The organism is Janthinobacterium glycogeni, from assembly GCF_051380725.1.
Taxonomy (GTDB): Bacteria; Pseudomonadota; Gammaproteobacteria; order Burkholderiales; family Burkholderiaceae_D; genus Janthinobacterium.
Genome location: NZ_JBNYXP010000001.1, coordinates 228156 through 285826 on the forward strand (window position 1 = coordinate 228156; position 57671 = coordinate 285826).

Genomic DNA, 57671 nt, shown 5'->3' on the forward strand with positions numbered 1-57671 from the left:
CCATCTCGATGGAGTTCGCGGGCGACATTTCGGACGGGTTGATGATGCCCACCTGCGGCACATACAGGGCGCCCGCGATGCCGCACAGCACGGCGGACAGGGTCCAGACGAACAGCTTGAACCACAGCGGGTTGTAGCCGAGAAACATCAGGCGCGCCTCGCTGTCGCGCACGCCCTGCAGCACCCGGCCCAGCTTCGAGCGGACGATGGCGCGCGCACCGACCAGCGCTGCCAGCAGGAAGGCCAGGGTCAGCAGGAACAGCACGGCCCGGGTGGCGGGCGCCGTGATGCTGTGGCCCAGGATCGTCTTGAAGTCCGTGAAACCGTTGTTGCCGCCAAAGCCGGTGTCATTGCGGAAGAACAAGAGCATGAAGGCATACGTCATCGCCTGCGTGATGATGGAAAAATACACGCCCTTGATGCGCGAGCGAAACGCAAAATAGCCAAAGACAAAAGCCAGCACACCCGGCACCAGCACGACGAGGGCCATGCAGTACCAGAAGTGTTCCGTGAAGGCCCAGTACCACGGATAGGTTTTCCAGTCGAGAAAGACCATGAAGTCGGGCAAGCTGCTGTGATACTGGCCCTGGTCGCCGATGGCGCGCATCAGATACATGCCGTGCGCATACGCGCCCAGCGCAAAGAACACGCCGTGTCCCAGCGACAGGATGCCCGTGTAGCCCCAGACGAGGTCCAGCGCCAGCGCGGCCAGCGCATAGCACATGAACTTGCCCACCAGCGCCACCGTGTAGGCGGACACGTGCAGCGCATGCCCTTCGGCAAACATCAGGTTACAAATCGGCAGCAGCGCCGCCAGCAGCGTGCAGGCGGCAATCGCCAGCCAGACGGGCCGCGTGAACAGGCCTTGTTTGATCGGGTAGGAGGTAGTCATTCGACGCTGCGTCCCTTCATGGCAAACAGACCCTGCGGCCGGCGCTGGATGAAAATGATGATGAAGACCAGAATGGCGATCTTCGCCAGCACGGCGCCCGCCACCGGTTCGAGGAATTTATTGACTTCGCCCAGGCCCAGCGCGGCGATCACGGTGCCGGCCAGTTGGCCCACGCCGCCGAGCACCACCACCATGAAGGAATCGACGATGTAGCTTTGGCCCAGGTCCGGCCCCACATTGCCCAGCTGCGACAGGGCCACGCCGCCCAGGCCCGCGATGCCGGAACCGAGGCCGAAGGTCAGCATGTCGACCTTGCCCGTGGCCACGCCCACGCAATCGGCCATGCGGCGGTTTTGCGTCACGGCCCGCACGAACAGGCCCAGCCGCGTCTTGTTCAGGATCAGCCACACGGCCACGACGACGACGACAGCGAAGGCGATGATGGCCAGCCGGTTGTACGGCAACACGAGGCCGCCCAGTACCGTCACGCCGCCCGACATCCAGGCCGGGTTGGCCACTTCCACGTTTTGCGCGCCGAAGATGGTGCGGACAAGCTGCATCAGGATCAGGCTGATGCCCCAGGTGGCCAGCAGGGTTTCCAGCGGCCGGCCATACAGCCAGCGGATCACCGTGCGCTCAAGCGCCACGCCCACCAGTCCCGCGACGAGAAAGGCGGCCGGCAAGGCGGCCAGCAGATACGCATCCTGCAGGCCAGGCAGATAGCTGCGGAAAAACAGCTGGCATAAATACGTCGTGTACGCGCCTATCATCAGCAATTCGCCATGCGCCATATTGATGATGCCCATCAAGCCGAAGGTGATCGCCAGCCCCAGCGCGGCCAGCAGCAGCACGCTGCCCAGCGAAATGCCGTAAAACACATTGCCGGCCAATTCCATGCGTGACACTCGTCCCTTGATCTGGCGCATGGTCTCGATGGCGGCCAGCTGCACGGATTCGTCCGGCTCGCCATCCTTCTCCAGCATCGCTTGCAACACCGGCAACAGGCGCGCATCGCTGCTGCCCGCCAGCGCCAGCACGGCGGCCTTGCGCGCGGCGGCATCGGGCGCATGCAGGTTGGCGCTGGCGATCAGCACTTGCAATAGTTGTTGAATTTCAGCATCGTTTTCCCGCGCCAAGGCCGTGCGGATCAGGGGCAGCTGCACAGGATCGACGGCCTTCTGCAAGGCTTGCGCGGCGGCCAGGCGGACGCCGCGTTCGGGCGCCAGCAGCTGCAAGCCCGACAAGGCGCCTGCCACGGCCGCACGCAAGCGGTTGTTGACCATCACGCCATCGATGCCATCGGGCAGCGGTACGCTCCGACCGAGCGCCGGGTCATATGCCTGCTCGCCATCGACGACATACACCTTGCCATCGGGCGCGGCGTACAAGGCGTCGTCCTGCAAGGCTTGCAGCACACGGGCGGCCTCGGACGTGGCCAGGGCGGCGATCTGCGCCACGGCGGCGACCCTGGCGTCGGGGTCGTCGCCGGACAGCGGTGTGAGCAAGTCGGGAGGGATGGCGGCCTGCGCCAGCGAGGATAAAAACAGGCAGGCGAGAACCACCAGTTTGAGGAGAAGCTGCATGTGCGTTCCAAAGAATGACTGCACGGGGGCGCATGCTGCCCCCAAAGGCGACGACTGGGATCGGATGGGGACGCCTAGTCCCTGAGGGTCCGACCCCGGCAGTTGCTGCTGGGTTAAATATCAGCGCCTACAGCTTCTGCTTGCCCTCATTGCCCTTGATATACGGACTCCACGGCTGGGCGCGTATTGCTTCCTTGGTTTTCCACACGACATTGAATTGCCCATCGGCCTTGATCTCGCCGATCATCACGGGCTTGTGCAAGTGGTGGTTCGTTGCATCCATGGTCAGGGTGAAGCCCGATGGCGCCTTGACGCTCTGGCCCGCCATGGCGGCGATCACCTTGTCCGTGTCCGTCGATTTCGCCTTTTCCACGGCTTGCGCCCACATGTGGATGCCGACATAGGTCGCTTCCATCGGGTCGTTCGTCACCACCGAACCGGCGTTCGGCAGCTTTTGCGCCACGGCATACGCCTTCCACTGCTTGATGAAGGACGCGTTCACGGGGTTCTTGACGGATTCAAAGTAATTCCACGCCGCCAAGTGCCCCAGCAGCGGCTTGGCATCGATGCCGCGCAGCTCTTCTTCGCCGACGGAAAACGCGACGACGGGCACGTCCGTGGCTTTCAGGCCCGCATTGCCCAGTTCCTTATAGAACGGCACGTTCGAGTCGCCATTGACGGTGGAAATGACGGCCGTCTTGCCGCCCGTGGAAAATTTCTTGATGTTGGCGACGATGGTTTGATAGTCGGCGTGGCCGAACGGCGTGTAGACCTCGCTGATATCGCTATCCTTGACTCCCTTGCTTTTCAGGAAGGCGCGCAGGATCTTGTTGGTGGTACGCGGATACACGTAATCGGTGCCCAGCAGCACGAAGCGCTTGGCGCCGCCGCCATCCTTGCTCATCAAATATTCCACGGCGGGAATCGCCTGCTGGTTCGGCGCGGCGCCCGTATAAAACACATTCTTTTCCAGCTCCTCGCCCTCGTATTGCACGGGGTAAAACAGCAGGCTGTTGAGCTCCTTGAAGACAGGTAAAACCGACTTGCGCGACACGGACGTCCAGCAGCCGAACACGACGGCAACCTTGTCCTGCGCCACCAATTGTCTCGCTTTTTCCGCGAACAGCGGCCAGTTCGACGCCGGGTCGACGACGACGGCTTCCAGCTTCCTGCCCAGCACGCCGCCCTTGGCATTGATCTCGGCGATCGTCATCAGCGCCACGTCTTTCAGCGACGTTTCGGAAATGGCCATGGTGCCCGACAGCGAGTGCAAAATGCCTACTTTGATCGTGTCGGCGGCCAGGGCTGCCTGCATGCAGGTGGATGTGGCCAGGGCGAACGCGCCGGCGGCCGCCGCTTTCAGGATGATGCGTCGTGACATGGGGACTCCTGTGATGGGTTCGTGGGGGTCGAGCTGGGCTACGATGTTGTTAAAGCAGAATGCATGCCAGCGCCTACAGGTGTCCGCCATGGTGCACGCGGCGCTCGCCGCACGAAAAAAAACCTGGCTGCACAAGGACTGTGCAGCCAGGTTTCAAATTGCCGTAAAACGGTGCGCCGGAGGCTTTAGTCCTTGCGCGGCGCTCCACGCAGGCGGCGCCACCCCTTGCGTCCCAGCGGAAACAGCAGCACGAAAGCGATCAGCCACGGCAAGATGTAGGCCATGGCCGTGATGGCGTTGGCCACGCCTTCCGACAGGTTGTCCGTGAAGTTGCCCAGCGACCGCTTGACGGGCGTCCAGAACGATTGCTTGCCTTCGGCGCTGATGGCCACGTTCAGCAAGTCCGTATCGATGCGCTGCATCAACAGCGCATCGGCCGCCGTCGCCTGCTCCAGCTCGACTTGCACGGTGGCCAGCTCCTTGCTCACCTTGATCAGGGCATCGACGTTGGTGCCCGAGCGCTTTTCCAGGTCTTGCAGCTGCGCCTGGTATTGCTTGAGCATGTCCAGGCGTTTCTTGCTGTCGAGCACGGGACGGCCCAGGTCTTCCACCTTGGTGCCCTGGCTGGTGACGTCGCCTTCGGCCGCGACCAGTGCGACGAGCTTTTTGATGCCGGCCGGCTTGGCCCGCATGCTGATGCGCGCATGCACGTAGCGGCCGCTGTCGAGGCTGGAATCGAGCAGCAGGCAGCCGTTTTCCGTATCGGCCTTGCAGGCGGCCACCACCTTTTCATACAGGGGCCGTACTTGCGCCTCGCGCGTATCGATGCTGACATTGTGTTCATAGGCAAGAAACTCGCTGCCCTTTTCCTTGCCTTCGAGACGCGCAGCGCTCGATTGCCCGCCGCTCTCGCCCTTGCCGCCGCAACCGGCCAGCAGCATCAGGCCGAACAGACCAATATGGATTTTTTTCATGGTTTCTTTCTTGAGATTATTTTTGCAGCGGCAACAATTCGATATCGGGCAAGTGCGCGGCCACATCCTGCACGGTCGCGTGGCCCGTCAGCGATGCGATCACCTGCGGCAACGGCGCCGGCCAGATTTCCGGCAAGTCGCGCTCCTCGGGCGCCAGCACGGGAAAGGCCAACTGTTCCTGCGGCGGCGCAAAGGCGGCGACGACGCCGGGCTTGTTGCCGCGCGCATCGATGCGGTACCAGCCGAAGTCCTGCAGATACACGGCGTTCAAGCCATGCAGGCAGAACGGCGGACCCACCTCGCCGACGGCCAGGCGCTGGTAGCACAGCCCGGCAGGAATGCCGTTGGCGCGCAGCAGCGCGGCCAGCAGATGGCTCTTCGCATAACAGTATCCCGTGCCATGCTGCAAGACGTCGGAAGCGCGGCAGGTGACGGGATTGCGCCGGTAATCCCAGCTGTGGGCGATCTCGTCGCGCACGAAGGCAAAGCAGCGCGCCGCGACGGCGGCGTCGCCCACGGCGCCTGCCGCCAGTGCGGCCGCCCTGGCGCGCACGGCCGGATGATCGCTGTCGATATACAGGCTGCTGGCTAGATAGAGGGAGAAGTCGGTAGACATGGCATAAAGGCAATGCGAAAAGATAATGCGCGATTTTAGTCGAAGCGGCACGCAATCAAGCGTTTCCTTGCGCAGGAACAAAGAAAATCCACGCGTCAGGCGCGCTGCGCGGGGGGCGGCGACTTTGGCGCCGGCCCGGTAGCTGGTATCATGCGGGCAAACGCAGCCGGCCTGATTGGCACGGCACATGCACTACCCTGCGAAGCGGCCCCCGCCGCCGACGCCTCCCTACAGATCAGAGAAACGAGTTCCTATGAGCACTTCATCGTCCCATCCATCGTTCTGGCGCCGTGTCCCGCTGGCCTTCGGCGCCTTCTTCAGCACCCTGTCGGACGCCGCCTATGCGGCCCGCGTGGAAAAGTTGTCTCTGCCCGAGGCCGCCCCGGTGGCGCCAGTAGCCCCTGCTCCGGCGCCGGCCTCCATGCCGACGCCGGCCGCCGCCCCCGTCATTTTGAAAGAAGCGACGCCGGACGCGGCCCTGCAATTGCTGGCCCTGCTGCAACGCGAAGCGCGGTTGATAGACTTCACCCAGGAAAACCTGGGCAGCCATGCCGATGCCGACATCGGCATGGCTGCCCGCGTCGTGCATGAAGGCTGCGCCAAGGTCATGCGCGAATACTTCACCATCGAGGCCGTGCGCCAGGAAGCCGAAGGCAGCCGCATCGTCCTGCAGGAAGGTTTTGATTCCGCGCAAGTGCGCCTGACGGGCAACGTGGTCGGTTCCGCGCCCTTCACGGGCACCCTCAGCCACCGCGGCTGGCGCGCCTCCAGCGTGCGCCTGCCGAAACTGAGCGAGCAGCACGACGCCGCCATCCTGGCGCCGGCCGAGGTGGAACTGTGAACGATCAAACCAACACCACCGCGCGCTACGCCATCGGCATCGACCTGGGCACCACCCACAGCGCCCTGTCGTATGTGAACCTGGTCGAGAGCGACGGCGAGCAATCGAGCCATGGCGTGCAGAAAGTGCCGCAGCTGTCGGCGCCGGGCACGGTCGAAGAATTGCCGCTGCTGCCCTCGTTCGTCTACCTGCCGCACGCCGACGAAGTGGCGGCGGGCGACCTGGCCCTGCCCTGGGTCACGGAGGAAGCCGAAGCGCCGTTCGTCGTCGGCGAAATGGCCCGCAGCCGCGGCGCCACCACGCCCATCCGTCTCGTCTCCAGCGCGAAAAGCTGGCTGTGCCACCCGGGCGTGGACCGCCGCGCGGCCATCTTGCCGAACGATGCGCCGGCCGAAGTGGCGCGCATCTCGCCGATCACGGCCGCCACGCGCTACCTGACGCATTTGCGCCAGGCCTGGGACCACGCCCACCCGCAAGCGCCGTTCGCCGAACAGGAAATCACGGTGACGATTCCCGCCTCGTTTGACCCGGCCGCGCGCGAGCTGACGATGGAAGCGGCGCAGGCGGCCGGCTACACTTCATTGACCCTGCTGGAAGAGCCGCAAGCGGCCCTGTACAGCTGGATACAGACCAGCGAAGGCCGCTGGCGCAAGGAAGTCAAGCCGGGCGACATCATTCTGGTCGTCGACGTGGGCGGCGGCACCAGCGACTTTTCGCTGATCGCCGTGCTCGAGCGCGACGGCGTGCTGGAACCGCACCGCGTGGCCGTCGGCGAACACATCCTGCTGGGCGGCGACAATATGGACCTGGCCCTGGCCCACCTGGTGGCGCGCAAGCTGGCCGCCAACGGCACCCAGCTCGATGCCTGGCAGATGCGCGCGCTGACCTACGGCTGCCGCAGCGCCAAGGAAAGCCTGCTGGCCGACAGCGGCCTCGATGTGGCACCGATCGTCGTGCCGAGCCGCGGCTCGAAACTGATCGGCGGCTCCATCCGCACGGAACTGACGCGCGCGGAAGTGTCCACCTTCATTCTCGACGGCTTCTTCCCGCAGGTGGAAGCATCGAGCCGCCCTGCCGTGCGCACGCGCGCCGGTCTGACGCAACTGGGCTTGCCGTATGCGCAGGACGCAGCCATCACGCGCCACCTGGCCGCCTTCCTGGGCCGGCAAGTGGCGGCGACCGCCGAACTGGAAGGCTTCGCGGGCCGCCAGGCGGAAGGCGCCAGCTTTTTGCACCCGACGGCCGTGCTGTTCAACGGCGGCGTATTCAAGTCCGATTTGCTGGTGCAGCGCATCATGGCCACCGTCAACGACTGGCTGTACATGGAAGGCGCGGAACCGGCGCGCATGCTGGCCGGGGCCGACCTGGACCTGGCCGTCGCCCGTGGCGCCGCTTACTACAGCTACGTGCGGCGCGGCCATGGCGTGCGCATCCGCGGCGGCACGGCCAGCGCCTTCTACGTCGCCATCGAATCGGCCATGCCCGCCATCCCCGGCATGGAACCGCCGATCCAGGCCCTGTGCGTGGCGCCTTTCGGCATGGAGGAAGGCAGCGAACTGGAACTGCCGGGCCAGCAATTCGGCCTCGTCGTGGGCGAACCCGTGCATTTCCGCTTCTTCGCCTCGTCCACGCGCCGCAACGACCAGATCGGCGACCTGCTCGACTTCTGGGGTCCCGATGAATTGCAGGAGCTGAGCGAAATCCAGGCGACCTTGTCCGCCGAAGGCCGTCAGGCCGGCGACGTGGTGCAAGTCAAACTGCACGCGCGCGTCACGGAAGCGGGCACGCTGGAACTGCTGGCCGTGTCCCCTGACGGCGCCGAGCGCTGGAAAGTGGAATTCGACGTGCGCGGCACGCCGCAGCAATAAACATGCGCAGCGCTGCGGGCAAGCCGGCCTTCCTGGTCGGCATCGACCTGGGCACCACCAACACGGTGGTGGCCTATGCCGATGCGGCCGATGCGGCCGATGCGCAGGCGGCAATCCAGCTGTTCGGCATCGAGCAGCTGGTCGCTCCCGGCGAAGTGGGCGCACGCCCCCTGCTGCCCTCCTTGCGCTACCACCCCGCCGCCGGCGAACTGGCGGCGGGCGATGTGCAGCTGCCGTGGCCGCAGCAGGACGTTGAGCATGCCGTGCTGGGCGCCTTCGCGCGCCAGCTGGGCGCCCAGGTGCCAGGCCGGCTGGTCAGCAGCGCGAAGAGCTGGCTGTCGCATGCGAACGTGGACCGCCAGGCGCCGATTTTGCCGTGGGGGGCCGATGCCGACGTGGCCAAGGTGTCGCCCGTGGCGGCCAGCGCCAGCTACCTCGCCTACGTGCGCGCCGCGTGGAATCACCGCTTCCCGGATTCTCCGCTGGAAGAGCAGGAACTGGTGCTGACCATCCCCGCCTCGTTCGACGAGGGTGCGCGCGCACTCACATTGGAAGCGGCGCGCATGGCGGGCTTGCCTACTTTACGGCTGGTGGAAGAGCCGCAGGCGGCCTTCTACGATTTCCTGCAGCGCCGGCGCGCCACCCTGCGCGCAGACTTGTCCGGTTCGCGCCGCATTTTGGTGTGCGACGTGGGCGGCGGCACCACGGATTTCAGCCTGATCGATGTGGCCTTCGACGACGATGGCGCACCGCAGCTCACGCGCAGCGGCGTGGGCAACCATTTGATCCTCGGCGGCGACAATATGGACCTGGCGCTGGCCCACCTGGTCGAAACGCGCATGGCCGAGGGCCAGGAAGGCGGCATGAAGCTGTCCGCCGCGCGCCTGTCGCAGCTGATGGAACGCTGCCGCGCCGCCAAGGAACTGCTGCTGTCGAACGACGCGCCCGAGAGCGCCACCGTGACGTTACTGGGCGCGGGATCGCGCCTGATCGGCGGCAGCGGTTCCGTCGCCGTCACGCGCGAGGAAGTGGCGGCCATGGTGGTTGACGGCTTCTTTCCAAAGGTGGAACTGAGCGATACGGCAAAAAAAGGCCGCGCCGGCATCGTCGCATTCGGCCTGCCGTATGCGCAGGACGCGGCCATCACGCGCCATCTGGCCAGCTTTTTGCACCAGCAACAAGGCGAGCTGCCCGACACCCTGCTGCTCAACGGCGGCGTGTTCCGCGCCGACGCGCTGGCCCGCCGCCTGGCCGAGACCCTGGAGCACTGGCGGGGCCAGCCCCTCACCATCCTGCATAACGACAATCCCGACGTGGCCGTGGCGCGTGGCGCCGTCGCCTACGCGCTGGCCAGGCGCGGCCAGGCGCCGCGCATCGGCGGCGGCTCGCCGCGCAGCTATTTCCTCGTGCTGGGCGAGGCGGGCAAGGACCATCGCGCCGTCTGCATCCTGCCCCGTGGCAGCACCAGCGGCGAAGAAATCCGCCTGACCGAGCGCCTGTTCGCGCTGCGCCTGGGCCGGCCCGTGCGCTTCCACCTGGCCACGTCCCTCTCTGAGGCGGGCACGCCGCCGCAACTGGGCGAGATCGTCGACCTGGACGCGGGCGACTACCTGCGCCTGCCGCCGCTGGCCAGCGTGCTGCACGCCAGCGACGGCAATGACAGGCGCGAAATCACCGTGCAGCTGGCGACAGTCATGACCGAGGTAGGGACTTTGGAAGTGCACTGCGTGGCCGAAGCCGATGCCGGCCAGCGCTGGCTGCTGGAATTCCAGTTACGGGGCGAGGAGGAAACGCAGGCCGAAACGTCCAGCTTGCCGCCACGCGTGAAGGAAGCCATCGAGAAGATCGAGCGCATCTTCGGCGGCAAGGCGCAAAAGGTCGAAGTCAAAGAAGTGCGCCAGCTGCGCCAGCACCTGGAACGGGGACTGGGCGGGCGCGAAAGCTGGGATACGCCATTGCTGCGCCAGCTGTTCGACGCCCTCCAGCTGCGCGCCCGTGGCCGGCGCCGCTCCGCCGAGCATGAACGTGTCTGGCTGAACCTGGCCGGCTACTGTTTGCGGCCCGGCTACGGCGATGCGCTCGATCCGTGGCGCATCGAACAGCTGTGGGCCATGTTCGACGCGGGCGTGCAGCATCACAAGGACAACCAGGTCTGCGCAGAATGGTGGACCCTGTGGCGCAGGGTCGCCGGCGGCTTGAGCTCGGAGCAGCAGCTGCGGCTGCTCGACGACTTCGCCTTCAACCTGCAGGCCGATGCGGCCCAACGCGGCAGCCGCCCCGTCACCCTGGTGAACGGCAGCGACGACGACATGCTGCGCCTGGGCGCCTCGCTCGAGCGCATCCCCGGCGCCTACAAGGCGGAAGTGGGCGCCTGGCTGATCAAGCGCCTGCAGAAGGCTGAGAAAAAGGGCGAAGCGGCGGACACGAATACCCTGTGGGCGCTGGCCAGGGTCGGCGCGCGCCAGCCCTTCCACGGCAGCGCGCACGAAGTGGTCGACAGCGCCACCGTGGCCGAGTGGCTGGCCGTGCTGCTGGCGCTGGACTGGAAAAAAGTGGAACCGGCGGCGTTTGCCGCCACCCACCTGGCGCGCATGACGGGCGACCGCTCGCGCGACATCGCCGACGCGCTGCGCGCCACCATCCTCGCGCGCCTGAAAGCCGTCGGCGCCCCGCCCCTGTGGCAAACGATGGTCAGCGAAGTAACGCAGCTGGACGAAGCGAACACGAAACGCATGCTGGGCGAGGCGCTGCCGCCGGGCTTGAAGCTGATCGGGTGACAAGATTCATCCCATCGCCCTGGATGAAGCGCAGGTCGGATGAGCGCCGTGCGCGTAATCCGACGACATTGGCGGCGGCACCCGTCGGATTACGCCCTGCGGGCTAATCCGACCTGCTTGCCAAGGCGATTCATCCTGCGCTGCGCGAACGGCGATATCGCGGTAAGCCATCGGCCAGCTAGATCACGGCCACCACGAACAGCACCACCGCCAGCGGCGCCTGCACCAGCACGATGCCGGGATGCGTGCGGCGCAGCTGGGCCCACACGGACAGCCCCGGCACTTCCTCGTGCGGGTGGTGGGCTTCGTCGCGCAGCGACATCGCGTGCAGGAACATGCCGGCGATCAGGGGGCCGGGGTTGACCCACCAGCCCTGCTCGAGCAAGCCGCGCGACAGGTAGATGGCCAGCGCGCCGATGGCAAACGGCGAAGCCCACACCAGCGCCAGCATCAGGCGGATGCCGTAGAATTCCGCCAGGGTGCCCACGCGGTGCAGGCGGCTGAAATCGTGGTCTTCCATGCGCTTGTCGATGGCCAGCTCGGCGCGGCCGTACAGGGTCCACAGGCCGCCGAACAGGCAGCCCAGCAGCACGCCGATGACGATGTCGGCCGCGAACACCACGTATTTATTCACGTCGGCCGTGCCGATGCCCAGCGACGTGTGGGCGGCCGCATGCAGGTGCAGGCCCGCCTGCTCGCCTTCGGCCGTCGTATAGCGGTCGCGCACGTCATAGGTGCTGCCGATATACACGACATTCTTGCGCAGCGCCCCGGCAGCCACGCCGGCCTGGCCATCGATCAGTTTGACGCGCGTGCGCGTGGGGTTCAGAAATTGGGGCGCCACGGCGGCCGGGTGGAACGGCGCCGTGACGGCGTTCTGTTCCGCCGCCGCCTTGGCGTCGCCGTGGATGACGGGCTCGAACGCCCAGCGCGCCAATTCCTTTTCGCTGCCCGTGCGCCGCGCCAGCTGGCACACGCGGCCGGCCAGCGCCAGCCCTTCCTTTTGCTCGGACAGGACGGCCGGCATGGGCTGCTTCTGCTCCTGCTCGTCGGCGCCATGCGCCAGCTCGAAGGCCACGGCCGCCAGCACGGGACTTTTCAGCTCGATACGCGTGACGGCGCCCATGCGCTCGCGGATCCGCGGGCTGGCGAAGTGAATGCCGGCCGCGCAGCGCGCGCGTATCCACGCCAGGTTCGCGTTCCGGTCCGATTGTTCGGGCAGGACCAGCACCAGTTGCCGGCCATCGGCGGCCAGCCGGTCGAGCAGGCTGTCGAGCGGCCGCTCCCCATCCTGGTGCTGCTCGTACACGGCCGGCGCCAGGTCCAGGTCGATGGCCAGCACCTTGCTGCCGCGCGTGGCGGCGCTGGCGATCAATTGCTCCAGGCGCGTGCGTTCCAGCGGTTCGCGCTCGTCGAAAACCTGTTCGAACGCGGGCTGGTCGATTTCGATGATGCCGGGGCGGTAGGCGGCGCCCGGGTCCTTGCCCCGGTTTAGCAGTTGCCCCTGTGCCGCGCTGGCGCGCAGCATGGCCGCATCGAGCCATTCGAGCACGTGAAAACCTTCCAGCACCAGCATCAGCGCGGCGATCAGGCTGGCGCCGATCACGTGATGCAGCAGATGCGTGCCCGTCAGCTTGAAGGCCGAACCCAGCTGGGCGAGCGGCCACAGCAGGCGCCGCCAGAGCGGCGGGCGCGGTTGGTCTGGCGGGCTGGTTTCCACTGGGCGTACTCCTTGCGTGCGGCGAATAAATTATCACCCAAGCAACAAGCGATGACGGAAGGACAGTATATTGCAGTTGTGCCCAGTCCGCCGCACGGCTGGCAGCCTACTTCGGCTTGGCCAGCAGCAGCTTGCCCAGCGCTTCGAAGGCCGGCGTGGTGGTCGGGTCGTTCGCCGCATTGGCCGCCGTCGGCGTCGAGGCGAAACGCACGATCACCATTTCCGCCTTCGGATCGACATAGATGCGCTGGCCGTACACGCCGCGCGCCATGTAGGCGCCATGGTCGTTATGCGTGACCCACCACATGTCGCGGTAGCTCCAGCCCTTGAGCAGATCGTAGCCTCCCTTGGCGAACAGCTGCTTGTCGCCGCCGCGGCGGATATCGTCGACCGCCGCCTTGGGCAGGATCTGCTGGCCGTTGTAGCGGCCGTCGTTGCGCAGCATCTCGCCGAAGCGGGCCAGGTCGCGCAAGCCCGCGCTCAAGCCGCCGCCCGCAAACGGCGTGCCCGTCGAATCGACGCTCATATAGGCGTCCTGCTCGGCGCCCAGCTTTTGCCAGATATGCTCGGACAGGTAATCGTTGACGTTCTGCCCCGTGACCCGGGCGATAAGCCAGCCCAGCACGTCGGCATTGACGGTGCGGTAGCCGAACGCCTCGCCGTGCCGGCCCTCGTGCCGCACCGTTTGCAGGTACTCGAAATAGCTGCGCGGCCCCGTGTAATCCTTGGGCTTGGGCAGCGGGTTGCCGGCCGCCGCGTGCTGCCACACTTCCGCTTTCGGGTCCGCATAATCTTCGCTGAATTTCAGGCCCGTGGTCATGTCGAGCACCTGGCGCACGGTGGCGTCGCCAAACGCGGATGCGGCCAGTTCCGGCACGTAGTCGGCCACTTTCTTGCCTGGATCGAGCTTGCCTTCGGCCACCAGGGCTGCGCCGATGGTGCCCATCACGGACTTCGTCACCGACATGGCGCCATGCTGGCCGCTGTCCTTCAACACGCCAAGATAACGTTCATACACGATGCGGCCACGATGCAGCACCACGATGCCGTCCGTGTAGTTGGCGCCCAGCGACTGTTCCCAGGTCATGCTGTCCTTGCTGCCCAGCGGCGTGAAGCGCAGGCCGTCGATATCCTTGCGCAGCGCGCGCTTCAAGGGCACGGGCGCCCCCAAGCCGCGCGATACGTCCACCGTCGGCATCAGCTGGCGAAAGTGCGACACGCTCCAGCGCAACTGGGGGAAAGTGAAATAGCTGCCGTCGTCAAAGCGGATGATCTTATCGGCAGGCGGCGGCGCGCCCACCATCCATTTCAATGCGGCCGGATCGCTGGCGGCGGCCGACAGCGGCGCCGTCGGCTCTGCGGCATGGGCGCCGGCGGCCAGCGCCAGGCAGGCTGCGGCCAGGGCCAGACGTTTGATGCTGGGGAAATCGTTCATGCGATGCACTCCTTGATAGACAGAATATTCAATAGACCCATACGACGTTGGCCAGCCAGCCCGTCCACGTCCTGGCCCGCCCATTGACCAGCTGGTTGACGCCCGACTGTGCGAACGAGGCGCTGAAACCCAGGGTCAGATAGGTATTCGGGTTCACCACGCGCACATACTTGACGAAGACATCGTTGGCCAGCATCGGGCGCAGCACGCCGGCGATCACCACGGGCGCGTCACCCGGCACGTCGAGGCGGGTGGCCTGGCCGAACTGCAGCGGGCTGCCCATCCGGTTGGCCCGCACCTGGGCCAGGTAGGCGGTTACGGTGTCTTTCGGCGTCGGGCGCAGCTCGATGGTGGCTTGCAGCGCGTTCACGTTGGCATTCACAAAAACCCAGGTAGCCTTGCTGCCCGAAGCCCAGGCGCCCGGCGTGCCTTCGAAGAACAGCGGGTCGAAGCGCTCGTTGCGCGCCGTACGCGGATCGTCGCCTGAAAAACTCTGGTAGCCAAGCGTGAACTTCGGTGTCCAGGCCACGTCGGGCAGAGAAAAGCCCCCTTCCGTACGCCAGCCCCAGCCCCGCATCGGCTCACGCGTATTCCATTCGCGCGCCGCGTCAAAGCCGAACCAGCCTTTCGACAGCACGCTGGGCAGTACGGGAACGCGCGCGTAGCCATACACGAACTGCAGATCCTTGCGGCCATCGGGCACGGCCAGCGGTGCGCCGATGCCGCGCGGCGCCGCCTGCGGATACGCGGCATGCGAACGCGGTACCTTGCCATACGCGATGCCGGCCTTGCGGTCGTTCGACGGCGCGTAGCTGACGTCGACACCGACAACGCGCGTGCCGCTATCGTTGTCGGGGTTTTTCATTCGGGTCGAGGTAAAACGCCTGGGCGCTGAACGCATCCTGGCTCACCCTGGCCACCACGGAATTCTGGAAGGCCTTGCGCGGGCCGAGCTTCAGCGCGCCGCGGTCAAAGCCGTTCGAGCCGCCATTGGCGATCAGCATGCCCGTGCCCAGCGTGAAATTCTGCGCGCCGGCCGACAGGTCGAGCATGGCGCGCGTGCCGCCGAGCGGCATGCGGATGCCGGCGACGAATTCCTCGATCGAGATGCGGCCCGTGTCACCCGCGCCGAAAGGATCGTGGCGCAAGGTGCCCGAGCCGACGGCGGAGATGCGCGCATACAGCTGCCTGCCGTCGCTCAGGTTGCGCTTGAAGCCGAGGGCCGGCTTGACATAGAACTCGTACCAGTAGGGATGAAAATCGAAGTCGGGATTGCGCGCCGGCTTATTCGACAGCTTCCAGAACAGATTGCTCTCGCCGGCCACCTGCACGCCCGCTTCCACGGAACGCGTCATGTGCCAGTCGGCGCCGATTGCCGGTTCGACGGCGGCGCGCCGGGCCACCTCTTTTTCCATGCTGCTTTGCCCATCGGGATCGAGCTGGCCGGCGGCGCCGCAGGCGGCGCTCGCTCCCAGCAAGGCCAGCACCATCGTTCTGCGTGCCAGGAACATCGCTTGCATTGCCATAGATATCCCTTGCGCTGGCTGACTGTCAATTTGAGCGGATGTTATCAGAGATGCTCTTTTTTATTGTTGTAAAGCATCCTATTGTGCGGCGCGGCTGTGGTGAGACGAACGTCTCACGGCAGTCCCATGCTGCAATGCGGCATGCATATGCCTGCGCTTCGTGCTAAAAACGGGCATACCATAAAAAATACCGAGACACTGGAGAGCGCCATGCCCTACGTCCGCCAGACCAGCCATATCGACCGCGTGCGCGACCTGATCGCCGGGCATATCGTCAACCCAGGGGCCGACACGGCCAGGCTGGCCTCGTCGTACCGGCGCTCGCTGGACGACTACCGGCTCGACCCCGCCTCCACCACGGGGCCGCGCATCCTGACGGGCGCCGAGCTGCGCGCCATCCAGCAGTCCGAGGAAAATTTTCTGCGCTCGACCGGCCAGTGCCTGCCGCGCCTGCACGCCATGGTGCGCGAAGCGGGCTACTGCGTCATCCTCGCCAACGCGCGCGGCGTGACGATCGACTACGCGGTCGACACGGACCAGCGCAAGGATTTCAAGAAGGCGGGCCTGTATCCCGGTTCGTGCTGGTCGGAAGAGGAGGAAGGCACGTGCGGCATCGCCTCCGTGCTGCTCGACCAGGAAGCGATCACCGTGCACAAGACCGACCACTTCCGCGCCGCCTTCACGGGCCTCACATGCAGCGCCGCCCCCATCTTTTCGCCGCACGGCGACTTGATCGGCGTGCTCGATGCCTCGGCCTTGAATTCGCCCGACGCGCGCGACAGCCAGCGCCTGGTCAAACAGCTGGTGCGCCAGGGCGCAACCCTGATCGAGGACGGCTTTTTTCTCAAGTCCTATGGCCATTGCTGCATCCTGCTGGCGCACCGCAACCGCCATTTCGTGGAAGTGCAGCCGGAGATGCTGCTCGCCATCGACGAGCATGGCGACATCGTCGCCGCCAACCGCTGCGCGCGCGACGTCATCGGCGGCCTGGACGCCCTTCCCCGCCCCGTCGCCGAGGTGCTGGAAGTGCGCGCCGAGCGGCTGTTCGATGCGCGTACGGGACACAGTCTGCTGTCGCTGCGCCTGGCCGGCGGCAGCACCTGGCTGCACGCGCGCGTGCGCGCGCCGCTGCGCCAGGCCAGCGCGCGGGCACGCGTCAAGAACGCCGCCCCCGTGACGCAGGACGCGCCGGCCTGCACGCCGCCGGAGCTGGCCGAGCGCACGCGCATCGTCAACGCCATGAACGCCGCCAAGTGGCGCCCGCTGCAGGCGGCCGCCATGCTGGGCGTCTCGCGCGCCACCCTGTACCGGCGCCTCAAGCAGCTGCACATCGTGCCGCCGCACCGCCAGTAGGGCATCCGGCAAGCTGAGATTTCCGTCTCATATTCCGCCATGCTGCGCTGCGGGATGCGGGTTCAAAACGCCAGTGTTACAACATCGTCAGCGGCAACACAGCCGCATCCCATCATAAAGTCAGCAGACTTGGAGGAGACACGATGCAAACCGAAATCAACCCGCACGACCTGGCCGTGGCCGGCATCCTGGAGCAGCTCGAAGGCTTTCTGCGCGCCAGCGACGGTACGGGCGCCGCGCAACTGTTCGAACAGGATGGCTACTGGCGCGACCTGGTGCTGTTTACCTGGAACCTGAAAACCCTGGAAGGCCGCGGGCAGATCGCCGCCATGCTGGCCGCCCAGCTGGGCGCCGTGCAGCCGGTGTCCATCCGCATCGCCGACGGCGAACATGCGGTGGAAGCGGGCGGCGTGCTGCAAAGCTGGATCACCGTGGAAACGAACGTGGCGCGCGGCGTGGGCTTCATCCGCATCCGCGACGGCAAGATCTGGACCCTGCTCACCACCATGAGCGAATTGAAGGGTTTTGAGGAAGCCAAGGGCGGCCGGCGGCCCATGGGCGCCGAACACGGGGCGCGCACCAACCGCAGCAGCTGGCTGGAAAACCGCGAACAGGAAGCCAAGGAACTCGGTTACGCGCGCCAGCCCTACTGCGTCATCATCGGCGGCGGCCAGGGCGGCATCGCGCTGGGCGCGCGGCTGCGCCAGCTCAATGTCCCCACCATCATCATCGAGAAAAACGCCCGTCCCGGCGACAGCTGGCGCAAGCGCTACAAGTCCTTGTGCCTGCACGACCCGGTCTGGTACGACCACATGCCGTATATCCCCTTCCCCGACAACTGGCCCGTCTTCACACCGAAAGACAAGGTCGGCGACTGGCTGGAGATGTACACCAAGGTGATGGAACTGAATTACTGGGGTTCGACGTCATGCGAATCGGCCAGCTTCGACGAGGCCAGCGGCGAGTGGACGGTGCAGGTGCTGCGCGACGGCCAGCCCGTCACCCTGAAGCCGAAGCAGCTGGTGCTGGCCACGGGCATGTCGGGCAAGGCGAACATGCCGAAGTTCAAGGGCATGGACGTGTTCCAGGGAGAGCAGCAGCACTCGTCGCAGCATCCGGGGCCGGACGCGTATGCCGGCAAGAAGGTGGTCGTCATCGGCGCGAACAATTCCGCGCACGATATCTGCGCCGCCCTGTGGGAAGCGGGCGTGGACGTGACCATGGTGCAGCGCTCGTCGACGCACATCGTCAAGTCCGATTCCCTGATGGACCTGGCGCTGGGCGACCTGTATTCGGAACGGGCGCTGGCCGCCGGCATGACGACGGCCAAGGCCGACCTCACGTTCGCCTCGATTCCGTACAAGATCCTGGCCGACTTCCAGAAGCCCGTCTTCAAGGCCATCCGCGAGCGCGATGCGGACTTCTATGCGCGCCTGGAGGAACGGGGCTTCATGCTCGATTTCGGCGACGACGATTCGGGCCTGTTCATGAAATACCTGCGCCGCGGCTCCGGCTACTACATCGACGTGGGCGCCTCGGAGCTGGTCGCCGAGGGCAAGATCAAGCTGAAAAGCGGCGTCGGCGTGCAGGAACTGACAGCCCATTCCATCGTGCTGTCCGACGGCACGGAACTGCCGGCCGACCTGGTGGTGTACGCCACCGGCTACGGCTCCATGAACGGCTGGGCGGCCGACCTGATCTCGCCCGAGGTGGCCAACAAGGTGGGCAAGGTGTGGGGACTGGGCTCGGCCACGACGAAAGACCCGGGCCCGTGGGAGGGCGAGCAGCGCAATATGTGGAAACCCACGCAGCAGCAGGCGCTGTGGTTCCACGGCGGTAACCTGCACCAGTCGCGCCACTACTCGCAATACCTCTCGCTGCAACTGAAGGCGCGCATGGAGGGGTTGAACACGCCCGTGTATGGGCAGCAGCAGGTGCATCACCTGGCGTGATCGTAAGCAGCAAGCCGTGTAGGTCGGATTAGCGCGAGAAGCGCGTAATCCGACACATTGCTGGCGGCTCATGTCGGATTACGTGCGGCTTTGCCGCGCTAATCCGACCTACCAATGAAAAAAAATGGCGACGGACCGAAGTCCGCCGCCATTTTGCATCATGCAGCCAACAATTACTGCTTGATGGCTTCGATAGCGAAAGTCAACGTCACGTCATCGCTGACGGCCGGCGCATATTTGCCGGCGTTGAATTCCGAGCGCTTGATCTTGGCCGTGGCGTTGGCGCCGCACGCGTCTTTTTTCAGCATCGGGTGCGGTGCGCAATTGAACGAGGTGACGGTCAGGGTCACCGGCTTGGTCACGCCTTTCAGGGTCAGGTTGCCTTCCACGGAGGCCAGCTTGTCGCCATCGAAGTTGAACTTGGTCGATTTGTAGGTGGCGACCGGATACTTGGCCGTGTCGAGGAAATCCTCGCCCTGGATGTGCGAGTTGAACAGGGTCGAACCCGTATCGACGGACTTGGTGTCGATCAGCACTTCGACGGCGCCCGTCTTGGCGGCGCGGTCCAGCGTGACCTTGCCGGTGGTGTTATTGAAACGGCTTTGCTGCGTCGAGAAGCCCATGTGGGTGTACTCGAAACGGGGGAAGGTATGGCTGCCATCGATGACATAGACTTCAGGGGCGGCAAAAGCGGACAGCGAGAAGCCGGCGGCGGCGATAAAAGCGAGCAGTTTTTTCATTGTTGGTTCCTAACAAAAAGTGGAGGATGTCAAAACCGCAAGCAGCTGCAGGCGGGAAGCGCTGCGGCTGATTGTCTGGCTTCAGTTGCAACAGATTATGCATGGCATGAAGATCGATGTAAAACGGAAAATATACCTAGTTAGCATCGAAAAAATCGATAATAAGGGCAATAATGTCCACGACAGCGTCTTCTGCTGCCGATTATTGTCTGCAATGCCAAAAATATCCAGCGTTATCCGGCGCCTCAGACCCGACATCAAATGAGAATGATTCTTGTTATTGTCCTGCGGGATTGTTATCATTGCGGCCCCGGCAAGCCTGCAGCTTCGCCTTGATTCATCCATAATAGCGCAGCACATACGGCAGAAAAACATGACGGCCACCCGCCACGACACGCACACCTTGAACGCCCATTCCATCGTCACCCCGCTCCCCAGCCAGGGGCTGACAGCCGGCGCCCCCGCCTGATGCGCGAGCCGCACCTCCAGGCCCCACTGCGCGAAGCGCACGGCGCGCGCCTGCGCCGCTGGGCCTGGACGGCCGCCGGCGCCCTGATGGTGCTGCTGGGGATCATCGGCGCCATGCTGCCCGTCATGCCGACGACGATTTTCCTCATCCTCGCCCTGGCCTGCTTCAGCCGCGCCTCGCCGCGGCTCGAGCACTGGCTGCTGCACCACCCCCGCTTCGGTCCGCCGCTGCGCCAGTGGCGCGAACACCGCGCCGTCTCGCGGCGCGGCAAGGCCATGGCTTGCCTGGGCATGGCCATCGGCTTTGTCGCCATGTGCCTGGGCCACCCGCCGTGGTGGGTCGTCGCCATGGTGGGCGCCATGGAGCTCGCCGTCCTCGTCTACCTGTTGCGGCGGCCAGAAGGTCCTGCGGCCAGCCGAGCAGAATCTGCCCGCAAAGACGGTAGCGGCGGGCAGTAAGCGGCCGCGCCCGCGTCGAAAAAACGGCAACTGAGCCGAACCGCACATAAAATCACCGCGATGCCTGCACAGGGTGTGTCGAACTTTTCACCAAGATGCGGCTCCGCCACGCCAGTGTGCGTGATTAAATTCGGCAAGAACGGTGCTTTCCCGCTTTTTCCACTTGTAAACGGGCGCATAGACATTATTTGCATATTCAAAGCAAGATTCTGTCGTAGGAGTAATAACACGATCGGAGGTATACTACGCAACCGACGTAACAGGCTGGGCGATTTGGCCCCTGCAAGCAAGCCTGTGACGGTCCAATAAAAAAGGAAACACTGCATGACCACACCACACCGTACGCCGGTGATTCGCATCGATGGCGCGAACAAGACCTTCGCGCTGCCCAAAGGCGAACAATTCCACGCGGTCAAATCGGTCACGCTGGAAGTCTATCCCGGTGATATTTTCGGCCTGATCGGCAAGAGCGGCGCCGGCAAATCGACCTTGCTGCGCCTGATTAACCTGCTCGAGCGCCCCGACAGCGGCACCATTACCGTGGCCGGACGCGAACTGACCCGCCTGGGCAAGCGCGACCTGCGCGACGCGCGCCAGAATATCGGCATGATTTTCCAGCAATTCAACCTGCTGCAAAACGCCAGCGTCTTCGACAACGTCGCCTTCCCCCTGAAAATCCATGGCACGACCAAGGGCGAGCAGATCGCCGCCAGAGTCGAGGAGTGCCTGGCGCTCGTCGGCCTGTCCGACAAGCTGCACAGCTATCCGGCGCAATTGTCCGGCGGACAGAAACAGCGCGTGGCGATTGCCCGCGCCCTGGCCAGCCACCCCGACGTGCTGCTGTGCGACGAGCCGACGTCCGCGCTGGACGCGGAAACGACGCGCGCCCTGCTCGACACCCTGCGCGACATCAATGCGCGCCTGGGGGTGACCATCGTCATCGTCAGCCATGAGCTGTCGGTGCTGGGCGCCATCTGCAACCGCGTGGCCGTCGTGGAAAACGGCGCCATCGCCGAACAATTCGATCTGAGCGACACGGCCACCCCGCGCAAGACGGCGCTGGGACGCGAGCTGGCGTATTACGGCACCGAGGCGTTTGAAGCCACCGCATGGAAGGATGCAACACATGTTTGAAGAATCGATCAATAACGTCATCAAGCTGCTGCCGGAAATCTGGGTGGCGCTGGGCCAGACCATGACCATGCTGGGCATCGGCCTCACGGCCGCCGTCCTGATCGGCGGCCCGCTGGGCATTTTGCTGTTCCTCGTCTCGGAAGGCCAGTCGCTGGAAAACCGTCCGCTGTCGACCATCCTCGGCTGGCTGGTCAATACCGTGCGCAGCTTCCCCTTCATCATTTTGCTCGTCGCGCTGACGCCGTTTACGCGCATCATCGCGGGCACCTCGATCGGCCCGCTGGCAGCGAGCGTGCCCCTGTCGTTTGCCGCCATTCCCTACCTGGCGCGCCTGGTGGAACAGAACCTGCGCGAAGTGCCGCGCGGCGTGATCGAGGCGGCGCACGCCATGGGCGCGTCGGAAATGCAGATCATCTTCCGCGTGCTGCTGGTCGAAGCGCGTTCCGGCCTGGTGCTGGCCCTGACCGTGCTGTCGATCAGCTTCCTGTCGTATTCGGCCGTGGCCGGCGTGGTGGGCGGCGGCGGCATCGGCGACCTGGCCATCCGCTACGGCTACTACCGCTTCGAGACGGACATCATGGTCGCCACCGTGGCCATCCTGATCGTGCTGGTGCAAACCATCCAGTTCGCCGGCACGCGCATCGCCAAGCGCCTCGACAAACGTTAATCCCTATTCAGAAACAAGGACCTGCATGAACCACCTTCGCCGCAATCTGCTCCTGGCCGCCGCCAGCCTGGCCTTCGCCACCGCCGCCCATGCCAAGGACCCGAAAGAACTCGTCATCGGCACCAGCTCCGGCCCGTATTCAGACCAGCTGAAGCTGGGCATCAAGCCTATCCTGGAAAAACAGGGCTACAAGGTCAAGATCGTGGAATTCAACGACTACGTGCAGCCGAACTACGCCCTGGCCGAAGGTTCGCTGGACGCCAACGTGTTCCAGCACATCGTGTATCTGACCAAGTTCGCCACCGATAACAAGCTGCCATTGAGCGCACTGATCACCGTGCCGACCATGCCGATCGGCCTGTACGGCGGCAAGCAGAAAACGCTGGCGGAAGTCAAGAACGGCGCCACCATCACCATGCCGAACGATCCGACCAACCAGGCGCGCGCGCTGGTGATGCTGGCCAAGATGGGCTGGATCAAGCTCAAACCGAACGTCGACCCGCTGCGCGCGTCCGAACGCGACGTGCTGGAAAACCCGAAGAAGCTGAAACTGGTGCCGCTGGAAGCGGCGCAGCTGCCACGCTCGCTGGCCGACGCCGACTACGCTTTTGTCAACGGCAACTTCGCCCTGGCTGCGGGCATGAAGCTGACGTCGGCCCTCGCCGTGGAAAAGATCTCGGACAGCTACATCAACCTTGTCGCCATCCGCACGGCCGACAAGGCCAAGCCATGGGTCAAGGACCTGGAAGCGGCCTACCGCTCGCGCGCCTTCCTCGACGCGACGAACAAGTATTTGGCCGGCTACGAAAAGACGGACTACCAGCTGGCGCTGGAAAAGACGCTGAAAAAATAAACGGCGTGCACCAAACGTAAAAAGGACGGCGAAGCCGTCCTTTTTTATTGTCCGCGCCTTGCGGGCGCTGTCATTCAATGCTTAGAAACGGTAACCCACACCAACGCCGATCAGGATAGGATCGACTTTGACTTCGCTGATCTTGGCGCCACCGGCCAGTACGTCGCTGCGGATCTGTACTTTCTTGATGTCGAAGTTCAAGGACCAGTTTTTGTCCAGTTTGTAATCGACACCGGCTTGCAGCGAGTAGCCCCAGCTGTCGTGCTCCAGGCGGCCTGCGCCGTTCAGCAATTTCACATCCGAGATATTCGTGTAGTTGATGCCGGCCCCCACGTATGGGCTGAACTGTTTTTCCGGCATGAAGTGGTATTGCAGCGACAGGGTCGGCGGCAGGTGCTTGAAGGTGCCGATCTTCGTGCCGGACAAGGTAACGTCATGCTTTTGCGGATACGTCAGGATCAGCTCGGCAGCGATGTTCGGCGTGAAGAAGTACGAAATATCGATTTCAGGAATCGTCTTGCTGCTGACGTGGATCGTGTCCGATGCGCCGATGCCACCAACAGGAGCAGATTTGTTGGCCGGATCGATGTGCACGGCGCGGGCACGGACCAGCCATGGGCTTTCCTGTGCCATGGCGTTGCCGGCGAAGGCGCCGATGGCGGCCAGGACGATTGCTGCTGCAGTTGCGGACTTTTTCATTCTAGTTCCCTCTTTTTGTCGTTAAGTAACGCTGCGAAGTCTAAGAGTGCAGTGCAACAAAAACTTTGATCCACATCAAATAGTGCTAGATAGCATCACTACAGGGATTTTTTCCTTTGCGCAGGTCAAGAAAATGCGGCAATGCAGCGTGAGCGCTTGCATGCCCCCATTCCGGCGGCCAGCCGGCCGCGCAATGGCTACTTGCGCCGATGTCACTGGATTGCCGCCTGCCCTTGCCGCATACTATTTTCAGTGCGCACATGAGAATGGTAATGATTATCATTTGCGATATAATGGCTTACCTCGCTCAACGACTACAAAAAGGAATGGGAGACATGGATATATTGAGGGAACTGCGTGAATCGGGCTTGAAAGTGACCATCCCCCGCTTGCGGATTCTGCAGCTGTTTCAAGAAGGCGGCATCAAGCACCTGAGTGCGGACGATGTCTACAAACTCTTGCTGGCCGAAAAGATCGACGTGGGCCTGGCCACCATCTACCGCGTGCTGATGCAGTTTGCCGAGGCCGGCATCCTGTTTCGCCGGCATTTCGAATCGGGCCACGCCGTCTTCGAACTGAACGAAGGCCAGCACCACGACCACCTCGTCTGCACGGGGTGCGGCAAGGTCGATGAATTCGTCGACGAAGGCATCGAACTGCGCCAGAACGAGATCGCCGCCGAACGCGGTTTCGTGCTGCATGAACACGCGCTGTCGCTGTACGGCACTTGCGCCGAATGCACGGCGAAAAAGATTCCGCCGCGCCGGGCCTGAAGCGGCCTGGGCCGCCTGGGCGCCACTGCCTTGCGGTAAGATTCGCTCACGCTTGAGAAAGGATCACGCATGTACATCGGAGAAATCGCCCGCCTGGCGGGCACCTCGCCCAAGGCCTTGCGCCACTATGAAGCGCTGGGCTTGCTGGGCGACGTGCGCCGTTCCGGCGCCTATCGCGTCTACACGCAGCACGACCTGGTGCAGGTCAAACTGATACGCCAGGCGCAGGTGCTGGGCTTCCGCCTGGCCGAACTGCTGCCCGTCCTGGCCGGCGACGATACCGACTGGGCCGCCCTGTCGCGGCACATCAACGCCAAGCGCGCGCAGGTGCGGCAGGATATCGCCCGCCTGCGCCAGCTCGACGCGCAGCTGGCCGACATCGACACGGAAATCCGTGACTGCCTGGCGCGCCAGCGTCTGCAAGCGGCCGCTTGACTCTGCCACTAGGGGCAGGCTTTAGCATGCAGGCTGTTCTTTACTGGAAAGCCCGCATCATGCCCCAAATAGCACCCAAACGCGTCTTGATCATCCTCGGCCACCCGTCCAGCGACAGTTTCTGCGCCGCCCTGGCCGAGGCCTACGCCGCCACGGCCCGCAGCGCAGGCCATACCGTGCGCGAACTGCGCCTGGGCCAGCTGGACTTCGACCAGAACCTGCATGAAGGCTACCGCCAGGTGCAGCCGCTGGAGCCGGACTTGCTGGCCGCGCAGGAAGCCATCAGCTGGGCCGACCACCTGGTGTTCGCCTACCCGATCTGGTGGGGCGGCGCGCCGGCCCTGCTGAAAGGTTTTGTCGACCGCATCTTCCTGCCCGGCTTTGCCTTCAAATACCGCCCTGGCAAGGCCTTTCCCGCCCAACTGCTGAAAGGCCGCACGGCGCAGCTGCTGGTGGCGATGGACACGCCGCCCTGGTATTTCCGCTGGGTCTACCGCATGCCGGGCATTCACCAGCTGCGCAAGACGACCCTGGAATTTTGCGGCGTCAAGCCCGTCAAGGTGGCCAGCTTTGGCCCCATGATTAATTCCAGCGAAGCGCAGCGGACGCGCTGGCTGGAACAGGCGCAGGCGCTGGCGCGGCGCCTGTAAGCCCGGTAACGGCTTGCCATGCAGCCATCTTTCATACGGTTTTGACAAGCAGGTAATCAAGCCGTCATATTCACAGGCTACCATGATGATATTGCCTGTTTGTCAGTCGCCTTGCTCTCGCGACAACAAGGGTCCGATCGTCATGTAAAGGTAGCCGCTGTGGAGTTCAACGCTTCTCGATTGCATCTTCCCCGTTATCGCACGTCCGTGGCGTCTGACCTGTGCGTTCCCACGGAATCCGTGCAGGCCGACGCCAGCAACTTCGCCGTGCTGGAACTGTTCACGGAACGGCGTGACATGATGAGCCTGCCCGTCACGGAGCAGCAGAAGCCCATCGGCTTGATCAGCCGCAATATCTTCATGTCGCAGATGTCCAAGCCCTTTTATCACGAGGTGTACGGCAAGAAGAGCTGCATCGCCTTCATGGACAAGGAACCGCTGATCGTCGATGGCGCCATGAGCATCGAAGACCTCACCTTCCGCGCCGTGGAAGCGGGAGAGAAGGCGCTGGCCGACGGCTTCATCATCACCGAAGATGGTGCGCTGGCCGGCGTGGGCTTCGGCCTGCAGCTGATGAACGTGGTAGCCACCATGCAGGCCGAAAAGAACCGGCAGATCATGCACAGCATCGATTACGCCAGCGTGATCCAGCGCGCCCTGCTGCGCACCTCCGATGCGGAATTGCGCGCCACCCTGCCCGACGCCCACCTGGAATGGCAGCCGCGCGACGTCGTCGGCGGCGACTTCTACTTTTTCGAACGCCACGAAGGGGGCTGGTTCGCCGCCATCGCCGACTGCACGGGCCACGGCGTGCCGGGCGCCTTCATGACATTGATCGCCTCGTCGGCCCTGAGCCAGGCCTTGCGCGAACGCGGGCCGCGCGATCCGGCCGCCCTGATCGGGGCCGTCAGCCGCGCCATCAAGACCCTGCTGGGCCAGGACGGCGCCGACAGCGGCGCGGCCACCGGCCACGCCGGCTCGAACGACGGCATGGATTGCGCCTTTTTGTGCTACGACGCGGCCAGCGCCAGCCTGCGTTTCGCGGGGGCGAAACTGGCGCTGCACGTGGTGGCGCCGGGCGAGGACAGCGTGCGCGCCATCGATGGCGCGCGCATGGGCGTGGGCTATGTGGACACGCCGGCCGGCTACCACTGGCACAACGAGACGCTGGCCATTCCCGCCGGCAGCCTGCTGTTCCTTACCACCGACGGCTTGCTCGACCAGATCGGCGGCGCGCGCGACATCGCCTACGGCAAGCGGCGCATGCGCGAACAACTGCTGGCGCGACGCGACGCTCCGGCCAGCGACGTGGCGGCGGCCCTGCTGCAGGACAGCGCCGCCTGGCAGGGAAAACAGCCACGCCGCGACGACCTGACCTTTTTCTGTTTCCGCCTGTAGTTTTGGCGCCATCGAGCCATCTTATCAACAAGACACCGGGTCACCGGCTAGCCAGGAGCACGGACGTGCTGTACGAAGAATTCAACGAGTTTTGGGATGTGGCGCGCAAGCGCAACATCATCTTTTTTTACGTGGGCTATTTCTCGCAGCACGTGGTGAGCGCCATTTCCGAAACCATCAAGGCGCGCCTCGATACGGCCGGCGCGGCCGGGCCCACGCGGCGGCGCATCTTTTCCTCGTTCATCGAGATGTCGCAAAACATCATGCATTATTCGGCCGACAGCCTGACGCCCGATGCGCAGCTGGACCAGCAGATGCGGCGCGGCTCGTTTTGCATCGGCACGCGCGGCGACAGCTTTTTCCTGCTGTGCGCCAATCCCGTCTCGACGGACAACGTGGCGCAGATCCGCGCCCGCCTGGAGCCGCTGCACACGATGACGATGGAAGAAATCCGCCTCGCCTACAAGAAGGCCCTGCGCGAGGAAGCCCCATCGGACAGCAAGGGCGCGGGCCTGGGTTTTCTCACCATGGCGCGCGACGCCAGCGAGCCGCTGGAATTCGAATTCGTCCAGGACCCACAGGAACCTGGCCACACCATCTTCTGCATCAAAGCCATCATTTGAAAGAGCCGACTCAGGAAAGCATATGCAATTACCGTCACCACTGTTCATCGCCGCGACCCCGAGTTCGCCCGAAATCGACTTCCGTTTCGAGCAGCACACCCTGTCGATCAAGGGCGAGTCGTATCCGGAAAACGCGGCCGCCTTTTATGGCCCGCTGATCGCCGCCGTGCGCGCCTATCTGGAAGGCTGCCGCGAAGCTGCCATCACCGTCAACGTCTCGCTGGCCTACTTCAACAGCTCCAGCACGAAGATGCTGTTTACCCTGTTCGACACCCTGAACCAGGCGGCCGTGGACGGCAACCAGGTGCGCCTGAACTGGTATCACGACGAGGACGACGACACCATCCTGGAATTCGGCCAGGAGCTGCAGCAGGACTTCACGGCCCTCGATTTCCGCGACCACCCCGTGCAGGGCAGCTAGAGCATGCACGCCGCCATTTCCGAATCCGGCCTGGAACCCGACCTGTTCACCGTGGAAGCGGCGGCGCTGGCCGCCGCGCGCCGCATGCACGCCGATGCCAACGCCTCGGGCGCGGAACAACGGCGCGTGCTCGGTGAACTGATCAATCACTACGAGCGGCTGATGCGCGAAACGCGCCGCCTGATCGGCCGCAGCGACCGCGCCGAGCGCGACATGCATCTGCTGAACCGCCAGCTGCAAACCCTGGCCGGCCAGCTCGAATACCGCGCCACGCACGACCCGCTGACGGGGGCCCTGAACCGCGGCGCCGTGATCGACCACGCTTCGCGCTGCCTGGCGCAGGGCGACATGGCGCTGATCGTGCTCGATATCGACCTGTTCAAGCAAGTCAACGACGACTTCGGCCACCCGGCCGGCGACGGCGTGATCCAGGCCGTGGTCGACTGTTTAAAAGGGCTGTTGGGACAGGAAACGGCCATCGGCCGGGTCGGCGGCGAAGAGTTTTCCGTGGTCTGGCCCACCTCCTCGCGCGACGAGGCGGCGCAAGTGGCGCAGCGCATCTGCGAGACGGTCGGCCGCCAGCGCCATGCGGCGCCCATCACGCGCGCCATCACCATCAGCGTGGGACTGAGCTGGAACCGCGCCGGCACGCCGTTCGAAACGGCCTACAGCCATGCGGACCAGGCCCTGTACCAGGCCAAGCGCGAAGGACGCAACTGCGTGCGTCAGTGGCTGGAAAGCTGAAGCAGCGCTCCTAGCGCAGCTGTTCGCGCGCCATGCTGCCGTCGCGGCGCATGGCCGCTGCCGCGCGCTGCATGGCGGCCACCTGCGCCTCGGACACCTTGAGGTTGCAGGCCAGGTAAGTCTGCACGCGGTTGAAGGTCAGCAGGGGCACCACCTTGCCTTCCCATTCCTTGCCGACGAAAGGCTTGCTGCCCACCGCCAGGCCCACGGCCCACAGGTCGATACGCCCGAGCAGCAGCTTTTGCGGATTGATCCACTCCTGCGTCACAGGCGCCACGTTCATGCCGTGCTGGCGCAGGTAGTCGTCGCGCGCGTCGCCGAGCACCGTACCGATCACCAGGCCGCGCGCATCGGCCAAGGTGCGCAGCGTCAGATGCCGATCGGCCAGGCCATACAGTATCCACTCTGCTTCGTTGAGGGGGCCGATCCAGCGAAACTGCGCTTCGCGCTCTTGCGTGCGCGTGGTGGAAAAGATGCAGGTGTCAGGCTCGCGCAGCGCCTGCGCATACGCGCGTTTCCACGGCAGCAGTTCCATCGTATAGCCGATGCCGGCGCGCGCCATGATGTCGCGCACCTTCAACGTTTCGCGTCCCACGACGACATTGCCTTCCATCATGCTCGACGGCGGCAAATGCTCGCCGACGATGCGCAGGCCCGCCGCCCCGGCCGCCGCGGGCAGCAACAGCGCCGCCAGCAGCCATGCCATGCTTGCTTGTTTCATGCTTGCCTTCTTCTACCACAGGGGATACGCATTCCTGCACCTGCAGGATGGTACCATCGCCCCCCGGCGGCCATGACCAAAGATTGTCAGTTAAACCATTATTTTTCCGTAACGTGGCTCAGGACCAACGCTGGGATCATCATGCGAGGGGGAGATGGCGAGAAAAACAAGTGGCGGAAAACAGTAGGAGTCGAACCTACGGGAGAACGTCTGACGCCCTCCACCGGGTTTGAAGCCCGGCCACATCACCGGATGAGTGTGCTTTCCGCGGTGCCTGAGCTAGCTGTTGGGCAAGGCCGCGGTATAGGACCACAGCGCTTGCGGGCGTAATAGATGCCCATTGCCAACACGGCGAGTATAACCGACGCGGTCGAAGAATTCCAAGACCTGGATCGCCCGCTTGCGGCCCAGGCCGCTGGCGTCGCGGAAGGTGGCCGCGCCGACGGCGCCGGCACCGGGCGCCAGGCCGTCGTCCAGCTCCGCTTTTTCGGCCAGGGTGCGCACCAGCTGCGCCAGTTCGGCCAGCGCCGCCTGGTGATAGAACAGGTCGTGCACGACCTGGCTGATCTGCCCTGCCTTGGCCAGTTTGCGCAACAGCCGGCGCGTCTCGTCCTCGGCCAGGCCGAAGTCGCGCGCCAGGTCGCGCGTCCACGGCGGATCGGCACGCCCCTGCAGCAAGGCCGCCAGCAAGGGCTCGGCGAGCGCCTGCTCCTGCGGCGTCAGCTCCACACTGTGCGTCGGCAAGTGCAGGCTGGCGCCGCGCGCCAGGATGCCGCCCTGCGCCAGCAAGCCTTCGACCAGCTGGCTCCACAAGGCGTCTTCCATCTCCGCGTCGACGATGCGTTTCAAACGCCACAGTTCCGGCCCAGCCTCGTCGGGGGCGCGCGCGTGGAAGGCCGCCAGTGCGGTGAGTACCCTCTCTTGCAGCGCCTGCAACGCTGGCGGCGCCACCAGCAGTGCATCGCCGCCGCGCACGGCGATGCGTCGTGTATCGGGCGGCAACGCCAGGGCGTCCGCCGGCAGCAGGGACAGGCGCACCAGCAGCGACTCGCGCAGCCCCAGCGGGCTTTGCGCCAGCAGGGCCGCATAGTCGCCGTGCGCGACAAACGCCGCCAGCGCATCGAGCCACGCCAGCCGGGCCGGGCTGCGGCGCTTGCGCGCCGAGCCGAACGGATCGAGCACCATGCCGCCGCCCACCGTCTGCGTCGCTTGCGCATTGCGCACGACGAAGCGGTCGCCCGGCACGCCGTGCATGGGCGCCTCGAACACCAGTTGCACCCTGCCCGTCTGTCCCGGCGACAGGGTCTCGCCGTCGAGCATGACGGCGCGCGCCAGCTGGTGCGCCGCCCCCAGGTGCACGTGCAGCGGCGACCAGGCTTTCAGCTGCACGCCGGCGTCGGGCAGCAGGGTCAGTTCCACATCGAGGCGCTCGGAACACTGCGCCAGCTCGGGCGCGACGATCCAGTTGCCCCGCTCGATGCGTTCGCGGTCGATGCCGGCCAGGTTCAGCGCCAGACGCTGGCCCGCCACGCCCGTCTCGGCCGCGCGGTTCTGCGCATGGATGCTGCGCACGCGCGCAGGGGCGCCGCCGGGCGCCAGCTGCATCAGATCGCCCACCTGCGCGCGGCCCGCCAGCGCCGTGCCGGTGACGATGGTGCCCTGCCCCGACAAGGTGAACACGCGGTCCACGCCCAGGCGAAACAGGCGCCGCTCGTCGCGTTGCGGCAAGCTGCGCGCCACCTGCGTCAGGTGCGCCAGCAAGGCCGCCACGCCCGCATCGCAGTCGCGATTGGCGGCGGTGGGGAAGACCGGGCTGCCCGCCAGCGGCGTGCCGGCCAGCAGCGCTTCGATGTCCGCCTCCACCTGCGCCACGCGGGCGCCGTCGGCGCGGTCGATCTTGGTCAGCGCCACGGCGCCGCGCGTCACGCCCAGCAGCTGCAAGATGGCCAGATGCTCGTGCGTCTGCGGCATGACGCCGTCGTCGGCCGCCACCACGAGCAGGGCGAAGTCGATGCCCGTCACGCCGGACGCCATGGTGCGGATGAATTTTTCGTGGCCTGGCACGTCGATCACGCCCAGCACCGTGCCGTCGGCCAGCGGCAGATAGGCATAACCGAGCTCGATCGAAATGCCGCGTGCCTGCTCTTCCTTCAGGCGGTCCGTATGCACGCCCGTCAGCGCGCGCGTCAGGGTCGTCTTGCCATGGTCGATATGGCCTGCGGTGCCGACGATCATGCGGACAACTCGCCGAGCTGCGCGATGAAGGCCGTCTCGTGCGCCGCTTCCAGGCAGCGCAAATCGAGCCACAGGGTGTCCTGGCCGATGCGGCCAATGACGGGGCGCGGCAAGGCGCGCAGGCGCTGTTCCAGCGCGCCCAGCGGATTGCTCAGGCGTGAGCCTGGCGCGCTGCGCACGGCCAGGCCAAAGCTGGGCAGCTGGTCGACGGGCAAGGCGCCGCTGCCGATCTGGCTGGTCATCGCTTCGGCGCTGACCACATAGGCGCTGCCCAGCACGCCTTGCAGCGGCAGCAGCAGGGTGTCCGCCTGCGCGCGCATGGCGGCCGCGGGACGCGTCAACAGGCGCAAGGTGGTCAGGCGTTCGGCCAGCAAGTCCGGCGCGCGGTACAGCTGCAGCACGGGGGCCAGGGCCGCCAGGGTGAGTTTTCCCACGCGCAGCGCGCGTTTCAGGGGGTTGCGCTTGATCTTCGCGATCAAATCGGCACGCCCGACGATGACGCCGCACTGCGGCCCGCCCAGCAGCTTGTCGCCGCTGAAGGTCACCAGGTCGGCGCCCGCTGCTATGGTTTCGCGCACCGTCGTCTCATGCGGCAAGCCATACTGCGCCAGGTCGACCAGGGTGCCGCTGCCCAGGTCCACGGCCGTCGGCACGCCGTGTTGCGCCGCCAGCGGCACCAGTTCGTCGAGCTCCACGCTTTTCGTGAAACCGGTGATCGCGTAATTGCTGCAATGGACCTTCATCAGGAGGGCCGTATCCGCATTCACCCCGTTGGCGTAGTCGGCCAGGTGCGTGCGGTTGGTGCTGCCCACTTCGCGCAGCACGGCGCCGGCGCGCGTCATGACGTCGGGGATGCGGAAGGCGCCGCCGATTTCCACCAGCTCCCCGCGCGACACCACCACCTCCTTGCCCTGCGCCAGGGTATTCAACATCAGCAGCACGGCGGCCGCATTGTTGTTGACGATGGTGGCCGCTTCGGCCCCCGTCAGTTCGCGCAGCAGTTCCTCGACCAGGTCGTCGCGGTCGCCGCGCTTGCCCGTCTCCAGGTCGAATTCCAGATTCATCGGCCATTGCAGCGCTTCGACCACGGCTTGCACGGCGGCGTCGGGCAGCAGCGCGCGGCCCAGGTTCGTGTGCAGCACGGTGCCCGTCAGGTTGAAGACGGCGCGCAGTTGCGAATGCGATTGCGATTGCAGCCGTTCGGCCATCTGCGCGGCGATGGCGGCGATCGATGCGCCCACTTCGCACACTGCGCCCGCCAGCATGGCCGTGCGCAGTTCGGCCAGCACGGCGCGCGCGCAAGCCAGCGTCTGCACGCGGCCATGGTGCGCGATCAGGTCCAGGCAAGCCGCGTCGCCGAGGATGCGGTCTACCGACGGCAGGCGCACGGTTTGCCCCGTCGTCATGCTGACTGGTCCTCGCCGCTGTCGCCCTTGCCCAGCCACAGCAGCGGATTGCCGCTGGCGCGCTGGTAGCCCGCCTCGCCCACCAGCAGGTCGAGCATCAGGCTGGCCAGGTCGTCGGCCAGCGGCTCGACGTTGTAATCGTGTTCCTGGTTGAAGACCTTGCGGTAGGTATGGCAATCGTCGCAGGTTTCCGCGCGCGCCACCTTCTTCGGATCATTCGCCTTGTTCGGCGATTTGTCGTCCTTCGCCGCCACGGGGTCGAACGGCGCCGCGTCCGCCGCATCCAGGCCCTGGTAGGCGATCTTGCCATTCTGTTCGCAGGTCGAGCACTTCACGCGCACCATATGCCATTCGCTTTCGCAGATGCCGCAGTGCAGATAACGATAGCCCTGCGAGCCGCCGCCGATGCGGATCACGCTGGCGACGGGGTGCGAACCGCAGACGGGGCACAGGGTGCCCGTTTCCAGGTCCGGCACGCGCGCGGCGCGCAGTTCGCTGGCCGATACCGACCACAGGATTTGCAGCGCGGCCGCGACGAACGGCGCGTGCATGGGATTGAGGTTGTCGCCGTTTTCATCGAGCACGGCATCGGCGCAGGCGTCCAGCGCTTGCGCGTCGAGCGCGCGCAGCTGGGCCAGCACCTGGCTCAAGCCGCCGGACAGGGCCGGCTGGCGTGCCGCCGTGGCGGCCAGTTCATCGAGCAGGCTGGCAAAGATGTCGCGCCAGACGGGCGGACGGGCGCCATTGACGGGCAGCACCGGCATGCGGTGCTGGATCGCGCGGCGCAGCGCGTCGGGGTCGGCGGCAGGCACGGCGCCGGGCGCCAGTTTGCCCACCACGGCGGCCTGCGCATCGGCCAGCGCGGCCATCAGCACGAGGTAGCCCTGCATGCCCGCGTCGACGGGGATGCCCTTGATATTGCCCTGCGCCAGTTCGCGCAAGCGCAAGGCGCGCGCCGTAAACAGGCTCGCTGGCTGCGGCAGCAGCAGGCGCGGAATCGCGTTATGGTCCAGGCCTTCGATTTCGCCTGGCTGAAGAATACGTTGTACCAATGGAGTTTTCCCATCAAAAAAGGCAAGGCATAGCCAGCGGATACGGCTGTGCTGTAAAAGTATTTTAATCGATAAAAAGAAAGGGGCCAGTCCTGGGGGACTGGCCCTGGCTGCCGCTGGCAGAGAAAAACGCCGGCGGCCGAGCATGTCGGCTTATGCGAAGCTAAGCCGACCTACCCGTCTGCCTACTTTTCCGTATGACGGACCACGGCCTCAAACCACTTCGGATGGTGCTTGCGCGCCCATCCATAGGTGACGGTGCCGCGCACCATGGCGCCGATCGAGCCCTTGACCCAGATCGCCGCATAGATGTGCACGATGATGGCGCAGATGATGCCGAACGCACAACCGGCATGCAGCAAGGCGGCAAAGCGCACCACGTCGATCGGGAAATAGAACGCGAAATACGCGCGCCAGATCACGATGCCCGACAACAGCAAGCCCACCATGCAGAACAGCAGCACGAAGAACAGGATCTTCTGGCCGGCATTGTATTTACCGATCTTCGGCAGCTTGTCTTCGCGGTTGTGGAGCACGTCGTCCATCTGCTTGAGCCACTGCTTGTCGCCGTCCTCGAACTTGTTGTGGTGCCAGAAGCGCACCACGAGGATCGCGAACGAAACGAACATCACCAGACCGGCAAACGGATGCAAAATGCGCGTCCATTGCCCGCCGCCGAACAGGTTCGCCAGCCACGCCATCGAGGGATGGAACATGGCCAGGCCGGACAGGGCCAGCATGACGAAGGTGATGGCCGTCACCCAGTGATTCGTGCGCTCGTTCGGGTCGTAGCGCTGGATCAGCGGGTTGCCATCCTTGTCGCGCAGCTTGCCATCGTGAAGTTCACTATGCTTCATGCTGTTCCTCCCGGATGCGCTTGGCCTCTTCCAGCGCTTCGTGCTCTTCATCCTTGCTCACTTCGTTCGGACCGACACGCGTGTAGTGGAAGAAGCCTGCCAGCGCCGTGGCAGCCATGCCGGCCACCGCCAGCGGCTTGGACCAGCCCTTCCAGAAGCCCACCATCGGACTGATGCGCGGGCGTTCCGGCAAGTTCGAATACAGCTTCGGCTTGTCCGCATGGTGCAGCACGTACATCACGTGCGTGCCGCCCACGCCCAGCGGATCGTACAGGCCCGCATTCTCGAAACCGCGCGACTTCAGGTCGACGATGCGCTCTTCCGCATGCACCTTCATGTCTTCCTTGGTGCCGAAGACGATGGCGCCCGTCGGGCAGGTTTTCACGCAGGCCGGTTCCTGGCCCACGGCGACGCGGTCCGAGCACAAGGTGCACTTGTAGGCGCGGTCGTCCTTTTTCGAAATGCGGGGCACGTCGAAAGGACAACCGGCCACGCAGTAGCCGCAGCCGATGCAGTTTTCCTGGTGGAAATCGACGATGCCGTTCGTGTACTGCACGATGGCGCCCGGCGCCGGACAGGCTTTCAGACAGCCCGGGTCCTCGCAGTGCATGCAGCCATCCTTGCGGATCAGCCACTCGAGGTTGCCGTCGTTGTTTTCGTGTTCGGCAAAACGCATCACCGTCCACGATTGCGGCGTCAGGTCCGTCGGATTGTCATAGGTGCCATGGTTTTCGCCGACTTCATCGCGCAAGTCGTTCCATTCCATGCACGCCGTCTGGCAAGCCTTGCAGCCGATGCATTTCGACACATCGATCAGCTTGGCCACGGTGCCCGTCACCGGGTTGCGCGCCTGCGGCGACGTCACCGTGGTCGCCGACAGGCGCCGGATATCTAAAGATTGCAGTGCCATTATTGAGCTCCCATCATGCTTTTTCCACCTTCACGAGGAAGGACTTGAATTCCGGCGTTTGCGAATTCGCATCCCCCACGCCCGGCGTCAGGGTATTGATCAGATACCCCGGCTTGGCCACGCCCGTAAAGCCCCAGTGCAGCGGCAGGCCCACGGTATGCACCGGCTTGCCTTCGATCATCAAGGCCTTGATGCGCTTGGTGACGACGGCCTTCGCGATGATGTGGCCGCGCTTGGAACTGACGCGCACTTCGCCACCGGCGACGACGCCGATGCTCTTGGCCAGCTCTTCGCCGATTTCGACGAATTGCTGCGGCTGGATGATGGCGTTCAGGCGCGCATGCTTGGTCCAGTAATGGAAATGCTCGGTCAAACGGTAGCTGGTCGCCACATGCGGATATTCCTCATGCGTGCCGAACATTTTCCGGTCATCGGCGAACACGCGCGCGGCCGGATTGCTGGTCGCCTGCGGGTTTTTCGGATGCATGGGGTTGTAGCCCAGCGGATTTTCGAACGGCTCGTAATGCTCGGGGAACGGCCCTTCGGCCATGGCGCCGCGCGCAAAGAAGCGCGCCACGCCCTCGCCCAGCATGATGAACGGACCCATGCCGTTTTCCGGCGGTTCATCGACCTTGAAGTCGGGAATATCGGCCCCGCTCCAGTTCGTGCCATTCCATTCGATCAGCTTGCGGGTCGGATCGAAGGCCTTGCCCTTCAAGTCGCACGAGGCGCGGTTGTACAGCACGCGGCGGTTGGCCGGCCACGCCCAGGCCCAGCCCAGGGTCTGGCCGATACCGGTCGGGTCGCTGTTGTCGCGCCGTCCCATCTGGTTGCCCGCCTGCGTCCAGCTGCCGGCGAAGATCCAGCAACCGCTGGTGGTCGTGCCGTCGTCGCGCAATTGCGCAAACGAGGCCAGCTGCTCGCCCTTTTTCACCAGCAGCTTGGTCGGATCTTTCGGATCGTACAAGTCGGCCAGCGCCTTGCCGTTGAATTCGCGGGCGATTTCTTCCGGCTGCGGGTTATGCGGCTGCGCATAATTCCACGTCAGGTTGACGATAGGATCGGGGAACTTGCCGCCCTCCTTCTTGTACATGTCGCGCATGCGCAGGAACAGGCCCGACATGATCTCCAGGTCGCTGCGCGCCTGGCCCGGCGGTTCGGCCGCCTGCCAGTGCCACTGCAGCACGCGCGAGGAACTGACCAGCGAACCGCGTTCTTCGGCGAAGCAGCTGGTCGGCAAGCGGAACACTTCCGTCATGATCTTGGTGGGGTCGACTTCGTGGTACTGCCCGTGCGCCTTCCAGAATTCGCCCGTTTCCACGGCCAGCGGATCCATGATGACGAGGAACTTCAGCTTCGACAGCGCTTCCGTGACCTTCTGCTTGTTCGGCGCGGACGCCAGCACATTGAAGCCCTGGCAGATATAGCCCGTCATCTTGCCTTGGTGCATGTTCTCGATGGCTTGCATCAAGTCATACGGCTTGTCGAGTTTCGGCAGGTAGTCGAAGGCGTAGTTATTGTCCGCGGTGGCAAAATCGCCCCACCACGTCTTCATGAAGCTGACGTGGAATTTGCGGTAATTGCTCCAGTAGCTGAGCTGGTTCGGCCGCAGCGGCTTGGTGGCGCGCGCGGCGATATAGCCGTCGAAATCCTGCTCGGCTTCGTTCGGCAAGGTCATATAACCCGGCAACAGGTTCGACATCAGGCCCAGATCGGTCAGACCCTGGATGTTCGAGTGGCCGCGCAAGGCGTTCATGCCGCCGCCCGCGATGCCCATATTGCCCAGCAACAGCTGCACCATGGCGCCCGTGCGGATGGTTTGCGCGCCCGTCGAGTGGTGCGTCCAGCCCAGCGCGTACAGGATGGTGCCGGCGCGTCCCGGCACGGCGGTCGAAGCCAGGGCTTCCGCCACCTTGTGGAACTTGTCGGCCGACACGCCGCACGTGCGTTCGACCATCTCGGTCGTGTAGCGCGCGTAGTGCTTCTTCATCATCTGGTAGACGCAGCGCGGGTGTTCCAGGGTCGGGTCGACCTTGGCGTAGCCGTCGTCGCCGATCTCGTAATCCCAGGTGGCCTTGTTGGTATACTTGCCTTTTTCCTTGTCGAAACCCGAGAACAGGCCGTCCTCGAACGCATAGTCTTCGCGCACGATGAAAGGCATGTCCGTGTAGTTGCGCACGTACTCATGCTGGATCTTGTCGTTCGTCAGCAGATAATTGATGATCGCGCCGAGGAAGACGATGTCCGTGCCGGTACGCGTGGCGCAGTAGTAATCTGCCACGGATGCGGTACGGGTAAAACGCGGATCGACAACGATCAGCTTGGCCTTGTTATGCGCCTTCGCTTCCGTGACCCACTTGAATCCGCAAGGATGTGCTTCTGCTGCATTGCCGCCCATGACCAGGATCACGTCGGCATTCTTGATATCGACCCAATGATTCGTCATCGCGCCACGGCCAAACGTCGGGGCAAGACCTGCCACCGTCGGTCCGTGTCATACACGCGCCTGATTATCAAAGGTCAGCATCCCCATGCTGCGCACTGTCTTGTGGGTCAGATACCCGACCTCGTTGCTGCCGGCGGACGCGGCCAGCATGCCGGTGGAGAGCCAGCGGTTGACGGTCTTGCCGTCGGCATTCTTTTCGATCAGGTTGGCGTCGCGGTCATCCTTCATCAGGCGCGCGATCTTGTCGAGCGCCACATCCCAGGAGATCGGTTGCCATTCCGTGCCGCCCGGTGCGCGGTATTCGGGCACTTTCAGGCGGTTCGGGCTGTGGATGAAGTCGACCAGACTGGCGCCTTTCGGGCACAGGGTGCCGCGGTTCACCGGGTGATCGGCATCGCCTTCCACGTGGATGATGCTGGAGACGGCATTTTTCGCGCCATCGCCCAGGCCATACAGCAGGACGCCGCAGCCAACGGAACAGTAAGGACAGGTATTGCGGGTCTCGGTCGTGCGAGCCAGCTTGTATTGCCGTACCTCTGCCAACGCCTGCCCCGGCGCGAAACCGAGCAAGGCGAGGCTGGAGCCAGCAATCGTGGCGCCAGTGACCCGAAGGAACTGGCGCCTGGATATCTGAACCATATCAGACCTCTATGATGTGAGTAAATAAAAAGTCATACGGCGTCATGACAGTGTCATATCGCTAAGATATAAGCACCATGCCTGTGCCGTATGACCCCATTTTACCCCTCAAAGCCAGTCAAGGCTCAGTCCGCCGGAAAAAATTACCCGTAGTCAACATTAATTTATCCATACCGAATACTTCCTCTAAATGGACCAAGCCGCAACCCAGGCCGGTTTGCGCAGCCACGCGGCGCCAGGAAAGCCGCCAGGCCGGGCAGCGCGGCGGGCATGAAAAAACCCGCTCGCGAGCGGGTTTTGAGGGAGGCGCCGAACTGACAGGCTAGCTTACATACTGTAGCGCAAGGTCAGCGCCACGTTGCGCGGCGCGCCAGGCAAACTCAGGTTCGGGCTGGAACCGTGGCCCGACACGATATAGCGCGTGTCGCCGATATTGTTGATGTTCAACTGCACTTCATAGCGGCCCGTGCGGTACACGGCCATGGCGTCGGCCGTCACATAGCCTGGCAAGACCACCGTGTTGCCCGGATTGGCGAAGCGGCTGCCGACGGCATTCGCGCCGCCGCCCACCGTGAAGCCGTGGCCCAGGTCTTTCGTCAGCCACAGGTTGGCCGTGTTGCGCGCCGTCAGGGTGGCGCGCTTGCCCTTGATGGCCACCGAACTGGCCGTCGTCGTGCCCGGCGCATTCACGCTGCGGTCGACGGCGATGGAATCGGTGATGGTGGCGTCCAGGTAAGCATAGCCGGCCATCATCTTCCAGCCGTCATGCAAGTCCGCATTGAAGGTCAGTTCCAGGCCATCCGTGCGCTGCGTGCCGACGGGCACGATGCGGTTGGTGATGGGGTCGCTGGTCTTGATATTGTCGCGCTCCAGGCGGAACAGCGACACGGTGGCATTGGCGCGGCCGCCCCACAGGTCGTACTTGGCGCCCACTTCCGTGTTGCGCGTGGTTTCCGGCGCCAGGTCCGCATTGTTGGCGGCCAGGGCGAAGTTCTCGCCGCTGGGCTGGAAAGAGCGGCTCCACGAGGCGTAGTACGATTGCGTCGCTCCCGGTTGCCAGACGAGGCCGGCGCGGGGGCTGTAGGCCGAATCCGTGCGCGACAGGTTGGCCGTCGTCACGCCAAGCGCATTGGCCAGGCGCGACTGCTGCTTGTAGCGGTCGTAGCGCAAGCCGGCCAGCGCCTTCCACTCGTCGCTGAAGCTGATGGCGTCCTGCACGTAGGCGGCGGCCGTGTCGTAGGTGCCGAAGGTATCGCTGCGCGCGCCCAGCTTGCCGCGGTTGACCACAGGCAGGACGGGATGGAAGATCGATACATTCGTCGCCACCACGGTCGAGGCCCAGCTCGACGCATCCTTGTTTTGCTTGCCGAACTCGGCGCCGTACAGCACTTCGTGGCGCAGGCTGCCCGTGACCAGCTTTTGCGTCAGTTCCGTCTGGTTGAACCAGCCGCTCTCGTCGCGGTTGAGCTTGGCATGACCGAGGCTCATCGTGCCCTTGACCTCGTTGACGTTGCCGGAAATATTCGTGTTGTTGCGATCCAGGTGGTAATCGTAATAGCGGAAGGCATTGCGCAGCGACAAGGTATCGCTGAACTTGTGCGTCAGGGTGGCGGCCGTGGACACCACGCGCGACTGGCTGAAGTCCGCATCGCGGGCATTCGCGGCGCCATAATAGCTACCCGCATCGACGGCCACGGGACGGCCGTGGTAAGACGGGATGCCGAAATCCGTCAGGCGGCGGTCTTCCAGGTAATCGCCCTGCAGCAGCAGTTTCGTCGCGCTCGACAGGCGGATGGCCACGGATGGCGCCAGCGCCGTGCGGTTGATGAATTGCTGGTCGCGGTAGCTGTCCGACAGTTCGCGCGCGCCCGTGACACGCCAGTCCACCGTCTCGCCCACGCGGCCCACGTCGACTTCGCCGCGGCGCCCCGCTGTGTTCGTCAAGCTCAGGGCCACGTCCGTGATGTCCATTCCCGGCTTCTTGGTGATGCGGTTCACCAGGCCGCCCGAGGAACCGCGGCCGTACAGCACGGCGGCCGGTCCCTTGATCACTTCCAGGCGCTCCACATTCGACAGGTCGCGGAAATACAGCGCGTCATCGCGGAAGCCGTCGACGAACTGGTCGCCGATGGCCGTGAAGCCGCGAATGAACACCTGGTCGCGCTGGCCGTCGCCCGTGGACAGGCCCACGCCGGGGATGTTCTTCATGATGTCCTGGATCGACATGGCGTTCTGGTCGCGGATGACGGCGGCCGGCACCACGTTGATCGTTTGCGGCACGTCGCGCAGGGCCATTTCCGTCTTGGTGCCGCTGGCGGAGGTGGCGGCGACATAGCCGTCCTTGTCCTTGGCCGCCGTCACGGTGACGGCGGGCAATGTTTCCTGCGCCCAGGCCGCCAATGGCGTGGCGCCCAAGGTCAAGGCGCCGAGTACGGCGATGGTGATCGGTTTACATCCTGGCTTGCGACGTTGCTGCATACAATTCCCTGGTCGATGTTTTAATACGAATGATTATCATTAGTATTTTATCAGGCAGACAGGCATAAAGTAAGCATTTCTGTAAGTGATAGTACTTATGGACTAGGTACTTGATGTAAAAACACAACAGGAAATCAATGTCAAAAAATAATTAAAATTGCCGCCAGAAACTATTTCTCTGCGTCAATGCTATACTTGCGGCTTGCTGGGCAGCGGTCAGCCTGACCGATATGCCCCTTGCTTCACCTCCGACGCCACGCTCAGCGCGGCGCGCCGCACAGCCATCACGCGGCACCCGAAGACCCCGATCCCCTGCGCCTCGCGGCGCCTGTCCGCCCCTGCTGGCGGCGGCGATCATGACTATTAAACTGTTAGGAATTACATGAAAAACCTGAACATCGGCAGCCGCCTTGGCGTCGGCTTTGCTGTCGTATTGCTGTTGCTTGCCGCCTTGACCATCACCGCCCTCGTGCGCATGCAAACGGCCAGCGACCTGACTTACCGCCTGATCAATACCAGCATCAAGAACCAGCGCATGGTGGCCGAATGGTCGAAGATCATTGAACTCAACAGCGTGCGCGGCGTCGCCTCGTTCGAAATCACCGATCCTGTCGTGCGCGCCAAGATCGAGGAAGACTTGAAGGTCGATGCGGAGCGCTCCAGCAAGCTGCAGGACGACATCGTCGCATCCTTGCTCAACCCTGCCGTGATCGAGCAATTCAAGGTCGTGCGCAAGGTACGCACCGACTACGTGACGACGCGTGCGCGCGCCTTCAAGATGAAGGCTGACGGCGACATGGCCGGCGCGAAGATCGTGTTCGACAAGGAAGTCGCGCCCATCACCGTGGCCTATCTGGCCGAAGTGAAGCGCTTCGCCGGCATGCAGATCAAGGCGGCCGACGGCGTCGGCGCCAGCATCATCGAAGCTTACAGCAGCACGCGCATCTTCCTGATCACCATGGGCGTGCTGGCCGTACTGATGGGCATCGGTTTTGCGTGGTGGATCACGCGCTCGATCACCGGCCCCATCCGCGACGCCGTGAAAGTGGCGGAAACCGTCGCAGCGGGCGACCTGAGCAGCACCATCACGGCGCAAGGCCGCGATGAAACAGCCCAGCTGATGCACGCGCTGAAAACCATGAACGACAGCCTCGTCGGTATCGTGGGCCAGGTGCGCAGCGGCACCGACACCATCGCCACGGCATCGGCGGAAATCGCCGCCGGCAACCAGGACCTGTCCTCGCGCACGGAACAGCAAGCCAGCTCGCTGGAAGAGACCGCCTCGTCGATGGAAGAATTGACCTCGACCGTGAAACAGAATGCCGACAACGCGCGCCAGGCCAATAAACTGGCCGGCGACGCGGCCGGCATCGCCAGCCGCGGCGGCGCCGTGGTGGCCGAAGTGGTCGCCACCATGGGCGAGATCAATACCTCGTCGAAGAAAATCGTCGACATTATCTCCGTCATCGACGGCATCGCCTTCCAGACCAACATCCTGGCCCTGAACGCGGCCGTGGAAGCGGCGCGCGCCGGCGAACAGGGACGCGGCTTCGCCGTCGTGGCCACCGAGGTGCGCAACCTGGCGCAGCGCTCGGCGGCGGCGGCGAAAGAGATCAAGGGTTTGATCGACGACTCCGTGCAAAAGGTCGACGTGGGCACGGACCTGGTCGACAAGGCGGGCAAGACGATGGAAGAAATCGTGCAAAGCATCGGCTTCGTCACCTCCATCATGAGCGAAATCAGCAACGCCAGCGAAGAGCAAAGCGCAGGCATCGAGCAGGTCAACCAGGCCATTTCCGAAATGGATCAGGTGACCCAGCAAAATGCGGCGCTGGTGGAGGAAGCCTCGGCCGCAGCCGAAGCGATGCAGGAACAGGCGAGCGAACTGGCGCAGGTGGTCAGCGTCTTCCGCCTCGATGCGAACGCGGCGGCCACCGATCGTTTCAGCGTGAAAGCGGCGCAGCGCAGCGCGCCCGCAACCCCGGCAGCGCCAGTCCGCAAGGCCTCGGCCCCTGCCCTGCGCCTGCCCGCGACGCGCGCCAGCAGCAAGGCGAGCGCACCTGCCGAAGGCGAGTGGGAAGAGTTTTAAATCTAGCTCGGCAAGCCGCGCGGCATCACGCCGCGCAGGCTTGCGCTGTGGCGATCAGTGCCGCCAGCTCGCGCGGTACCGATTGCCCCAGAAACTCCAGCGCCAGCGCCTCCGGATCGATGGCGGCGTCCGCGGGCAAGCCATGCTCAAAGCCGCCCACCATGATGCGGCAGAAATGCGGCGATTCGGCCCGCGTTTCCACATACCAGCAACCCGCATGCCCCTGCACGAAGTATTCGCCGATAAAGTAGCCAAGCATGGTTTTCACCCATTGCCAGCTCTCGTCGCGGATGACGATGGTGCGCATGGCCGCATCGATGTACGGCAGGTACTCGGCCGCATTGCTCAGCACTTCGTGCGCGGGCTGGATGCCCAGGCGCTCGACAAAATTCACTAGCGACGCGCCCAGCGCGTCATAGTAGGCATCAAAAGCCGTTTGGCTTTGCTGCAATAATTGTTCTTGTTCCTTCGACAGCATTCACACTCCACAGACATTCAACAATCGCGTCCATCCCGAGAAATGGCGCGGATCAGACTTTCCCCTATTTTACGCCACGCTCACGTCCACGCCGGCGCGCAGCAGCAAGGCCTGGCTACGGGCGGACAACTGCGTCACCTGCAGGTGCTTGCCCGCCTTGTCGTAGCGCTCGTACAAGGCTTCGATGGCCGCGATGGCCGAGTGATCGGCCATATGCAGATGCCGGCAATCGAGGATGACGCGGGCCGGATCGGTCGCCGCCTGGAACAGTTCCAGGAAATGCGTGGTCGAGGCGAAAAACAGGGTGCCGTGCGGCAGGTACACGCGCACGCCGGATCTGCCATCATCGATGTCGGCGCGCATGTCGCGTGCATGTTGCCAGGCAAAATTCAAGGCGGCGATGACGATGCCGCACAGCACCGCCATCGCCAGGTCCGTGAACACGGTGATCACCGTCACGGCGACGATCACCAGCGCATCCTGCAGCGGCACCTTGCCCAGCACGCGCAGGGAACCCCAGGCAAACGTCTGCTGCGCCACGACGAACATCACGCCCACCAGCGCGGCCAGCGGGATGCGCTCGATCAGCGGCGACAGGAACAGGATGAACAATAAAATCATCACGCCGGCCGTCACTCCCGACAGGCGCGAGCGGCCACCCGAGCTCAGGTTGATCATCGTCTGTCCGATCATGGCGCAGCCGCCCATGCCGCCAAACAGGCCCGACACGACGTTCGAGGCGCCCAGGGCGATGCATTCGCGGTTGGGCTGGCCCCGCGTTTCCGTCATCTCATCGGTGAGATTAAAGGTGAGCAAGGTTTCCAGCAGACCCACCATGGCCATCAGCGCCGCATACGGGAAGATGATGTGCAAGGTGGCCATGTCCAGCGGCACGGCGGGCCAGTGCAGGGCCGGCAAGCCGCCGGCGATATGCGCGAGGTCGCCCAGGGTGCGCGTGGGCAGGTGCAGGAAATGGCTGAGCACGCCCACGCCGAGGATGGCCACCAGCGCGGGCGGCACGGCTTTTGTCACGCGCGGCAACACGTAGACGATGGCCATGGTCAGTACCACCAGCGCGCCCATCACATACAGGGGCGTGCCTTGCAGCCAGGTTGCGCCCTGCGGCGTGGACTGGCGAAAATGTTCGAACTGGGACAGGGCGATGACGATGGCCAGGCCGTTCACAAAACCCAGCATCACGGGATGGGGCACCATGCGGATCAGCTTACCCAGGCGCAAGAGGCCGAACAGCGCCATGATGATGCCGCTCAGCACCACGGTCGCCAGCAGGTATTGCACGCCATGCCGGGCCACCAGCGCCACGATGACGACGGCCATGGAACCGGCGGCGCCCGAAATCATGCCGGGGCGCCCGCCAAAGATGGCAGTGAATGCGCAGATGATAAAAGCGCCATACAGTCCCATCAGGGGATTCAACTGCGCCACGAGGGCAAAGGCGATGCACTCGGGCACCAGGGCGAACGAGGTGGTCAGACCCGCCAGCAGGTTTTTTTGTACGTTCGGGAACCACTCATCCCGAAAAGTTGTGTTGATCATTGAGTCAAATCCAAAGTCGGAACAGGAAAATGCCTGCCTGATGGGCAATCATCAGGCGCAGCCAGGCCAGCGGGCGTCACAGAAAAGCAGCGCCGAGGTCGAATGGCACAGGAAAGGCGTCGGTGACGACATCGGTATGGCGGAAAGGGGAAGTTTCATCAAGGCGCCAGGCGGCGCGGCTGAGCTTGCCGGCATTATACAAGATGCGCCGCCGGCAACAGTCTGGCGAAAGCGCAGACAAAAAAATAGCCCACTCGAAAGCGGGCTATTTTTTTCATCTGGAGGCGAGGACGGGAATCGAACCCGTCTAAACGGCTTTGCAGGCCGCTGCATAACCTCTTTGCTACCTCGCCAGAGGAACTGCTTCGATGCGCCTTGCGGCCCACCTTGAAAACTGGAGCGGGAGAAGAGTCTCGAACTCTCGACCTCAACCTTGGCAAGGTTGCGCTCTACCAACTGAGCTACTCCCGCATTGGAGCTTGTTTACCGCTTAACCGCGCCGCGCCAACTGCTGTGCGGCGGATAAAAAAAGGAAGCCAGCTTAGCTTCCCTTTAGAATTCTGGAGCGGGAGAAGAGTCTCGAACTCTCGACCTCAACCTTGGCAAGGTTGCGCTCTACCAACTGAGCTACTCCCGCATTGGAGCTTCTATTTTCTGCTACTGTCATCTTGCTGTGCTGCTTCAGCGTTCGCTGGAGCGGGAGAAGAGTCTCGAACTCTCGACCTCAACCTTGGCAAGGTTGCGCTCTACCAACTGAGCTACTCCCGCATACGAACCGCTATTTTACTGCTTTTTGCTACCGTTTACCAGTGCTGCTTTACTGCTGATCCAGTCTTCACTGGAGCGGGAGAAGAGTCTCGAACTCTCGACCTCAACCTTGGCAAGGTTGCGCTCTACCAACTGAGCTACTCCCGCAGTGGACAACATTGTATCAGAAGCTCTACTACATCGCCAGTACTACTTTTTACTGCATTCGCTGTTTTTACCTATGACACGATCCAGAAAACTGGAGCGGGAGAAGAGTCTCGAACTCTCGACCTCAACCTTGGCAAGGTTGCGCTCTACCAACTGAGCTACTCCCGCGTCATCAACAACAGGCCAGCATTATAGAGGGATTACAGGGGCTGTCAACGGGCAATATCTGGTCTTTTGCAAAATATTTGGGGTCAGCCCCATTGGGCCTGACCCCAGCTCTTGCGTTTGGGCCAAACCGTTCAATGCAGGTTGCCGGCCTTTTCCTTGATCAAGGGCCATGCCAGGCGCAAGTAATAGAACATCGACCACACCGTCAGCACGCAGGCGATCCACAGCAGCTTCTCGCCCCACACATGGGTGTCGACCGCGCCAAAGATCACTTCGTGGTACAGCAGCAAGGGAATGGCCGTCATTTGCGCGGCCGTCTTGATCTTGCCGATCGAGCTGACGGCCACCGATTTCGACGCGCCGATCTGCGCCATCCATTCACGCAAGGCGGAAATCGTGATTTCGCGGCCGATGATGATAAAGGCCAGCACGGCATTGACCCGGTCCAGCTGCACCAGTACCAGCAAGGCGCCCGCCACCATCAGCTTGTCGGCCACGGGGTCGAGGAAGGCGCCGAAGGCCGAGGTCTGGTTCCAGCGCCGCGCGAGGAAACCATCGAACCAGTCGGTCACGGCCGCAACGATGAAGACCAGGGTGGCAACCAGGTTCTGGTCGCCATGCAGCAGCATCGACGGCGGCAGGTAAAACACGCCGACGACGAGCGGGATCAGGGCCACGCGCAGCCAGGTCAAAAGGATGGGAATATTAAAAGGCATAAGAGAGCAATCGGCCGACGGGTAAATTGAACATGAAGAAAGCGTGAAGAAAGCGCCACTAGTCTACATGGCCCCGGGGTATTAGCCTAGTCCGGTTGCCGCAGCGCCGGACCAGGCCGTCATAGAATCCTCACAAAACCGTAGCGAGCGGCAGCGAATTGCGACCGAGAAGCGCAACTGTGCTTGACACGGGGGCGCCGAGCCAGTGAGCATCGCAGGCCGCAGGCCGCAAGTCGCGACGCGCAGCAGGTTTGGTGGGGCGTTCTAATGCAGCTGCTTGTAAATTTCCTCTGCCAGCTGCGTGGAAATCCCCTCCACCGACATCAGGTCCTCGACGCTGGCGTCGACCACGCCGCGCAAGCCGCCAAAGCGCGACAGCAGTTTCTGGCGGCGCTTGGCGCCGATGCCTTCGATTTCCTCGAGGCGCGAGGTCTGGCGCGTCTTGGCCCGCTTGGCGCGCATGCCCGTGATGGCGAAGCGGTGCGCCTCGTCGCGGATCTGGGCGATCAGCATCAGGGCCGCCGATTCCTTGCCCAGTTCCTGCGCCGCGCGGCCATCGACGAACAGCAGGGTTTCCAGGCCCACCTTGCGCCCTTCCCCCTTGGCCACGCCGACAATCAAGCTGATATCGAGTCCCAGCTCGGCAAACACCTGGCGCGCCATTTCGATCTGGCCCTTGCCGCCGTCGATCAGCACCACGTCGGGCATGACGCCGTCGCCATTCGCCACTTTTTCGTAACGGCGCATCAGCACCTGGCGCATGGCCGCGTAATCGTCGCCGGGCGTGATGTCGTTGATGTTGTAGCGCCGGTATTCGCCGTTCTGCATGGCATGGTGGTGGAACACGACGCACGAGGCCTGCGTCGCCTCGCCCTGCGTGTGGCTGATGTCGAAGCACTCTACGCGCAGGCTGTCGAGGTCTTCCGTTTCCAGGCGCAAGGCCTCGGCCAGCGCGCGCGTGCGCGACTGCTGCGAACCCTGCTCCGACAGCAGGCGCGCCAGCGAGATCTCGGCGCCCTTCTGCGCCATTTCCAGCCACTGGCGGCGCTGCCCCTGCGGCTGGAAGATCAGGTTGATGCGGTGGCCGCACTGCTCCATCAGCGCCACCATCAGGGCCGGCTGGTCGAATTCGATATTCAGGATCAGGGTGCCGGGAATGAATTTTTCCGTGTAGTGCTGGGCCAGGAAGGCGGCCAGCACCTCCACCTCGATCGGCTCCTCGGCAATCGCCGCTGCATCGCTGAGCTGGCTGGGGAAGTACGCGCGGTCGCCCAGGTGGCGTCCGCCCCGCACCATGGCCAGGTTGACGCAGGCGCGCCCGCCCTGCACCAGCACGGCGAGGATGTCGACGTCGGCGTCGCCCGTCGTTTCCATGCTTTGCTGGTGCAGCACGCGCGACAGCGAGGTGATCTGATTGCGCACCACCACCGCCTGCTCGAATTTCAGTTCGGCGGCAAACGCGTGCATCTTCTTTTCCAGGTCGGCCAGCACCTCGCTCTGGCGCCCGCGCAGGAAGCGCGCCGCGTTTTCCACATCGTTTTTATAATCTTCCTTGCTGATCAGGTCCACGCACGGCGCGCTGCAGCGGCCGATCTGGTGCAGCAGGCAGGGCCGCGTGCGGTTCGCGTAGACGCTGTCCTCGCAGGTGCGGATCAAGAACACCTTTTGCAGGATCTGCATCGATTCCTTGACGGCCCAGGAACTGGGGAACGGCCCGAAATACTGGTTTTTCTTGTCCACCGCGCCCCGGTAATACACCATGCGCGGCGCGTCGCCATTGGTGATCTTCAGGTAGGGATAGGACTTGTCGTCACGGAACAGGATGTTGTAACGCGGCTGCAGCGCCTTGATCAGGTTGTTTTCCAGGATCAGGGCTTCCGCCTCGCTATGCGTGACGGTCGTTTCCAGGCGCGCGATGCGCTCGACCATCATGGCGATGCGGGGGCTGGCCAGATTTTTCTGGAAATAGCTGGACACGCGCTTTTTCAGGTCGCGCGCCTTGCCGACATACAGCACCTTGTCGGCAGCGTCGAAATAGCGGTACACGCCGGGCAGGTTCGGCAGCCTGGCGACGGTGGCCAGCACCTGCGCGCGCGGGTCGGGCGGCGTTTCCGCCAAGGATGGTTCTGGGCTTGCTTCGGTCATTGCTGGCTCATTCTTGCACTGCTTGCTCCACGATCACGAACGCGACCGCATATTCTTCTTCATCGCTGATCGTCACTTGCGCGCTCAGCCGGTTTTTTTCCATGAAGTCCGCCAGCACGCCGCTGCAGACGATCATCGGCTTGCCGCTGGGATGGTTCAGCATCTGCGCGGCGGGCCAGGTCATCGGCATGCGCAAGCCCAGGCCGATGGCCTTGGAAAACGCCTCCTTGGCCGCGAAGCGCGTGGCCAGGAAGCGCACGCCGCGCACCGCGTTCTTGGCGCTGCGGGCGCGGAATTTTTCCAGCTCCTGCGGCCCCAGTATCTTTTTGGCGAAACGCTCGCCATGGCGCGCCAGGGCCGCCTCGATGCGGGGAATCTTGCAGATATCGGTGCCGATGCCGTAGATCATGCCCTGCTCCCTGGTCAGGCCCTGTGGCCCAGGCGCGTGGCCACCATGATGGCCTTCATTTCCCGCACGGCGTTTTCCCAGCCGACGAACACGGCATGCGCGACGATGGCGTGGCCGATATTGAGTTCGGCGATATCGGGAATGGCGGCGATCGCCTGCACGTTGGTGTAATGCAAGCCGTGGCCCGCATTGACCTTCAAGCCGCGGCCCACGCCGAACAGCACGCCCGCCTTGATGCGCTCCAGCTCGGCCAACTGCTCGGCGCCGTCCGTATCGGCATAGCGGCCCGTGTGCAGCTCGATCACGGGTGCACCGAGCTCGGCGGCGGCGGCGATCTGCTGCTCGTCCGCATCGATGAACAGGCTCACGCGGATACCCTCGCCTTGCAATTGTTTCACCGCCGCCTGCACTTCCTTGAAGAAGCGCACCACGTCCAGGCCGCCCTCGGTCGTCACTTCCGTGCGTTTTTCCGGCACCAGGCAGACGTCGGCAGGCTTGATGCGGCAGGCGAAATCGATCATCTCGGCCGTCACGGCCGCTTCCAGGTTCATGCGCGTGAGCAGCTGCGGCGCGATGGCGATCACGTCCGCATCCTTGATGTGACGGCGGTCTTCGCGCAAATGCAGCGTGATGGCGTCGGCGCCCGCCTGTTCGGCCAGCAGGGCCGCGCGGACCGGGTCCGGATACGCGGTGCCGCGCGCATTGCGCAAGGTGGCCACGTGGTCGATATTGACGCCCAGGTCGATGACGGGGCCGGAAGGCTGCAAAAAGCTCATAGTGATGGTATCCGTAAAGTGCTGTCGCGCGGCAAACCGCCGCTACAGCTGCATTAAATCGATCAGTATCTGGCGCGTATTCAAGGTGGCGCCACCCAGTTGATGGGCCAGCAAAAAGCGCATCAGCAGCTTGCTTTGCGCCTGCGTGGCCACGTCACAATAATCTTCGCGCTCCATGTCGAGCAGGGTCTTGCCCGTGATCTTCGGCCAGGCGTCGGCCGCGCGCGCCGGGCGCGGTCCCCGCTCCGGGTCGACCACGTACACCTGCCCCGCCTCGACGGCCTGGCGCGTGCCCGTGCAGCGCGTCAGGTCGGCCGCCACGCCCGTTTCCTTGAGCAGGGCGCGCTCGAACTTGCGCAGCACGATGGGCGGCGGCTCATTGTGCGCCAGTTGATTCAAGGTGGCAACGTAGTGATCGAACAGGACGGGATGCGGGTCGTCGCGCGCGAGCAATTTGACCAGCAATTCGTTCAGATAGAAGCCGCACAGCAAGGCGGTCTTTTCCAACGGTAACATGCCACCCACCCATTCCGCGCCCGTCAGGATGCGCAGTTCGGACTTGCCGGTCCAGCCCGCCTGCAGCGGCTGGAACGTCTGCAGCACGCCGCGCAACTGCGAATGGGGCCGCTTGGCGCCCTTGGCGACGAGCGCGATGCGGCCGTATTCGCGCGTAAACACGTCGACGATGAGGCTGGTTTCTTTATGCGGATAGCTGTGCAGCACGAAGGCTGGCTGGCCCGTGATGCGGCCGTCGCGCGCGGGCGGACGGCTGCGCCGGGGTGCGGCGGACGTGGGCGGTGCGGAGGGTGCGGCCGGCGGCGCGATGGCCGCCGTCGCGGGGACAACGGGTGAGGCTGGCGCAGGATCGTGCAGCGCTGGCGTGGTGGTGCTCATGCGTGTGGCGTCGCCCCCGGGTTGCGGATTACTCGTAGCCGTAGGCGCGCAAGCCCGCCTCGTTGTCGGCCCAGCCCGACTTGACCTTGACCCAGATTTCCAGGTACACGGGGCCGCCGAACAGTTTTTCCATATCCAGGCGGGCCTGGGTGGACACTTCCTTCAGGCGCGCGCCCTTGTTGCCGATGATCATGGACTTGTGCGTATCGCGCTCGACCAGGATGGCGGCGAACACGCGGCGCAAATCGCCTTCCTGCTCGAATTTCTCGATCAGCACGGTGCTCGTGTACGGCAGTTCGTCGCCGACAAAGCGGAACAGTTTTTCGCGCACGATTTCCGAGGCGAGGAATTTCTCGCTGCGGTCCGTGATGTCGTCCGGGCCAAAGATGGGCTGGTTTTCCGGCAGGAAGCGCTTGATCTCGTTCTGCAAACCTTCCAGCTGGAAATGCAGCTTGGCCGAGACGGGCACGATGGCGGCGAAGTCGCGCATGGCGGCGATCTTTTGCGCGAACGGCAGCAAGACAGCCTTGTCCTTCACGCGGTCCGATTTATTGATGACGAGGATGCACGGCACTTCCTTCGGCAGCAGGTCCATCACTTGCTGGTCGGCCGGACCAAACGTGCCCGCCTCAATCACGTACAGGATGACGTCCGAGGAAATCAGCGTGTTCGTGACGGTCTTGTTCAGCGTCTTGTTCAGCGCGTTCGAGTGGCGCGTCTGGAAGCCTGGCGTGTCGACGTAGATGAACTGCGCGTCCGGCACCGTCTGGATGCCCGTGATGCGGTGGCGCGTCGTTTGCGCCTTGCGCGAAGTGATGCTGACCTTCGCGCCGATCAGCACGTTCATCAGGGTCGATTTGCCCACGTTGGGGCGGCCCACGATGGCGATATAGCCACAGCGGAAGTTGTCGGGCATTTTGGTGGCTGTCATGCTAGTGTCGATTCTGTTTAGTGTGAGCGGCGATCGCCGGGGCAGCCGGGGCTTGCGCGTCGTCGCTCTGGATGGTGGCAATGCCGGCCAGCTTGAGCTGGGCGGCGCGCGGTTTGGGCTTGCGGCTGGCGGCAGGCGACTTCAACAGCGCCTGCTCGGCCACGTCCAGCGCCAGTTTGGCGGCAGCTTGCTCACCGGCGCGGCGGCTTCCGCCACGGCCGTAAACCTGGATGTTCAATTTCGGCACCAGGCATTCGATCTCGAATTCCTGGCTGTGGGCGGCGCCATGGGTAGCCACCACGTTGTACTGTGGCAGCGAAATTTTCTTACTTTGCAAAAACTCCTGCAGCAGGGTCTTGGCATCCTTGCCCAGGGTTTGCGGATCGACCGAGTCGAGTATCGGGATGTAGAAGGCGCGGATCACCGTGCTGGCGGCGTCGAAGCCCGTGTCGAGGAAGATGGCGCCCAGCAAGGCTTCCAGGGTGTCGGCGAGGATCGATGGGCGGCGGAAACCACCCGATTTGAGCTCGCCTTCGCCCAGGCGCAAAAATTGCGACAATTCCAGCTTTTGCGCGATTTCATACAGCGACTGCTGCTTGACCAGATTGGCGCGCAGGCGCGACAGGTCGCCCTCGTCGATGGTCTTGAAACGTTCGTACAGGATGGAAGCGACCACGCAGTTGAGGATGGAGTCGCCGAGGAATTCCAGCCGCTCATTATGCAAACTGCTGTGGCTACGGTGCGTCAAGGCTTGCTGCAACAGGCCAGCATCCTGGAACGTATAGCCTAAACGGGTTTGCAATAGCTGAAGATTCATTGTTGTTTCTGTGTCATCTGAGTAATTCGGCTGGCCGCCGCGCGGGGAATCGGCACGGCGGCCATACGGGCGGCTTAGTGTATGCCACCCACTCTTTTCGGATTGCTGAAGTTCATCCACACCAGGAAAGCCTTGCCGACGATGTTCTCGTTCGGCACGAAGCCCCAGTAACGGCTGTCCGCGCTATTGTCGCGGTTGTCGCCCATCATGAAGTAATTGCCTTGTGGCACTACACACGTAAAACCGTCTTCGTTGTAGTTGCACGCATCCTTGTGCGGGAAATCCTTCACTTCGCGCAAGTTCAACGTGGGAGCGGGCTCGTCGTTGAGGATGCGGTGGCTCACGCCCGTCAGGTTTTCTTCCAGCTGCTTGTGGTAGACCGTGCTTTCGTCATCGAGGTAGTCGTCCAGCGGGGTGTACTGCACTTCCTTGCCGTTGACCGTCAAGCGCTTGTTTTCATAGGTAATTTTATCACCGGGCACGCCGATCACGCGCTTGATATAGTCTTGCGACATATCTTTCGGGTACTTGAACACCATCACGTCGCCGCGCTGCGGATCGTTGACTTCGATGATGCGCTTGTTGACGATCGGCAAACGAATACCATACGTAAACTTGTTGACCAGGATCAAATCGCCCACCAGCAAGGTCGGCACCATCGAGCTCGACGGAATCTTGAACGGCTCGTACAGGAACGAGCGCAGGCAGAACACGAGGGCGATGACGGGGAAGAAGCTGCCCGAATACTCGACCCAGGTCGGCTGGCGCAACAGCGCCGCCTCGATGGTGGCGCGGCTGCCGCCCGCATCGGACTTGATGCCCTCGGCGGCCAGCTTGGACTGGCGCGCATCGAATTCAGCCAGGGCGCGGTCGGCCGCCTTGCGGCGCTGCTTGGACAGATAAAATACATCCAGGCACCAGACCAGGCCCGTCAACACCATCAGCACGAACAGGATTAAAGCGAAATTTCCTAAAATCACTTGCAGGTTCATTGATTAACCATCCACTTGTAAAATTGCCAGGAATGCTTCTTGCGGGATCTCCACGGAACCCACTTGCTTCATGCGTTTCTTACCCGCTTTTTGTTTTTCCAGCAATTTTTTCTTGCGGCTGATGTCGCCGCCATAGCACTTGGCCAGGACGTTCTTGCGCAAGGCTTTCACGTTTTCGCGCGAAATGATGTTCGCGCCGATGGTCGCCTGAATCGCCACGTCGAACATCTGGCGCGGGATCAGTTCGCGCATCTTGGCGGCCACCTGGCGGCCACGGTACTGGCTGTTCGAACGGTGGACGATGATGGCCAGCGCATCGACTTTTTCACTGTTGATCAGCATGTCGACCTTGACCACGTCGGCCGCGCGGTATTCCTTGAACTCGTAATCCATCGAGGCATAGCCGCGCGACGTCGATTTCAGGCGGTCGAAGAAGTCCAGCACGATCTCGGCCATCGGCATTTCATACACGAGCTTGACCTGGCGGCCGTGGTAGCTCATGTCCATCTGGATGCCGCGCTTGCCGATACACAGGGTGATCACGGAACCGACGTATTCCTGCGGCATGTACAGATTGACCGTGACGATAGGCTCGCGCACTTCCTCGATGCGCGACGGATCGGGCATCTTCGACGGATTGTCGACGTTGATCATGGTGCCGTCGCGCTGGATCACTTCGTACACCACGGTAGGCGCCGTGGTGATCAGGTCCATGTCGAATTCGCGCTCGAGGCGTTCCTGCACGATTTCCATGTGCAGCAAGCCCAGGAAGCCGCAGCGGAAGCCGAAGCCCAGCGCCTGCGACACTTCCGGCTCGTACATCAGGGCCGCGTCGTTCAGTTTCAGCTTTTCCAGCGAGTCGCGCAGCGCGTCGTACTGGTTCGCTTCGACCGGGAACAGGCCGGCAAACACTTGCGGCTGCACTTCCTTAAAGCCAGGCAATGGCGCGGCGGCAGGACGGTTGGCCAGGGTGACGGTATCGCCCACTTTCGCCGCTTTCAATTCCTTGATGCCGGCGATGATGAAGCCCACCTGGCCTGCCGACAATTGCGGCAAGGATTGCGAACGGGGCGAAAACACGCCGATGTCTTCCACCAGCTGCACCGAATCGGTGGCCATCAGGCGGATCTTGTCTTTCGGTTTCAGGGTGCCGTTGATCACGCGCACCAGCATGACCACGCCCACATAGGCGTCATACCAGGAGTCGACGATCAGCGCCTGCAGCGGCGCATCGGGGTCGCCCTTCGGTGGCGGCACCTTGACGATCAGCTGCTCGAGCACGTCCAGCACGCCGAAGCCCGTCTTGGCCGAGCAGTGCACGGCGTCAGCCGCGTCGATGCCGATCACGTCTTCGATCTCGGCGATCGCGCTCGGCGGATCCGCGTTCGGCAAGTCGATCTTGTTCAGCACGGGCACCACTTCCACGCCCAGGTCCAGCGCCGTGTAGCAGTTGGCCACCGTTTGCGCTTCCACGCCTTGCGATGCGTCCACCACCAGCAGCGCGCCTTCGCACGCCGACAGCGAGCGCGACACTTCATAGCTGAAGTCGACGTGGCCCGGCGTATCGATCAGGTTCAGGTTGTAGATCTGGCCATCGCGCGCCTTGTAGTGCAGGGCCGCCGTTTGCGCCTTGATGGTAATGCCGCGCTCGCGCTCCAGATCCATCGAATCGAGCACCTGCGCCTCCATCTCGCGGTCGGACAAGCCGCCGCACAATTGAATGATGCGGTCAGCCAGGGTCGATTTACCGTGGTCAATATGGGCGATGATGGAGAAGTTGCGTATGTTGTTCATTAACTAATATAAGTGCGAAGTTGACGACACTGCTTTAACAGGAATCAGGGGGATCATGTCCGGGCCAAACAGGGCCAAAATCAGGCGCCCCACTCATGATGAAAAAAGCGCTCCGAGCAGGACATCTGCATGCCCAGGCGAGCGCTTTTGAAGCGACAGAAGCTGCTGCCTCGGACAGTAGCTTTTTCGACCTCCCCATTTTACCGGATTTCAGAGTAGAAAGCCCGTCTTATGAGGCCGGCACCGGGGCAAGCCGACATTTTCGGCTGTTTTCAGCACCAGAATGGTGCAATGCAGTGTCAATATTGGCAATTAAGCTACGCCAGGCAGCGCCGTACCGCCGCTTCGTCGAGAAAATAATGGCAGAGCTCGGGCTGCGCCAGGTCGCCGAACAGCACCGGCACCAGCTCGTCGAAACGGGCCAGCAGCGAGGCGTCAGGCGAGGCGTCGATGTCGATCACGTCCACCGTAAACGGCTTGCCGGGCGGCTGCAGCAGGAGCAAGGCGTCGAGCATGTCCTGGCAAAGGTGGCAATAACTGCGGGAATAGAGGGTGAAGTGCATGAAGATATGGGGAAAAGCATCCCGGCCGGGGCCGGGACGCAGGTAGATCAGAAACTTACTTGGCCGATGGACGCAGCGAAACGAATTGCGCCGTATCGCCGCGGCGCACCAGCACGGCCGACGATTTCTTCGGATCGAGCTTGGCGACCAAGGCGTTGAACTGCTTGGCGTCTTTCACGGCAACATTATTCAATTGCAAGATCACATCGCCAGGCTGCAGGCCGGCCAGAGCCGCCACGCCATCGGCATCGTCGACCAGCACGCCCGCGTCGATCTTCAATTCCTGTTTCTTCGCGGCCGGCACGTCGCTGACCTTCAGCCCCAGTGCATTGACGGCCTGCGCTTCCGGCTCCCTGGCGCCCTTCTTCGCCGTTTTCTCGCCTTCCAGCTCGACGACGGTGACGGGAATGTCCGCCTGCGCGCCCTTGCGCCAGACGGTGACCGTGGACTTGCCATTGACGGCGGCGCCGCCCACCAGACGCGGCAGGTCGGAGGAGCGCTCGATCTGGGCGCCGTTGAATTTCAGGATGATGTCGCCCGGCTTGATGCCCGCCTTGTCGGCCGGACCGCCCGGCTCCACCATTGACACTTGCGCGCCCTTGGCGTTCGGCAAGCCCAGCGATTCCGCCACGTCCTTGCTCACTTCGCCGATCTGCACGCCGATGCGCCCGCGCACGACCTTGCCCGTCTTTTTCAGCTGC

At 63.7% G+C, this 57671-nt stretch carries 49 protein-coding genes and 7 tRNA genes (2 of these 56 cut by a window edge); 17 read left to right on the top strand and 39 right to left on the bottom strand.

Annotation, left to right across the window (positions count from 1 at the left end):
• From urtC to ACQ4W4_RS01065, 5 genes are all read right to left on the bottom strand, one after another.
• Positions 1–892 carry the 5' portion of an urea ABC transporter permease subunit UrtC gene (gene urtC, locus ACQ4W4_RS01045; RefSeq protein WP_436540437.1) on the bottom strand. It extends 230 nt beyond the left edge of the window, so the window shows 892 of its 1122 coding nt (coding positions 1–892); its start codon is at positions 890–892; the stop codon falls past the left edge of the window.
• Positions 889–2475 (bottom strand): urea ABC transporter permease subunit UrtB, encoded by a 1587-nt coding sequence (gene urtB / locus ACQ4W4_RS01050; protein ID WP_436540438.1) that lies wholly within the window; start codon positions 2473–2475, stop codon positions 889–891. The genes urtC and urtB overlap by 4 nt, the downstream gene beginning before the upstream one ends.
• A gap of 127 nt (positions 2476–2602) precedes the next feature.
• Positions 2603–3856 carry an urea ABC transporter substrate-binding protein gene (urtA, locus tag ACQ4W4_RS01055; protein ID WP_436540439.1) on the bottom strand — a complete coding sequence of 418 codons (1254 nt, stop codon included), beginning with the start codon at positions 3854–3856 and terminating at the stop codon, positions 2603–2605.
• A gap of 185 nt (positions 3857–4041) precedes the next feature.
• Positions 4042–4830: a DUF4349 domain-containing protein gene (locus ACQ4W4_RS01060; protein WP_436540440.1), complete on the bottom strand. Its 789-nt coding sequence runs from the start codon at positions 4828–4830 to the stop codon at positions 4042–4044.
• 16 nt (positions 4831–4846) lie between these two features.
• On the bottom strand, positions 4847–5446 hold the full coding sequence (locus tag ACQ4W4_RS01065) for a transglutaminase-like domain-containing protein (RefSeq protein WP_436540441.1): 600 nt from the start codon (positions 5444–5446) through the stop codon (positions 4847–4849).
• 253 nt (positions 5447–5699) lie between these two features.
• Here ACQ4W4_RS01065 and ACQ4W4_RS01070 point away from each other — a divergent pair, with 253 nt between their 5' ends.
• The 3 genes from ACQ4W4_RS01070 to ACQ4W4_RS01080 are packed head-to-tail and all read left to right on the top strand — an operon-like array spanning position 5700 to position 10932.
• Positions 5700–6287 carry a DUF2760 domain-containing protein gene (locus ACQ4W4_RS01070; protein ID WP_436540442.1) on the top strand — a complete coding sequence of 196 codons (588 nt, stop codon included), beginning with the start codon at positions 5700–5702 and terminating at the stop codon, positions 6285–6287.
• Positions 6284–8155, top strand: coding sequence for an Hsp70 family protein (locus tag ACQ4W4_RS01075; protein ID WP_436540443.1), 1872 nt, complete (start codon positions 6284–6286; stop codon positions 8153–8155). The genes ACQ4W4_RS01070 and ACQ4W4_RS01075 overlap by 4 nt, the downstream gene beginning before the upstream one ends.
• 2 nt (positions 8156–8157) lie before the next feature.
• A complete protein-coding gene (locus ACQ4W4_RS01080) occupies positions 8158–10932 on the top strand; it encodes an Hsp70 family protein (RefSeq protein WP_436540444.1) in 2775 nt (924 codons plus the stop codon).
• A 178-nt stretch (positions 10933–11110) separates the two neighbouring features.
• On the opposite strand, the gene ACQ4W4_RS01085 is transcribed toward ACQ4W4_RS01080, so the two are convergent.
• From ACQ4W4_RS01085 to ACQ4W4_RS01100, 4 genes are all read right to left on the bottom strand, one after another.
• On the bottom strand, positions 11111–12652 hold the full coding sequence (locus tag ACQ4W4_RS01085; protein ID WP_436540445.1) for a CHASE2 domain-containing protein: 1542 nt from the start codon (positions 12650–12652) through the stop codon (positions 11111–11113).
• A 106-nt stretch (positions 12653–12758) separates the two neighbouring features.
• Positions 12759–14087, bottom strand: a complete 1329-nt coding sequence (locus tag ACQ4W4_RS01090; RefSeq protein WP_436540446.1) for a serine hydrolase domain-containing protein — start codon at positions 14085–14087, stop codon at positions 12759–12761.
• Positions 14088–14115: 28 nt separating this feature from the next.
• A complete protein-coding gene (locus tag ACQ4W4_RS01095; RefSeq protein WP_436540447.1) occupies positions 14116–14952 on the bottom strand; it encodes an alginate export family protein in 837 nt (278 codons plus the stop codon).
• Positions 14930–15613 carry a hypothetical protein gene (locus tag ACQ4W4_RS01100; RefSeq protein WP_436540448.1) on the bottom strand — a complete coding sequence of 228 codons (684 nt, stop codon included), beginning with the start codon at positions 15611–15613 and terminating at the stop codon, positions 14930–14932. Before ACQ4W4_RS01100 ends, ACQ4W4_RS01095 begins: the two co-directional genes overlap by 23 nt.
• Before the next feature lie 210 nt (positions 15614–15823).
• On the opposite strand from ACQ4W4_RS01100, the gene ACQ4W4_RS01105 reads away from it, so the two are divergent.
• Positions 15824–16966: a sigma-54-dependent Fis family transcriptional regulator gene (locus ACQ4W4_RS01105; protein ID WP_436540449.1), complete on the top strand. Its 1143-nt coding sequence runs from the start codon at positions 15824–15826 to the stop codon at positions 16964–16966.
• 143 nt (positions 16967–17109) lie between these two features.
• The gene (locus tag ACQ4W4_RS01110; protein ID WP_436540450.1) at positions 17110–18918 is read left to right on the top strand and encodes an NAD(P)-binding domain-containing protein; all 1809 of its coding nucleotides are present in this window, start codon (positions 17110–17112) and stop codon (positions 18916–18918) included.
• 173 nt (positions 18919–19091) lie between these two features.
• On the opposite strand, the gene ACQ4W4_RS01115 is transcribed toward ACQ4W4_RS01110, so the two are convergent.
• Positions 19092–19658, bottom strand: coding sequence for a YceI family protein (locus ACQ4W4_RS01115; RefSeq protein ID WP_436540451.1), 567 nt, complete (start codon positions 19656–19658; stop codon positions 19092–19094).
• A gap of 468 nt (positions 19659–20126) precedes the next feature.
• On the opposite strand from ACQ4W4_RS01115, the gene ACQ4W4_RS01120 reads away from it, so the two are divergent.
• From ACQ4W4_RS01120 to ACQ4W4_RS01135, 4 genes are all read left to right on the top strand, one after another.
• Positions 20127–20585, top strand: coding sequence for a YbaN family protein (locus tag ACQ4W4_RS01120; RefSeq protein ID WP_436540452.1), 459 nt, complete (start codon positions 20127–20129; stop codon positions 20583–20585).
• A gap of 324 nt (positions 20586–20909) precedes the next feature.
• Positions 20910–21719: a methionine ABC transporter ATP-binding protein gene (locus ACQ4W4_RS01125; RefSeq protein WP_436540453.1), complete on the top strand. Its 810-nt coding sequence runs from the start codon at positions 20910–20912 to the stop codon at positions 21717–21719.
• Positions 21712–22386: a methionine ABC transporter permease gene (locus tag ACQ4W4_RS01130; protein WP_436540454.1), complete on the top strand. Its 675-nt coding sequence runs from the start codon at positions 21712–21714 to the stop codon at positions 22384–22386. Before ACQ4W4_RS01125 ends, ACQ4W4_RS01130 begins: the two co-directional genes overlap by 8 nt.
• Before the next feature lie 25 nt (positions 22387–22411).
• Positions 22412–23239 carry a MetQ/NlpA family ABC transporter substrate-binding protein gene (locus tag ACQ4W4_RS01135; protein WP_436540455.1) on the top strand — a complete coding sequence of 276 codons (828 nt, stop codon included), beginning with the start codon at positions 22412–22414 and terminating at the stop codon, positions 23237–23239.
• Between the two features lie 81 nt (positions 23240–23320).
• On the opposite strand, the gene ACQ4W4_RS01140 is transcribed toward ACQ4W4_RS01135, so the two are convergent.
• Entirely contained in the window at positions 23321–23938 is a 618-nt protein-coding gene (locus ACQ4W4_RS01140; protein ID WP_436540456.1) for an OmpW/AlkL family protein, read from the bottom strand.
• A gap of 335 nt (positions 23939–24273) precedes the next feature.
• Here ACQ4W4_RS01140 and fur point away from each other — a divergent pair, with 335 nt between their 5' ends.
• The 7 genes from fur (at position 24274) to ACQ4W4_RS01175 (ending at position 28982) form a co-directional block, all read left to right on the top strand.
• Positions 24274–24711: a ferric iron uptake transcriptional regulator gene (fur, locus tag ACQ4W4_RS01145; protein WP_076566678.1), complete on the top strand. Its 438-nt coding sequence runs from the start codon at positions 24274–24276 to the stop codon at positions 24709–24711.
• A 69-nt stretch (positions 24712–24780) separates the two neighbouring features.
• Entirely contained in the window at positions 24781–25146 is a 366-nt protein-coding gene (locus ACQ4W4_RS01150; RefSeq protein WP_436540457.1) for a MerR family transcriptional regulator, read from the top strand.
• A gap of 59 nt (positions 25147–25205) precedes the next feature.
• Complete coding sequence (locus ACQ4W4_RS01155) at positions 25206–25796, top strand: NAD(P)H-dependent oxidoreductase (protein ID WP_436540458.1); 591 nt, start codon at positions 25206–25208, stop codon at positions 25794–25796.
• Positions 25797–26036: 240 nt separating this feature from the next.
• Complete coding sequence (locus tag ACQ4W4_RS01160; protein ID WP_436541107.1) at positions 26037–27194, top strand: SpoIIE family protein phosphatase; 1158 nt, start codon at positions 26037–26039, stop codon at positions 27192–27194.
• Positions 27195–27259: 65 nt separating this feature from the next.
• Positions 27260–27817: a SiaB family protein kinase gene (locus ACQ4W4_RS01165; protein WP_070222302.1), complete on the top strand. Its 558-nt coding sequence runs from the start codon at positions 27260–27262 to the stop codon at positions 27815–27817.
• A 22-nt stretch (positions 27818–27839) separates the two neighbouring features.
• Positions 27840–28238 (top strand): DUF1987 domain-containing protein, encoded by a 399-nt coding sequence (locus ACQ4W4_RS01170; RefSeq protein ID WP_034779193.1) that lies wholly within the window; start codon positions 27840–27842, stop codon positions 28236–28238.
• Between the two features lie 3 nt (positions 28239–28241).
• Positions 28242–28982 (top strand): GGDEF domain-containing protein, encoded by a 741-nt coding sequence (locus ACQ4W4_RS01175; protein WP_436540459.1) that lies wholly within the window; start codon positions 28242–28244, stop codon positions 28980–28982.
• A 10-nt stretch (positions 28983–28992) separates the two neighbouring features.
• On the opposite strand, the gene ACQ4W4_RS01180 is transcribed toward ACQ4W4_RS01175, so the two are convergent.
• The 9 genes from ACQ4W4_RS01180 to ACQ4W4_RS01220 all read right to left on the bottom strand — a co-directional run bounded on the left by ACQ4W4_RS01180 (position 28993) and on the right by ACQ4W4_RS01220 (position 41726).
• A complete protein-coding gene (locus ACQ4W4_RS01180) occupies positions 28993–29703 on the bottom strand; it encodes a substrate-binding periplasmic protein (protein WP_436540460.1) in 711 nt (236 codons plus the stop codon).
• Between the two features lie 171 nt (positions 29704–29874).
• Positions 29875–29970: transfer RNA gene (locus tag ACQ4W4_RS01185), tRNA-Sec, on the bottom strand.
• A 12-nt stretch (positions 29971–29982) separates the two neighbouring features.
• Positions 29983–31938: a selenocysteine-specific translation elongation factor gene (selB, locus tag ACQ4W4_RS01190; protein ID WP_436540461.1), complete on the bottom strand. Its 1956-nt coding sequence runs from the start codon at positions 31936–31938 to the stop codon at positions 29983–29985.
• Positions 31935–33344: an L-seryl-tRNA(Sec) selenium transferase gene (gene selA, locus ACQ4W4_RS01195; RefSeq protein WP_436540462.1), complete on the bottom strand. Its 1410-nt coding sequence runs from the start codon at positions 33342–33344 to the stop codon at positions 31935–31937. The genes selB and selA overlap by 4 nt, the downstream gene beginning before the upstream one ends.
• Complete coding sequence (gene fdhE / locus ACQ4W4_RS01200; RefSeq protein WP_436540463.1) at positions 33341–34396, bottom strand: formate dehydrogenase accessory protein FdhE; 1056 nt, start codon at positions 34394–34396, stop codon at positions 33341–33343. The genes selA and fdhE overlap by 4 nt, the downstream gene beginning before the upstream one ends.
• A gap of 185 nt (positions 34397–34581) precedes the next feature.
• Entirely contained in the window at positions 34582–35253 is a 672-nt protein-coding gene (locus ACQ4W4_RS01205) for a formate dehydrogenase subunit gamma (protein WP_436540464.1), read from the bottom strand.
• Positions 35243–36163, bottom strand: a complete 921-nt coding sequence (gene fdxH / locus ACQ4W4_RS01210; protein WP_436540465.1) for a formate dehydrogenase subunit beta — start codon at positions 36161–36163, stop codon at positions 35243–35245. Before fdxH ends, ACQ4W4_RS01205 begins: the two co-directional genes overlap by 11 nt.
• A gap of 13 nt (positions 36164–36176) precedes the next feature.
• Positions 36177–39248, bottom strand: a complete 3072-nt coding sequence (gene fdnG, locus ACQ4W4_RS01215; protein ID WP_436540466.1) for a formate dehydrogenase-N subunit alpha — start codon at positions 39246–39248, stop codon at positions 36177–36179.
• A 327-nt stretch (positions 39249–39575) separates the two neighbouring features.
• On the bottom strand, positions 39576–41726 hold the full coding sequence (locus ACQ4W4_RS01220) for a TonB-dependent receptor (RefSeq protein ID WP_436540467.1): 2151 nt from the start codon (positions 41724–41726) through the stop codon (positions 39576–39578).
• A gap of 382 nt (positions 41727–42108) precedes the next feature.
• Here ACQ4W4_RS01220 and ACQ4W4_RS01225 point away from each other — a divergent pair, with 382 nt between their 5' ends.
• Positions 42109–43815, top strand: a complete 1707-nt coding sequence (locus ACQ4W4_RS01225) for a methyl-accepting chemotaxis protein (RefSeq protein WP_436540468.1) — start codon at positions 42109–42111, stop codon at positions 43813–43815.
• A 25-nt stretch (positions 43816–43840) separates the two neighbouring features.
• On the opposite strand, the gene ACQ4W4_RS01230 is transcribed toward ACQ4W4_RS01225, so the two are convergent.
• From ACQ4W4_RS01230 to ACQ4W4_RS01320, 19 genes are all read right to left on the bottom strand, one after another.
• Positions 43841–44293: a hypothetical protein gene (locus ACQ4W4_RS01230; protein WP_436540469.1), complete on the bottom strand. Its 453-nt coding sequence runs from the start codon at positions 44291–44293 to the stop codon at positions 43841–43843.
• 69 nt (positions 44294–44362) lie between these two features.
• Positions 44363–45850 carry a SulP family inorganic anion transporter gene (locus ACQ4W4_RS01235; protein ID WP_436540470.1) on the bottom strand — a complete coding sequence of 496 codons (1488 nt, stop codon included), beginning with the start codon at positions 45848–45850 and terminating at the stop codon, positions 44363–44365.
• 279 nt (positions 45851–46129) lie between these two features.
• A tRNA-Cys gene (locus ACQ4W4_RS01240) sits at positions 46130–46203 on the bottom strand.
• Between the two features lie 42 nt (positions 46204–46245).
• Positions 46246–46321, bottom strand: a tRNA-Gly gene (locus ACQ4W4_RS01245).
• 90 nt (positions 46322–46411) lie between these two features.
• A tRNA-Gly gene (locus tag ACQ4W4_RS01250) sits at positions 46412–46487 on the bottom strand.
• Between the two features lie 55 nt (positions 46488–46542).
• Positions 46543–46618, bottom strand: a tRNA-Gly gene (locus tag ACQ4W4_RS01255).
• 71 nt (positions 46619–46689) lie between these two features.
• Positions 46690–46765, bottom strand: a tRNA-Gly gene (locus tag ACQ4W4_RS01260).
• Positions 46766–46857: 92 nt separating this feature from the next.
• Positions 46858–46933: transfer RNA gene (locus ACQ4W4_RS01265), tRNA-Gly, on the bottom strand.
• 131 nt (positions 46934–47064) lie between these two features.
• Complete coding sequence (pgsA, locus tag ACQ4W4_RS01270; protein ID WP_219114198.1) at positions 47065–47649, bottom strand: CDP-diacylglycerol--glycerol-3-phosphate 3-phosphatidyltransferase; 585 nt, start codon at positions 47647–47649, stop codon at positions 47065–47067.
• A gap of 264 nt (positions 47650–47913) precedes the next feature.
• A complete protein-coding gene (gene uvrC, locus ACQ4W4_RS01275; RefSeq protein ID WP_436540471.1) occupies positions 47914–49794 on the bottom strand; it encodes an excinuclease ABC subunit UvrC in 1881 nt (626 codons plus the stop codon).
• Positions 49795–49801: 7 nt separating this feature from the next.
• On the bottom strand, positions 49802–50203 hold the full coding sequence (acpS, locus tag ACQ4W4_RS01280; RefSeq protein ID WP_070288651.1) for a holo-ACP synthase: 402 nt from the start codon (positions 50201–50203) through the stop codon (positions 49802–49804).
• A 14-nt stretch (positions 50204–50217) separates the two neighbouring features.
• Positions 50218–50979 carry a pyridoxine 5'-phosphate synthase gene (gene pdxJ / locus ACQ4W4_RS01285; RefSeq protein ID WP_436540472.1) on the bottom strand — a complete coding sequence of 254 codons (762 nt, stop codon included), beginning with the start codon at positions 50977–50979 and terminating at the stop codon, positions 50218–50220.
• Between the two features lie 42 nt (positions 50980–51021).
• Entirely contained in the window at positions 51022–51873 is an 852-nt protein-coding gene (recO, locus tag ACQ4W4_RS01290; RefSeq protein ID WP_436540473.1) for a DNA repair protein RecO, read from the bottom strand.
• 28 nt (positions 51874–51901) lie between these two features.
• The gene (gene era / locus ACQ4W4_RS01295) at positions 51902–52804 is read right to left on the bottom strand and encodes a GTPase Era (protein WP_034749612.1); all 903 of its coding nucleotides are present in this window, start codon (positions 52802–52804) and stop codon (positions 51902–51904) included.
• Position 52805: 1 nt separating this feature from the next.
• Positions 52806–53621, bottom strand: coding sequence for a ribonuclease III (gene rnc / locus ACQ4W4_RS01300; protein ID WP_086140332.1), 816 nt, complete (start codon positions 53619–53621; stop codon positions 52806–52808).
• Positions 53622–53695: 74 nt separating this feature from the next.
• Complete coding sequence (gene lepB / locus ACQ4W4_RS01305) at positions 53696–54613, bottom strand: signal peptidase I (RefSeq protein WP_096236432.1); 918 nt, start codon at positions 54611–54613, stop codon at positions 53696–53698.
• 3 nt (positions 54614–54616) lie between these two features.
• Positions 54617–56407, bottom strand: coding sequence for a translation elongation factor 4 (gene lepA, locus ACQ4W4_RS01310; protein ID WP_070223864.1), 1791 nt, complete (start codon positions 56405–56407; stop codon positions 54617–54619).
• A gap of 317 nt (positions 56408–56724) precedes the next feature.
• Positions 56725–56970 (bottom strand): glutaredoxin family protein, encoded by a 246-nt coding sequence (locus ACQ4W4_RS01315; RefSeq protein WP_070302033.1) that lies wholly within the window; start codon positions 56968–56970, stop codon positions 56725–56727.
• A gap of 55 nt (positions 56971–57025) precedes the next feature.
• Positions 57026–57671, bottom strand: partial view of a DegQ family serine endoprotease gene (locus tag ACQ4W4_RS01320; protein ID WP_436540474.1) — the 3' portion only. It continues 851 nt past the right edge of the window; 646 of the gene's 1497 nt are visible here — the last part of the coding sequence; its start codon lies off the right edge, out of view; it ends in the stop codon at positions 57026–57028.

Excerpts from the sequence above, each read along its gene's own strand:
- urtB (WP_436540438.1), bottom strand. The coding sequence starts at position 2,475 with ATGCAGCTTCTCCTCAAACTGGTGGTTCTCGCCTGCCTGTTTTTATCC.
- urtA (WP_436540439.1), bottom strand. The coding sequence starts at position 3,856 with ATGTCACGACGCATCATCCTGAAAGCGGCGGCCGCCGGCGCGTTCGCC.
- ACQ4W4_RS01060 (WP_436540440.1), bottom strand. The coding sequence starts at position 4,830 with ATGAAAAAAATCCATATTGGTCTGTTCGGCCTGATGCTGCTGGCCGGT.
- ACQ4W4_RS01065 (WP_436540441.1), bottom strand. The coding sequence starts at position 5,446 with ATGTCTACCGACTTCTCCCTCTATCTAGCCAGCAGCCTGTATATCGAC.
- ACQ4W4_RS01070 (WP_436540442.1), top strand. The coding sequence starts at position 5,700 with ATGAGCACTTCATCGTCCCATCCATCGTTCTGGCGCCGTGTCCCGCTG.
- ACQ4W4_RS01080 (WP_436540444.1), top strand. The coding sequence starts at position 8,158 with ATGCGCAGCGCTGCGGGCAAGCCGGCCTTCCTGGTCGGCATCGACCTG.
- ACQ4W4_RS01090 (WP_436540446.1), bottom strand. The coding sequence starts at position 14,087 with ATGAACGATTTCCCCAGCATCAAACGTCTGGCCCTGGCCGCAGCCTGC.
- ACQ4W4_RS01095 (WP_436540447.1), bottom strand. The coding sequence starts at position 14,952 with ATGAAAAACCCCGACAACGATAGCGGCACGCGCGTTGTCGGTGTCGAC.
- ACQ4W4_RS01100 (WP_436540448.1), bottom strand. The coding sequence starts at position 15,613 with ATGGCAATGCAAGCGATGTTCCTGGCACGCAGAACGATGGTGCTGGCC.
- ACQ4W4_RS01105 (WP_436540449.1), top strand. The coding sequence starts at position 15,824 with ATGCCCTACGTCCGCCAGACCAGCCATATCGACCGCGTGCGCGACCTG.
- ACQ4W4_RS01110 (WP_436540450.1), top strand. The coding sequence starts at position 17,110 with ATGCAAACCGAAATCAACCCGCACGACCTGGCCGTGGCCGGCATCCTG.
- ACQ4W4_RS01115 (WP_436540451.1), bottom strand. The coding sequence starts at position 19,658 with ATGAAAAAACTGCTCGCTTTTATCGCCGCCGCCGGCTTCTCGCTGTCC.
- ACQ4W4_RS01120 (WP_436540452.1), top strand. The coding sequence starts at position 20,127 with ATGCGCGAGCCGCACCTCCAGGCCCCACTGCGCGAAGCGCACGGCGCG.
- ACQ4W4_RS01125 (WP_436540453.1), top strand. The coding sequence starts at position 20,910 with ATGACCACACCACACCGTACGCCGGTGATTCGCATCGATGGCGCGAAC.
- ACQ4W4_RS01130 (WP_436540454.1), top strand. The coding sequence starts at position 21,712 with ATGTTTGAAGAATCGATCAATAACGTCATCAAGCTGCTGCCGGAAATC.
- ACQ4W4_RS01135 (WP_436540455.1), top strand. The coding sequence starts at position 22,412 with ATGAACCACCTTCGCCGCAATCTGCTCCTGGCCGCCGCCAGCCTGGCC.
- ACQ4W4_RS01140 (WP_436540456.1), bottom strand. The coding sequence starts at position 23,938 with ATGAAAAAGTCCGCAACTGCAGCAGCAATCGTCCTGGCCGCCATCGGC.
- fur (WP_076566678.1), top strand. The coding sequence starts at position 24,274 with ATGGATATATTGAGGGAACTGCGTGAATCGGGCTTGAAAGTGACCATC.
- ACQ4W4_RS01150 (WP_436540457.1), top strand. The coding sequence starts at position 24,781 with ATGTACATCGGAGAAATCGCCCGCCTGGCGGGCACCTCGCCCAAGGCC.
- ACQ4W4_RS01155 (WP_436540458.1), top strand. The coding sequence starts at position 25,206 with ATGCCCCAAATAGCACCCAAACGCGTCTTGATCATCCTCGGCCACCCG.
- ACQ4W4_RS01170 (WP_034779193.1), top strand. The coding sequence starts at position 27,840 with ATGCAATTACCGTCACCACTGTTCATCGCCGCGACCCCGAGTTCGCCC.
- ACQ4W4_RS01175 (WP_436540459.1), top strand. The coding sequence starts at position 28,242 with ATGCACGCCGCCATTTCCGAATCCGGCCTGGAACCCGACCTGTTCACC.
- ACQ4W4_RS01180 (WP_436540460.1), bottom strand. The coding sequence starts at position 29,703 with ATGAAACAAGCAAGCATGGCATGGCTGCTGGCGGCGCTGTTGCTGCCC.
- selB (WP_436540461.1), bottom strand. The coding sequence starts at position 31,938 with ATGATCGTCGGCACCGCAGGCCATATCGACCATGGCAAGACGACCCTG.
- selA (WP_436540462.1), bottom strand. The coding sequence starts at position 33,344 with ATGACGACGGGGCAAACCGTGCGCCTGCCGTCGGTAGACCGCATCCTC.
- ACQ4W4_RS01205 (WP_436540464.1), bottom strand. The coding sequence starts at position 35,253 with ATGAAGCATAGTGAACTTCACGATGGCAAGCTGCGCGACAAGGATGGC.
- fdxH (WP_436540465.1), bottom strand. The coding sequence starts at position 36,163 with ATGGCACTGCAATCTTTAGATATCCGGCGCCTGTCGGCGACCACGGTG.
- ACQ4W4_RS01220 (WP_436540467.1), bottom strand. The coding sequence starts at position 41,726 with ATGCAGCAACGTCGCAAGCCAGGATGTAAACCGATCACCATCGCCGTA.
- ACQ4W4_RS01225 (WP_436540468.1), top strand. The coding sequence starts at position 42,109 with ATGAAAAACCTGAACATCGGCAGCCGCCTTGGCGTCGGCTTTGCTGTC.
- ACQ4W4_RS01230 (WP_436540469.1), bottom strand. The coding sequence starts at position 44,293 with ATGCTGTCGAAGGAACAAGAACAATTATTGCAGCAAAGCCAAACGGCT.
- ACQ4W4_RS01235 (WP_436540470.1), bottom strand. The coding sequence starts at position 45,850 with ATGATCAACACAACTTTTCGGGATGAGTGGTTCCCGAACGTACAAAAA.
- pgsA (WP_219114198.1), bottom strand. The coding sequence starts at position 47,649 with ATGCCTTTTAATATTCCCATCCTTTTGACCTGGCTGCGCGTGGCCCTG.
- uvrC (WP_436540471.1), bottom strand. The coding sequence starts at position 49,794 with ATGACCGAAGCAAGCCCAGAACCATCCTTGGCGGAAACGCCGCCCGAC.
- acpS (WP_070288651.1), bottom strand. The coding sequence starts at position 50,203 with ATGATCTACGGCATCGGCACCGATATCTGCAAGATTCCCCGCATCGAG.
- pdxJ (WP_436540472.1), bottom strand. The coding sequence starts at position 50,979 with ATGAGCTTTTTGCAGCCTTCCGGCCCCGTCATCGACCTGGGCGTCAAT.
- recO (WP_436540473.1), bottom strand. The coding sequence starts at position 51,873 with ATGAGCACCACCACGCCAGCGCTGCACGATCCTGCGCCAGCCTCACCC.
- era (WP_034749612.1), bottom strand. The coding sequence starts at position 52,804 with ATGACAGCCACCAAAATGCCCGACAACTTCCGCTGTGGCTATATCGCC.
- rnc (WP_086140332.1), bottom strand. The coding sequence starts at position 53,621 with ATGAATCTTCAGCTATTGCAAACCCGTTTAGGCTATACGTTCCAGGAT.
- lepB (WP_096236432.1), bottom strand. The coding sequence starts at position 54,613 with ATGAACCTGCAAGTGATTTTAGGAAATTTCGCTTTAATCCTGTTCGTG.
- lepA (WP_070223864.1), bottom strand. The coding sequence starts at position 56,407 with ATGAACAACATACGCAACTTCTCCATCATCGCCCATATTGACCACGGT.
- ACQ4W4_RS01315 (WP_070302033.1), bottom strand. The coding sequence starts at position 56,970 with ATGCACTTCACCCTCTATTCCCGCAGTTATTGCCACCTTTGCCAGGAC.